The 54,857-nt window shown below is 70.4% G+C and carries 66 protein-coding genes, 2 tRNA genes, 1 pseudogene and 1 riboswitch (1 of these 70 only partly in view); of the genes and pseudogenes, 55 read left to right on the top strand and 14 right to left on the bottom strand.

What is annotated here, in order from left to right; genetic code table 11:
* From ACFYY2_RS17630 to ACFYY2_RS17605, 6 genes are all read right to left on the bottom strand, one after another.
* Positions 1-150: the 5' portion of an IS607 family transposase gene (locus ACFYY2_RS17630; RefSeq protein ID WP_388743368.1), read on the bottom strand. It extends 426 nt beyond the left edge of the window; only the first 150 of its 576 coding nucleotides appear in the window; it begins with the start codon at positions 148-150; its stop codon lies beyond the left edge, outside the window.
* Positions 151-310: 160 nt separating this feature from the next.
* Positions 311-1,255: an aldo/keto reductase gene (locus tag ACFYY2_RS17625; protein WP_388743366.1), complete on the bottom strand. Its 945-nt coding sequence runs from the start codon at positions 1,253-1,255 to the stop codon at positions 311-313.
* A gap of 148 nt (positions 1,256-1,403) precedes the next feature.
* The gene (locus ACFYY2_RS17620; protein ID WP_388743361.1) at positions 1,404-2,438 is read right to left on the bottom strand and encodes a M23 family metallopeptidase; all 1,035 of its coding nucleotides are present in this window, start codon (positions 2,436-2,438) and stop codon (positions 1,404-1,406) included.
* 11 nt (positions 2,439-2,449) lie between these two features.
* Positions 2,450-2,602: riboswitch (cyclic di-AMP (ydaO/yuaA leader) on the bottom strand.
* A gap of 233 nt (positions 2,603-2,835) precedes the next feature.
* Positions 2,836-3,993 carry a PP2C family protein-serine/threonine phosphatase gene (locus ACFYY2_RS17615; protein ID WP_388743354.1) on the bottom strand — a complete coding sequence of 386 codons (1,158 nt, stop codon included), beginning with the start codon at positions 3,991-3,993 and terminating at the stop codon, positions 2,836-2,838.
* Positions 3,994-4,126: 133 nt separating this feature from the next.
* Entirely contained in the window at positions 4,127-4,873 is a 747-nt protein-coding gene (locus tag ACFYY2_RS17610; protein ID WP_388743351.1) for a MerR family transcriptional regulator, read from the bottom strand.
* A gap of 113 nt (positions 4,874-4,986) precedes the next feature.
* Positions 4,987-5,060, bottom strand: a tRNA-Met gene (locus tag ACFYY2_RS17605).
* A gap of 257 nt (positions 5,061-5,317) precedes the next feature.
* Here ACFYY2_RS17605 and ACFYY2_RS17600 point away from each other — a divergent pair.
* The 3 genes from ACFYY2_RS17600 to ACFYY2_RS17590 all read left to right on the top strand — a co-directional run bounded on the left by ACFYY2_RS17600 (position 5,318) and on the right by ACFYY2_RS17590 (position 7,350).
* Positions 5,318-6,703, top strand: a complete 1,386-nt coding sequence (locus tag ACFYY2_RS17600) for an FAD-binding oxidoreductase (protein WP_388743347.1) — start codon at positions 5,318-5,320, stop codon at positions 6,701-6,703.
* 213 nt (positions 6,704-6,916) lie between these two features.
* Entirely contained in the window at positions 6,917-7,069 is a 153-nt protein-coding gene (locus ACFYY2_RS17595) for a hypothetical protein (RefSeq protein WP_388743345.1), read from the top strand.
* A 59-nt stretch (positions 7,070-7,128) separates the two neighbouring features.
* Positions 7,129-7,350: a hypothetical protein gene (locus ACFYY2_RS17590; protein WP_388743343.1), complete on the top strand. Its 222-nt coding sequence runs from the start codon at positions 7,129-7,131 to the stop codon at positions 7,348-7,350.
* 73 nt (positions 7,351-7,423) lie between these two features.
* On the opposite strand, the gene ACFYY2_RS17585 is transcribed toward ACFYY2_RS17590, so the two are convergent.
* On the bottom strand, positions 7,424-8,767 hold the full coding sequence (locus ACFYY2_RS17585) for an ABC transporter substrate-binding protein (RefSeq protein WP_388743340.1): 1,344 nt from the start codon (positions 8,765-8,767) through the stop codon (positions 7,424-7,426).
* A gap of 260 nt (positions 8,768-9,027) precedes the next feature.
* The gene (locus ACFYY2_RS17580) at positions 9,028-10,482 is read right to left on the bottom strand and encodes an MFS transporter (RefSeq protein ID WP_388743338.1); all 1,455 of its coding nucleotides are present in this window, start codon (positions 10,480-10,482) and stop codon (positions 9,028-9,030) included.
* Between the two features lie 164 nt (positions 10,483-10,646).
* On the opposite strand from ACFYY2_RS17580, the gene ACFYY2_RS17575 reads away from it, so the two are divergent.
* Positions 10,647-11,102, top strand: a complete 456-nt coding sequence (locus ACFYY2_RS17575) for a MarR family transcriptional regulator (RefSeq protein WP_329039406.1) — start codon at positions 10,647-10,649, stop codon at positions 11,100-11,102.
* 379 nt (positions 11,103-11,481) lie between these two features.
* On the opposite strand, the gene ACFYY2_RS17570 is transcribed toward ACFYY2_RS17575, so the two are convergent.
* Together ACFYY2_RS17570 and ACFYY2_RS17565 are read right to left on the bottom strand one after the other, a co-directional pair.
* Positions 11,482-13,035, bottom strand: a complete 1,554-nt coding sequence (locus tag ACFYY2_RS17570) for a tyrosine-type recombinase/integrase (RefSeq protein WP_388743336.1) — start codon at positions 13,033-13,035, stop codon at positions 11,482-11,484.
* Positions 13,036-13,412: 377 nt separating this feature from the next.
* The gene (locus ACFYY2_RS17565; protein WP_388743333.1) at positions 13,413-13,817 is read right to left on the bottom strand and encodes an XRE family transcriptional regulator; all 405 of its coding nucleotides are present in this window, start codon (positions 13,815-13,817) and stop codon (positions 13,413-13,415) included.
* A gap of 258 nt (positions 13,818-14,075) precedes the next feature.
* Between ACFYY2_RS17565 and ACFYY2_RS17560 the strand changes: the two genes are divergently transcribed.
* The 51 genes from ACFYY2_RS17560 to ACFYY2_RS17310 all read left to right on the top strand — a co-directional run bounded on the left by ACFYY2_RS17560 (position 14,076) and on the right by ACFYY2_RS17310 (position 50,831).
* On the top strand, positions 14,076-14,366 hold the full coding sequence (locus tag ACFYY2_RS17560; RefSeq protein WP_388743331.1) for a hypothetical protein: 291 nt from the start codon (positions 14,076-14,078) through the stop codon (positions 14,364-14,366).
* On the top strand, positions 14,363-14,665 hold the full coding sequence (locus tag ACFYY2_RS17555) for a helix-turn-helix transcriptional regulator (protein ID WP_388743329.1): 303 nt from the start codon (positions 14,363-14,365) through the stop codon (positions 14,663-14,665). The genes ACFYY2_RS17560 and ACFYY2_RS17555 overlap by 4 nt, the downstream gene beginning before the upstream one ends.
* Positions 14,662-14,967: a hypothetical protein gene (locus ACFYY2_RS17550; protein WP_388743326.1), complete on the top strand. Its 306-nt coding sequence runs from the start codon at positions 14,662-14,664 to the stop codon at positions 14,965-14,967. The genes ACFYY2_RS17555 and ACFYY2_RS17550 overlap by 4 nt, the downstream gene beginning before the upstream one ends.
* A complete protein-coding gene (locus ACFYY2_RS17545; RefSeq protein ID WP_388743324.1) occupies positions 14,964-17,606 on the top strand; it encodes a bifunctional DNA primase/polymerase in 2,643 nt (880 codons plus the stop codon). The genes ACFYY2_RS17550 and ACFYY2_RS17545 overlap by 4 nt, the downstream gene beginning before the upstream one ends.
* Positions 17,607-17,968: 362 nt before the next feature.
* Positions 17,969-19,588: a DEAD/DEAH box helicase gene (locus tag ACFYY2_RS17540; protein ID WP_388743322.1), complete on the top strand. Its 1,620-nt coding sequence runs from the start codon at positions 17,969-17,971 to the stop codon at positions 19,586-19,588.
* Positions 19,585-20,208, top strand: a complete 624-nt coding sequence (locus tag ACFYY2_RS17535) for a hypothetical protein (RefSeq protein WP_388743319.1) — start codon at positions 19,585-19,587, stop codon at positions 20,206-20,208. Before ACFYY2_RS17540 ends, ACFYY2_RS17535 begins: the two co-directional genes overlap by 4 nt.
* Positions 20,209-20,294: 86 nt before the next feature.
* The gene (locus tag ACFYY2_RS17530) at positions 20,295-20,687 is read left to right on the top strand and encodes a hypothetical protein (RefSeq protein ID WP_388743316.1); all 393 of its coding nucleotides are present in this window, start codon (positions 20,295-20,297) and stop codon (positions 20,685-20,687) included.
* Between the two features lie 86 nt (positions 20,688-20,773).
* Complete coding sequence (locus ACFYY2_RS17525) at positions 20,774-21,316, top strand: hypothetical protein (protein ID WP_388743313.1); 543 nt, start codon at positions 20,774-20,776, stop codon at positions 21,314-21,316.
* Positions 21,317-21,387: 71 nt separating this feature from the next.
* Entirely contained in the window at positions 21,388-22,215 is an 828-nt protein-coding gene (locus ACFYY2_RS17520; RefSeq protein WP_388743310.1) for a hypothetical protein, read from the top strand.
* Positions 22,212-22,337: a hypothetical protein gene (locus tag ACFYY2_RS17515; protein WP_388743308.1), complete on the top strand. Its 126-nt coding sequence runs from the start codon at positions 22,212-22,214 to the stop codon at positions 22,335-22,337. The genes ACFYY2_RS17520 and ACFYY2_RS17515 overlap by 4 nt, the downstream gene beginning before the upstream one ends.
* Positions 22,334-22,498: a hypothetical protein gene (locus ACFYY2_RS17510; protein WP_388743304.1), complete on the top strand. Its 165-nt coding sequence runs from the start codon at positions 22,334-22,336 to the stop codon at positions 22,496-22,498. The genes ACFYY2_RS17515 and ACFYY2_RS17510 overlap by 4 nt, the downstream gene beginning before the upstream one ends.
* A gap of 74 nt (positions 22,499-22,572) precedes the next feature.
* On the top strand, positions 22,573-23,220 hold the full coding sequence (locus ACFYY2_RS17505; RefSeq protein ID WP_388743301.1) for a hypothetical protein: 648 nt from the start codon (positions 22,573-22,575) through the stop codon (positions 23,218-23,220).
* Positions 23,221-23,260: 40 nt separating this feature from the next.
* Positions 23,261-23,485: a hypothetical protein gene (locus ACFYY2_RS17500; protein ID WP_388743298.1), complete on the top strand. Its 225-nt coding sequence runs from the start codon at positions 23,261-23,263 to the stop codon at positions 23,483-23,485.
* Positions 23,486-23,629: 144 nt separating this feature from the next.
* The gene (locus ACFYY2_RS17495) at positions 23,630-23,776 is read left to right on the top strand and encodes a hypothetical protein (protein WP_388743296.1); all 147 of its coding nucleotides are present in this window, start codon (positions 23,630-23,632) and stop codon (positions 23,774-23,776) included.
* Positions 23,773-24,069, top strand: a complete 297-nt coding sequence (locus ACFYY2_RS17490) for a hypothetical protein (protein WP_388743293.1) — start codon at positions 23,773-23,775, stop codon at positions 24,067-24,069. The genes ACFYY2_RS17495 and ACFYY2_RS17490 overlap by 4 nt, the downstream gene beginning before the upstream one ends.
* On the top strand, positions 24,066-25,025 hold the full coding sequence (locus ACFYY2_RS17485; protein WP_388743291.1) for a DUF2637 domain-containing protein: 960 nt from the start codon (positions 24,066-24,068) through the stop codon (positions 25,023-25,025). Before ACFYY2_RS17490 ends, ACFYY2_RS17485 begins: the two co-directional genes overlap by 4 nt.
* Complete coding sequence (locus ACFYY2_RS17480) at positions 25,022-25,165, top strand: hypothetical protein (RefSeq protein WP_388743288.1); 144 nt, start codon at positions 25,022-25,024, stop codon at positions 25,163-25,165. Before ACFYY2_RS17485 ends, ACFYY2_RS17480 begins: the two co-directional genes overlap by 4 nt.
* Before the next feature lie 13 nt (positions 25,166-25,178).
* The gene (locus ACFYY2_RS17475; protein WP_388743285.1) at positions 25,179-25,502 is read left to right on the top strand and encodes a hypothetical protein; all 324 of its coding nucleotides are present in this window, start codon (positions 25,179-25,181) and stop codon (positions 25,500-25,502) included.
* Positions 25,499-26,248: a hypothetical protein gene (locus ACFYY2_RS17470; protein WP_388743282.1), complete on the top strand. Its 750-nt coding sequence runs from the start codon at positions 25,499-25,501 to the stop codon at positions 26,246-26,248. Before ACFYY2_RS17475 ends, ACFYY2_RS17470 begins: the two co-directional genes overlap by 4 nt.
* A 78-nt stretch (positions 26,249-26,326) precedes the next feature.
* A complete protein-coding gene (locus ACFYY2_RS17465) occupies positions 26,327-26,713 on the top strand; it encodes a hypothetical protein (RefSeq protein WP_388743280.1) in 387 nt (128 codons plus the stop codon).
* Between the two features lie 208 nt (positions 26,714-26,921).
* Positions 26,922-27,161 (top strand): hypothetical protein, encoded by a 240-nt coding sequence (locus ACFYY2_RS17460; protein ID WP_388743277.1) that lies wholly within the window; start codon positions 26,922-26,924, stop codon positions 27,159-27,161.
* Positions 27,162-27,295: 134 nt separating this feature from the next.
* Positions 27,296-27,499, top strand: coding sequence for a hypothetical protein (locus ACFYY2_RS17455; RefSeq protein WP_388743275.1), 204 nt, complete (start codon positions 27,296-27,298; stop codon positions 27,497-27,499).
* 192 nt (positions 27,500-27,691) lie between these two features.
* Positions 27,692-28,054, top strand: a complete 363-nt coding sequence (locus tag ACFYY2_RS17450; protein ID WP_388743273.1) for a hypothetical protein — start codon at positions 27,692-27,694, stop codon at positions 28,052-28,054.
* 405 nt (positions 28,055-28,459) lie between these two features.
* Positions 28,460-28,723 (top strand): hypothetical protein, encoded by a 264-nt coding sequence (locus ACFYY2_RS17445; protein ID WP_388743271.1) that lies wholly within the window; start codon positions 28,460-28,462, stop codon positions 28,721-28,723.
* A 186-nt stretch (positions 28,724-28,909) separates the two neighbouring features.
* Complete coding sequence (locus ACFYY2_RS17440; protein ID WP_388743268.1) at positions 28,910-29,479, top strand: 3'-5' exoribonuclease domain-containing protein; 570 nt, start codon at positions 28,910-28,912, stop codon at positions 29,477-29,479.
* Between the two features lie 85 nt (positions 29,480-29,564).
* Positions 29,565-30,029 (top strand): hypothetical protein, encoded by a 465-nt coding sequence (locus ACFYY2_RS17435; protein ID WP_388743266.1) that lies wholly within the window; start codon positions 29,565-29,567, stop codon positions 30,027-30,029.
* 79 nt (positions 30,030-30,108) lie between these two features.
* Positions 30,109-31,656: a hypothetical protein gene (locus ACFYY2_RS17430; RefSeq protein WP_388743264.1), complete on the top strand. Its 1,548-nt coding sequence runs from the start codon at positions 30,109-30,111 to the stop codon at positions 31,654-31,656.
* Between the two features lie 4 nt (positions 31,657-31,660).
* On the top strand, positions 31,661-33,079 hold the full coding sequence (locus tag ACFYY2_RS17425) for a phage portal protein (protein WP_388743261.1): 1,419 nt from the start codon (positions 31,661-31,663) through the stop codon (positions 33,077-33,079).
* A 3-nt stretch (positions 33,080-33,082) separates the two neighbouring features.
* Complete coding sequence (locus tag ACFYY2_RS17420) at positions 33,083-34,090, top strand: hypothetical protein (RefSeq protein ID WP_388743258.1); 1,008 nt, start codon at positions 33,083-33,085, stop codon at positions 34,088-34,090.
* Between the two features lie 47 nt (positions 34,091-34,137).
* On the top strand, positions 34,138-34,788 hold the full coding sequence (locus tag ACFYY2_RS17415) for a hypothetical protein (protein WP_388743256.1): 651 nt from the start codon (positions 34,138-34,140) through the stop codon (positions 34,786-34,788).
* A gap of 46 nt (positions 34,789-34,834) precedes the next feature.
* On the top strand, positions 34,835-35,791 hold the full coding sequence (locus ACFYY2_RS17410; protein WP_388743253.1) for a DUF5309 family protein: 957 nt from the start codon (positions 34,835-34,837) through the stop codon (positions 35,789-35,791).
* Positions 35,792-35,804: 13 nt separating this feature from the next.
* Positions 35,805-36,122, top strand: a complete 318-nt coding sequence (locus ACFYY2_RS17405; protein WP_388743250.1) for a hypothetical protein — start codon at positions 35,805-35,807, stop codon at positions 36,120-36,122.
* A gap of 3 nt (positions 36,123-36,125) precedes the next feature.
* Entirely contained in the window at positions 36,126-36,494 is a 369-nt protein-coding gene (locus tag ACFYY2_RS17400) for a hypothetical protein (RefSeq protein WP_388743248.1), read from the top strand.
* Positions 36,491-36,901, top strand: a complete 411-nt coding sequence (locus ACFYY2_RS17395) for a DUF6093 family protein (protein WP_388743246.1) — start codon at positions 36,491-36,493, stop codon at positions 36,899-36,901. The genes ACFYY2_RS17400 and ACFYY2_RS17395 overlap by 4 nt, the downstream gene beginning before the upstream one ends.
* Entirely contained in the window at positions 36,898-37,302 is a 405-nt protein-coding gene (locus ACFYY2_RS17390; RefSeq protein WP_388743243.1) for a hypothetical protein, read from the top strand. The genes ACFYY2_RS17395 and ACFYY2_RS17390 overlap by 4 nt, the downstream gene beginning before the upstream one ends.
* On the top strand, positions 37,296-37,706 hold the full coding sequence (locus ACFYY2_RS17385; RefSeq protein WP_388743241.1) for a hypothetical protein: 411 nt from the start codon (positions 37,296-37,298) through the stop codon (positions 37,704-37,706). Before ACFYY2_RS17390 ends, ACFYY2_RS17385 begins: the two co-directional genes overlap by 7 nt.
* A gap of 13 nt (positions 37,707-37,719) precedes the next feature.
* Positions 37,720-38,049: a hypothetical protein gene (locus ACFYY2_RS17380; RefSeq protein ID WP_388743239.1), complete on the top strand. Its 330-nt coding sequence runs from the start codon at positions 37,720-37,722 to the stop codon at positions 38,047-38,049.
* Between the two features lie 63 nt (positions 38,050-38,112).
* Positions 38,113-38,592: a hypothetical protein gene (locus ACFYY2_RS17375; protein ID WP_388743237.1), complete on the top strand. Its 480-nt coding sequence runs from the start codon at positions 38,113-38,115 to the stop codon at positions 38,590-38,592.
* Positions 38,592-39,113 (top strand): hypothetical protein, encoded by a 522-nt coding sequence (locus ACFYY2_RS17370; RefSeq protein WP_388743234.1) that lies wholly within the window; start codon positions 38,592-38,594, stop codon positions 39,111-39,113. The genes ACFYY2_RS17375 and ACFYY2_RS17370 overlap by 1 nt, the downstream gene beginning before the upstream one ends.
* A 20-nt stretch (positions 39,114-39,133) precedes the next feature.
* Positions 39,134-39,427 carry a hypothetical protein gene (locus ACFYY2_RS17365; protein WP_388743231.1) on the top strand — a complete coding sequence of 98 codons (294 nt, stop codon included), beginning with the start codon at positions 39,134-39,136 and terminating at the stop codon, positions 39,425-39,427.
* A gap of 3 nt (positions 39,428-39,430) precedes the next feature.
* Positions 39,431-43,477 (top strand): phage tail tape measure protein, encoded by a 4,047-nt coding sequence (locus ACFYY2_RS17360; RefSeq protein ID WP_388743228.1) that lies wholly within the window; start codon positions 39,431-39,433, stop codon positions 43,475-43,477.
* 13 nt (positions 43,478-43,490) lie between these two features.
* The gene (locus ACFYY2_RS17355) at positions 43,491-44,360 is read left to right on the top strand and encodes a phage distal tail protein (RefSeq protein WP_388743225.1); all 870 of its coding nucleotides are present in this window, start codon (positions 43,491-43,493) and stop codon (positions 44,358-44,360) included.
* An 11-nt stretch (positions 44,361-44,371) separates the two neighbouring features.
* The gene (locus tag ACFYY2_RS17350; protein ID WP_388743223.1) at positions 44,372-45,349 is read left to right on the top strand and encodes a hypothetical protein; all 978 of its coding nucleotides are present in this window, start codon (positions 44,372-44,374) and stop codon (positions 45,347-45,349) included.
* Entirely contained in the window at positions 45,339-46,433 is a 1,095-nt protein-coding gene (locus tag ACFYY2_RS17345; RefSeq protein WP_388743221.1) for a hypothetical protein, read from the top strand. The genes ACFYY2_RS17350 and ACFYY2_RS17345 overlap by 11 nt, the downstream gene beginning before the upstream one ends.
* The gene (locus ACFYY2_RS17340) at positions 46,434-47,186 is read left to right on the top strand and encodes a hypothetical protein (RefSeq protein ID WP_388743218.1); all 753 of its coding nucleotides are present in this window, start codon (positions 46,434-46,436) and stop codon (positions 47,184-47,186) included. It abuts the gene before it with no gap.
* 9 nt (positions 47,187-47,195) lie between these two features.
* On the top strand, positions 47,196-47,504 hold the full coding sequence (locus ACFYY2_RS17335) for a hypothetical protein (RefSeq protein WP_388743215.1): 309 nt from the start codon (positions 47,196-47,198) through the stop codon (positions 47,502-47,504).
* 59 nt (positions 47,505-47,563) lie between these two features.
* Positions 47,564-48,427, top strand: coding sequence for an N-acetylmuramoyl-L-alanine amidase (locus tag ACFYY2_RS17330; protein WP_388743212.1), 864 nt, complete (start codon positions 47,564-47,566; stop codon positions 48,425-48,427).
* A gap of 1 nt (position 48,428) precedes the next feature.
* Positions 48,429-48,644 (top strand): holin, encoded by a 216-nt coding sequence (locus tag ACFYY2_RS17325; protein WP_190874333.1) that lies wholly within the window; start codon positions 48,429-48,431, stop codon positions 48,642-48,644.
* Positions 48,645-48,760: 116 nt separating this feature from the next.
* On the top strand, positions 48,761-49,084 hold the full coding sequence (locus ACFYY2_RS17320; protein ID WP_388743208.1) for a hypothetical protein: 324 nt from the start codon (positions 48,761-48,763) through the stop codon (positions 49,082-49,084).
* On the top strand, positions 49,074-49,457 hold the full coding sequence (locus ACFYY2_RS17315; RefSeq protein WP_388743207.1) for a hypothetical protein: 384 nt from the start codon (positions 49,074-49,076) through the stop codon (positions 49,455-49,457). Before ACFYY2_RS17320 ends, ACFYY2_RS17315 begins: the two co-directional genes overlap by 11 nt.
* A 189-nt stretch (positions 49,458-49,646) precedes the next feature.
* Complete coding sequence (locus tag ACFYY2_RS17310) at positions 49,647-50,831, top strand: helix-turn-helix domain-containing protein (protein WP_388743204.1); 1,185 nt, start codon at positions 49,647-49,649, stop codon at positions 50,829-50,831.
* 1,000 nt (positions 50,832-51,831) lie between these two features.
* Here the strand turns inward: ACFYY2_RS17310 and ACFYY2_RS17305 are convergent.
* The 4 genes and pseudogenes from ACFYY2_RS17305 to ACFYY2_RS17290 all read right to left on the bottom strand — a co-directional run.
* Positions 51,832-52,056: a helix-turn-helix domain-containing protein gene (locus tag ACFYY2_RS17305; RefSeq protein WP_388743201.1), complete on the bottom strand. Its 225-nt coding sequence runs from the start codon at positions 52,054-52,056 to the stop codon at positions 51,832-51,834.
* 434 nt (positions 52,057-52,490) lie between these two features.
* Positions 52,491-52,564: transfer RNA gene (locus tag ACFYY2_RS17300), tRNA-Lys, on the bottom strand.
* A 91-nt stretch (positions 52,565-52,655) separates the two neighbouring features.
* Positions 52,656-54,221, bottom strand: a complete 1,566-nt coding sequence (locus ACFYY2_RS17295; RefSeq protein WP_388743199.1) for an amino acid permease — start codon at positions 54,219-54,221, stop codon at positions 52,656-52,658.
* A gap of 218 nt (positions 54,222-54,439) precedes the next feature.
* A pseudogene (locus ACFYY2_RS17290) lies at positions 54,440-54,857 on the bottom strand (RNA helicase); the annotation flags it as partial.

The following is a 54,857-nucleotide window of genomic DNA, read 5'->3' as shown; positions in this document are numbered from 1 at the left end:
CGCTTCCGGCGCGGCGTTCGACTCGACGTTCACCAGGATCGTGCGCGGACCGACCCGCTGAGCCGGTACCGGCAGCGTCCCCTCACGGAACCAGCGATACGCGGTCTGCGGATGCACGCCCTGCGTCTTCGCCCAGTCCGTCAGATTCACACCCGGACAACGACACTCACTCAAACAGGGTTACGCTCACTTTTCCGACTGTGATGACCAGCAGTTGTAAATCCCTACCTGGAGCACCGCCCCCGTGCGGCTCCGCCGGGGTGAGGGACCCGTCCGGACCGCCGGGGCCCGGACGGGTGGTGCCGGATCCTCAGGCCGAGGCCTCGGTGAGCTCGGCCAGCTGGCTCTCGGTCAGTTCGAGTCCGGCCACCGCCACGAGCGCGGGCAGCTGCCCGACCGTGCGGGCCGAGGCGATCGGTGCGGCCACCGTCGGCCGGGCCGCCAGCCAGGCCAGGGCGACCGTGGCGATCTCGGCGTCGTGCTCCTGGGCCACCTTGTCGAGCGCCCCGAGCACCTTGCGGCCGCGCTCGGTCTCCAGGTGCTTCCCCGCGCCCTCGGCCCGGGCGCTCTCGACGGCGGTCCCGGGCCGGTACTTGCCGGTGAGGAAGCCCGAGGCGAGCGCGAAGTACGGCACGGCGGCGAGCCCCTCGGAGGCGGCGGTGTCCTGGAGCGCGCCTTCGTAGGTGTCACGCGATACGAGGTTGTAGTGCGGCTGCAGAGCGACGTAACGGGCGAGGCCCTCGCGCTCGGAGAACTCCAGGGAGGCCTTGAGCCGCTCCGGGCTGATGTTGGACGCCGCGATCTCCCGGACCTTGCCGGCCTTCACCAGCTCGTCCAGGGCGCCGATGATCTCCTCGACGGGGACCGTCTCGTCGTCGAAGTGCGTGTAGTAGAGGTCGATGCGGTCGGTACCGAGCCGGCGGAGCGACGCCTCGGCCGCCCTCTTGATCGTGGTGGCCGACAGACCCTTGTACTCCGGGTGGGCACCGGCCTTGGTCGCGACGACGACGTCGTCCCTGCGGGAACGGGCGGAGAGCCACGCGCCGATGAGCGTCTCCGACTCACCGCCCTCGTTGCCCGGGACCCAGGCCGAGTAGGCGTCGGCGGTGTCGATGAAGTTGCCGCCCGCCTCCGTGTACGCGTCGAGGACGGCGAAGCTGGTGTCCTGGTCGGCGGTCCAGCCGAAGACGTTGCCGCCGAGGGCGAGAGGGAAGACCTTCAGGCCTGATGTTCCGAGCGGGCGCAGTGATGTCATACCCCGGCCCAACACACCGCCGGAGCCGCATATTCCGCCGGGCGGCCGTCCGCCCCGGAGCGGACCGGCGGCCCTGGCGTCGGGGGGTTGTGCGCCAGGGCCGCCGGGGTCTCGGGGCTCGGAGTGCGCCGTGGGCCGGCGCGGGCACTCAGATCGAGAGGCCCTTGCCGCGCAGCCAGCTCATGGGGTCGACGCCCGAGCCGTCGGCGGTGTGGATCTCCAGGTGCAGGTGCGGTCCGGTCACGTTGCCCGTCGCCCCCACCCGGCCGATGGTGTCGCCGGTGGTGACCTTCTGGCCCGCGGTGACGTCCATCGAGGACTGGTGGCAGTACCAGACCTCGGTGCCGTCGTCGAGCTCCAGGACCGTGCGGTAGCCGTAGGAACCGGACCAGCCCGCCGACTTGACCGTGCCGCTGTGCACGGCCTTGACCGGCGTACCGGTGGGGGCGGCGAAGTCCAGACCGGTGTGGTAGCCGGAGGACCACATCGAACCGGCCTGACCGAAGGTCGAGGTGATGGTGTACGAGGAGGTGGGGACGGCGTAGCTGAGGGCGAGCTTGGCGAGGCGCTCGGCCTCGGCCTTCTTCTTCGCCGCCTCTTCGTCCGCCTTCTTCTTCGCGGCGGCCTTCGCCTCCGCCTCGCTCTGCTGCTTGGCCGCCTGCGCCGCGGCCTCCTCGGCCGCCGCCTTCTCCTGCGTGGCCCTGGCCTCGGCCTCGGCCCCGGCCTGCTGCTGCTCGGCCTGCTGGAGGATGCGGGCGCGCAGCGCCTCGCCGGCGTCCGTGGTGCCCTGCTCGGCCTCGGCGGCGGTGATGCCGGCCGTGGTCAGCGGGGAGGACGCGCCGACCGTGCCCTGATCGGCGTCGTCGGCCAGATAAGCGCCCACGCCGGGAAGGGACTTGGCGTCGGGAAGATTGTCCGCGATGGAATCGGGAAGAGAGATGGAGACCGGCGGTTTGCTCTGCGCGGTGGCCATGCCTCCCGCGCCGACGGCCGCGATGACACCGACGCCGAGGACGGTGGAACTACGGGCGAGACCACGCTGCTTGGCCACGCGGTGCCGGCCGCGCACGGGACGGATGGACTCCTCGGTGGGGTTCCACTCCTCCCACGTCCTGCCCTGGTCACCGGGGCTGACGGGCCTGAAGGGTGCCGGAGCCTCGGGGGCAGGCTGATTTGACGCCACGTGGGCGCACTCCTTTCCTTCCTTCTCGCCTACCGGGTTAGCTGACGGGTTCGGAGCAGGAAGGTCTCCTACGGGCCCCTTCGTCCCTCGCGGGAGTCAGGTGTCCGATTCACCCCATGTAGGTGGTTCCCCGGTTCCCTTGCGGGATTCGGCGCCGCGCACGGTGCCGCCTCTGGCGACGACTGGGACAACCGCGCTGCGTTATCGAACGTTAATAGACATGCGGGTCCGATTCCAAGCGGTTCCCACAGATCGTTCATGACTCTGGCCTGGACTTTCGGGGGTCAATCGCCCTCAAACGGGCGAGTTGAATATCCCTCACGCACGCGCCTTTTTCTGACGGTGCGTCAAATGTTATGCGTAGCGACGTCTTTTGATTACGGACGGTCGCCTTCGGTCATTCACGGTCCAGTCCCACGATCTTCACCGTCTTGCGCCGCTCCTGCTGCCCCCTGGACGGCCGCCCGACCGCGAGCAGCGCCAGGTCGTCCGTCGACCGGCCGCCCGTGTGCAGCCGGACGTCGTCGGTGAGTGCGGAGAGCAGCTCCTCCGGTCCCGGGAAGAGCCTGCCGCGCAACCGGGCCGCCGGGTCGTAGAAGACCCCGTCGGCGTCCCGCGCCTCCGAGAGCCCGTCGGTGAACGCCAGGAAGGTGGCCCCCGGCGGCAGCGGCCATTCGTCCGCACGGTCCGGCCACACGTCGAGGCCCATGCCGAGCGGCAGGGCCGGCTCGGTCGGCCGCAGGACGTCGAGCCCGCCGTCCGCGTGGAGCACGAGCGGCTCGGGGTGGCCCCGGTTGACCACCCGCAGCACGTCGGCGCCCACCGGGATCTCGGCGAGCACGGCCGTCACGAACCCCTCCATCGAGTCCAGTCCGCCCCGCCGCGTACTCTCCCTGGCGAGCGCCCGCTCCAGCCGCTGGACCACGCCCTCCAGCGAGCGCTCCTGCTCGGCCGCCTCGCGGAAGGCGCCGATCACGACGGCGACCGCCGCCACCGCGTCCAGGCCCTTGCCCCGCACGTCCCCGACCACCAGCCGCACCCCGTACGGCGTGTCCGCGACCGCGAACAGGTCGCCGCCGACGAACTCGTCGGCCTGGGCCGCCTCGTAGCGCGCCGCGACGAGCAGGCCGCCGATCCGGTCCTCCGGCACGGGGAGCACCGCCCGCATCGCGGTCTCCGCGATGACCCGCGCCGAGGCCAGCTGCTCGTTGCCGCGCTGCACGACCCGGTTGATGACGAGCGAGAGCGCGGCGACGGTGACCAGGGTGAGCAGGTCGGTGATCGGGGCGGCATCCGCGAGCATGCCGTCGGACACCCGGATGGCGAGGACGACGAGGATCGCGACCACGCCGGTGCGAATCGTGGAGGCCAGCGAGAAGAAGGGGGCAGCGATCAGCGGGGCCGCGGCGAAGAGCGGGACGGCGGAGACCTCGGGCGGGGTCGTCACGTCGCAGACCAGCCCGGCACCGATCATCAGGGCGGGCAGCAGGCGCACGAGCCTCCGGGCGCGCGCGTTCCCCTCGGCACGCCCCTGACGTACGTCCCGCTTCCCCACCTGTGCACTCCTGCCCGGTCCGCCCACGGCTGCGGACGGTACCGCGCCCCGCCCCGGCCGGGCGGAGCCGCGCCGTGGCGCGACCGCTCATCGGCCGAAGGAAGGAGCGCAGCGCCGCCCGGCCCCTCCGGGGTCAGTCGGAGAGCCGGTGCCGCGCGTGGATCGTCAGTGCATCCCGTACGAAGACGGCGGTCCCGTCCCCGTGGCGATCGTAGTTCTTCGCGAAGCGCGGATCGGCCGCGTACATCTCGCCGAGCCCGGTGACGTACGCGCGGGTGACCTCCGTGGTCACCGCCAGCCAGGCGCAGTGCCGCCGCGCGATGTCCTGCACCTCGTCACTCCCCGCGTCGAGGCCGGCGGCCCGCGCCGCAGCGTAGTCACGGGCGATGACGTCGTGCTCGCCCTGGAACGCGGCGCGCTCGGCGGGGCTCAGCCCACGCCACCACCGGTCGCCCCGCTCGTACGCCGCACGGCCCCACCGCTCGCCGACCTCCTGCTCGTACACGGTGTGGTCGAAGCCGTCGAACACTTCCTCGGCCATGAGATCCTCCCCTTCCTCGGTCCTGTGGAGAGTGGTCCGCACCGAGGCGATCTGCCGTCCGATGCGCTCGCGCTCCTGCTCCAGCAGGCCCAGATGGGCCCGGAGCGCCGCGGAGGTGTCCCGCTGCCCCTCCAGCACGTCCTTGATCGCCGGCAGCGAGAGCCCCAGCTCCCTCAGCAGCAGGATGCGCTGGAGCCTGACCAGGGCGTCCTGGTCGTAGTAGCGGTAGCCGTTCGCACCCGTGCGGCTCGGCACGAGAAGACCGAGATCTCCGTAGTGCCGGAGCGTGCGGCTGGTGGTGCCGGCTCTTCTGGCGATTTCCTGGATGGACCACTCCATGCCGGAAACGCTAGATCTTCACGCGACGTCAAGGTCAAGCCTCGCGTCCCGGGGCGGCCACGGCACACGACAGAGGCTCGGATCCTCGAAAGGATCCGGGCCTCTGTCTTCAGTAGCGGGGACAGGATTTGAACCTGCGACCTCTGGGTTATGAGCCCAGCGAGCTACCGAGCTGCTCCACCCCGCGTCGTTGTGTTGGTAACTCTACGCCATCCGGGAGGGTGCTCCGACCACTTCTCCCGCCGGCCCCGTTCCGCGCCCCGCCCCTCGGGGGCGTGGCGCCGCGATTGCGGGCCCCGCGCGGCGGCGCGACGCTTGAAGGACACGACATTCGGTGTTCGGTCCCGTCTGCGCGGCATCCTCAGGTGCCGGCGTCGGCCCAGCAGCCTCACCCGATGAGATGGAGCCAGGGGAGGCCGGGCGCACGCTCGCGAGGAGACGGCCATGGACGGCACCACACTGGAAGCCATGAGGACCGCGCTGCGCGGCCCGGTCATCGGCCCGGACGACCCGGCGTACGACGAGGCACGCACGGTCTACAACGCCATGATCGACAGGAAGCCGGCGGCGGTGGTCCGCTGCCACGACACGGCGGACGTCATGGCGGCCGTCGACTTCGTCCGTGAGCACGGCCTGGACGTGGCCGTGATGGGCGGCGGCCACAGCGGCCCCGGCCTGGGCGTCGTCGACGGGGCCGTCACGATCGACCTCTCCCCCATGGACGGCGTGCGGGTCGACCCCGCCACCCAGACCGCCCAGGCGGACGGCGGCGCGACACTGGCCGAGTTCGACCACGCCACACACGCCTTCGGCCTCGCCGCCCCGGCCGGAATCATGTCCACGACCGGCATCGGAGGCCTCACGCTCGGCGGCGGTCACGGCTACCTCACCCGCAAGTACGGCCTCACGGTCGACAGCCTGGTCTCCGCCGACGTCGTCCTGGCCGACGGCAGCTTCGTGGCCGCGAACCCGAGTGAGCACGCCGACCTGTTCTGGGCGCTGCGCGGCGGTGGCGGCAACTTCGGCATCGTCACGTCGTTCGACTTCGAGCTGCACCCCGTGGACACGGTGGGGGTCGGGATCACCGTATGGCCGCTGGAGCACTTCCAGGACGTCATGCGCTGGTACCGCGACTTCCTGCCGCAGGCGCCGGACGACCTGTACGGCTTCTTCGCGTCGCTGTCCGTCCCCCCGGGCCCGCCCTTCCCCGAGGAGATCCACGGACAGAAGATGTGCGGCGTCGTCTGGTCCTCCACGGCCGACCCCGAGGAGCTGGAGAAGACCCTCGCCGTGGTGAACGAACCCGCGCCGCCCGCCTTCCACTTCACGGCGCCGATGCCCTACCCGGCCCTGCAGACCATGTTCGACGCGCTCCTGCCCGCAGGGCTCCAGTGGTACTGGCGCGGGGACTTCTTCGACAAGATCACCGACGACGCGGTCGACGTGCACGCGGACTTCGCGGAGAAGCTTCCCACCGGTCAGTCGACCATGCACCTCTACCCGGTCGACGGGGCGGCGGGCCGTGTCGGTCCCGACGACACCGCATGGGCGTACCGCGACGCCGTCTGGTCGGGTGTCATCGCCGGCATCGACCCGGACCCGGCCAACGCCACCGCGCTGCGGGACTGGGCGGTCGGATACTGGGAGGTGCTGCACCCTCACTCGATGGGCGGCGCCTACGTCAACTTCCTCGGCACGGGCGAGTCCCCGGACCGGATCCGGGCCACCTACAGCGGCCACTACGACCGGCTGGCCAAGGTCAAACAGGACTACGACCCGCACAACCTCTTCCACGCAAACCAGAACATCGAGCCCGCGCCGCCGCACTGACCGTCACGCCGGGCTCGCAATTCCGGGGGAAAGCCGTGCCGGGAGGGTTACAGTCTGCATGCACCGCACGATGATCCGGACGCCCCCGGAGCGGCGCGGCACCGGTAGCGGCACATCGTCGCCCTGCCGGTCGGGACCAGTCCGGCCAGGCTCACGCACCGACGGCCCGGTCACGGGGCTCTCACCGCACACCTACACGTACAGGACACCGAGATGACCGACATGCCCGCCCGCACGAACCAGCGGCACTCCGACGGTGCGGTGGCGTCCGCGGACACGGCCGCCGCCGCCCCGCTGCCCAGCCCGCAGTACGCCGGCCTGTTCATCGAGCCCGACCTGCCGCCGGTGACCGACGAGCTCGAGTGACCGGACGGCCGGCGGCCCGCCGCGAGTGACCGGCATGGCCGTACGGTCGTTGAACGGCCATGCGCATCCGTATCGGCGTGGTCGTCCTCGCAGTGGTCCTGCTGATCGCCGCGTTCCTCTCGAACATCCCCTCCGAGGCCGAGGCCGAGGCGGCCTGCCGACGGGCCCTCGACAACACGTCGACGTGGACCAACCGGCCGGACGTGTGTGTGGACGTGTCCGAGGAGGCCTACCGGACGTTCCTCCTGATGTACGCACTGCGCCAGGAGGGCCTGGACTGAGGGCCGCCGTCGAGCGTCCGCCGGGGAGGACGGCTCCGGGGCCCCGGGCGGAGCCGGGACGGCGGCGGGGCCGTCAGCCGGCCCGGCGCTGCTCCTTCCACTCCGCCTGCGCCTCGTCGAGGTCCTCGGCCAGCGTGTGCAGGAAGTCGGCGGCGCTCGTCTTACCGAGCATCACCTTCTGGAACCCCGACTCGCTGTCGGCCTTGGACAGGGTGTTCCAGTCGGGCAGGTAGTACGGCAGCTGGACGATCCTGGTGTCGCCCGAGAACAGGGCCTCGGCGCCCAGCTTCGTCGTCTCGGCCCTGTCGAGCCAGGGATCCTCGGCGGCTTCCTTGTTGGCCGGGATCAGACCCGCGGACTCGGCGAACTTGGAGTTCGAGGCGTGGGACGCGGCGAACTCGATGAACTTCCAGGCGGCCGCCTTGTTCTCCGAGGACTTGAGGAGACCCAGTCCGGACACGGGGTTGGAGACCATCACCCGGGTGCCGTCCGCCAGTTCGGGCTGCGGGATACCGCGGAACTTGCCGGTGCCGAGCGCGCTGACGTGATCCTGGTAGGACCCCAGGTTGTGGTTCAGCATGGCGATGCCGCCCGCGTCGAACTGGGCGACCATCTTGGTGAAGTCGTTGTTGAGGTCGGCCTCCGGAGTCGCCTTCCGGTACAGGCCCACGTACTTCTCCAGGGCCGCGACGTTCTTCGGGTCGTCGACGGTGGTCCTCGTCCCCGACTCGTCCCAGAAGGACTCGATGCCCGACTGCCCGTACATCGCGTCCAGCGCCTGGGCGATGGAGCCCGGGCCGCCCCGGATGGTGTAGCCGAACCGGTTCTTCTTCCTGTCCGTCAGTTTCGCGGCGGCCGCGTAGAACTCGTCCCAGGTGTCCGGCTCGCCGAGACCGGCCTCCTCGAAGAGGTCGGTGCGGTAGTACAGCACGCCGTTGGTGGCGGAGATCGGCACCGTGTACATCTCGTCCCGGCCGGCCGCGCTCCGCACGTTCTCGACCATCGCCTCGTTGAGCCGGCCTTTGAGCGAGCTCGCCTCGACCCGGTCGTCCAGCGGCTCCAGCGCGTCCTGAGCGGTGATCCCGGCGACCATCGCGGCGCCCACCCCTCCCACGTCGGGCAGTCCGCCTCCCTGGATGGCGGTGTCGTACTTCGACTGGGCCTCGGTGGACGCGATGCCCACGTACTGCACGTCGATGTCCGGGTTGGCCTTCTCGAAGTCGGCGATGATCTCCTTCCACACGGCGGTGCGGACACCGCCGTTCTCGTCCCAGAAGACGATCTTCCCGGTGCCCGGGCCCTCGGCCCCCTTCGCACCGGCGATGCCGCTGCCGTCGTCACCGCAGCCGGTCGCGGTGAGGGCCAGCACGGAGACCAGGGCCGTCGCGGCGAGACGGCTGTTGCGGGACTTGATCATGTCGGCTCTCTTCTCTGCGTGCTGATCGGCGCGGCACCGGACGGCGTCCGTGCGCCCGGGCGGGGCGGGAAAGCGGGCTCGGCCCCGGCCCGCATGCGGCTCCCGGCTCTGATATCGCGTCTCATATATGACATACGAAGAACAACGCGATGAACGTAAGTCCCCCCACACGCAGGGTCAATGCCCGTGCAGCGGAAAAGTTCCGGAACGCGGGAGCGCCCCGACCGGGCCGACCGGTCGGGGCGCTCCAGGTGGTGGGGTCAGGCTTCGACGGCCACCTTGCCGGCCGCGGCCGGCCCCGTCCTGTCGCCGCCCGCACGGGGGCCGTCGGGGCCCGGGATGAAGGCGGCGACCGCGGCGGCCACGAGGGCCACCACGCAGCCGATCGTCAGGCCGACGCGGAACCCGTCCTCCGAGGCGAGCGAGAACCCGCCGAGGCTGATGGTCATCTGCGCCAGCACCACACCGATGACGGCGGAGCCGATGGTGGTGCCCAGCGAACGCATCAGGGTGTTGAAGCCGTTGGCGGCCGCGGTCTCCGAGAGCGGGACCGAGCTCATGATCAGGGCGGGCATCGCGCCGTAGGCGAGACCGACGCCGCTGTTGATGACGATGCCGACGATCATCAGACCCCAGGCGGAGCCCATGAGGAACAGCGAGAGGCCGTAGCCGGCGGAGATCACGAGGGCGCCGAGGACCAGGGCGATCTTGGGGCCGTGCGCGTTGATGAGCTTGCCGCCCAGCGGCGAGACGATCATCATCATCACACCGCCCGGGGCGATCCAGAGGCCGGCCGCGAGCATCGACTGGCCGAGGCCGTATCCCGTGGCCTCCGGGAACTGCAGCAGCTGCGGGGCGATCAGCATGAAGGAGTACATGCCGACGCCGACCAGGACGGACGAGACGTTGGTCAGCAGCACGCGCGGGCGGGCCGTGGTGCGCAGGTCGACGAGCGGGTCACGGGTGCGCAGCTCGTAGAACCCCCAGGCGCCCAGGGACACGACCGCGACGGCGAACAGACCGAGCGTGGTGCCCGAACCCCAGCCCCAGTCGGCCCCCTTGGAGATCGCCAGCAGCAGCGAGACGAGCCCGACGGCCAGTCCGACGGCCCCGGGCGCGTCGAAGCGCTGCCCCTTGGCCCCGGCCGGGACGTCCGGGACGAAGGCCCAGATGAGCACGGCGACGGCCACGGCGAGCACCGCGGAACCCCAGAACAGCACGCGCCAGCTGGTGTATTCGGCGACCGCGGCCGAGATCGGCAGCCCGAGCGCGCCACCGATGCCCATGGAGGCGCTGACCAGGGCGATCGAGCCGCTGAGCTTCTCGGCGGGCACGACGTCCCGCAGGAGCGCGATACCAAGCGGCACCATGCCCATGCCCATGCCCTGGAGGCCGCGCCCGACGATCATCGGCACCACGGACGAGGCCATCGCGCAGACCACCGACCCGGCGACCAGCGGGACCGCGCAGGCCAGCAGCATCCTGCGCTTACCGAGGAGGTCGCCGAGGCGTCCGGTCACCGGCACGCAGACACCGGCGACCAGGAGCGTGACGGTGACCACCCAGGCCGCGTTCGAGGACGAGGTGTCCAGGATCCGCGGCAGTTCGGCGATGAGCGGGGTCACCAGCGTCTGCATGATCGCGGCGACGGTGCCGGCGAGGGCCAGCGTCGGGATCACACCGCCTGCGCGGGCGGTGGGCTGGGGGGCATCCATGTCGCGGGTCCTCGGCTATCTTTCGGCGAAAGAATGGCATCGTACACTCCTATTGCATCATGCACATTCTGTGGCCCATGCACGTCCGCGTGAACATACGATGAAGGCGAGCCCGCACGACGAGACACCGGCCTCGCCCGGCAGGAAGCAGGAGGCGCCCGCGCATGGACAAGGCCACGCAAGAGGTCGAGTACGAGCAGATGCTGCTCAGCCGCCACGGACTCCTGAACAAGAGGAAAGGCCGCCGCAAGGACGGCCTCCTGGAACGCAGCGCGTACGTCCTGCTCAGCCGCATCCGCGTCCAGGGCCCCATGTCGGTGGGCGAGTTGAGCGAGGCCTTCGACCTCGACGTCTCGACCCTCAACCGGCAGACGGCCGCGGTCATGCGCGCCGGCTTCGTGGAACGCATCCCCGATCCGGACGGGGGCATGGCCCGCAAGTTCCGCATCACCGAGGAGGGCGCCCGCACCCTCGACGCCGAGCGCGAGGGCATGGTCGAGTCCCTGCACACCGTGATGGCCGACTGGCCCGAGGAGGAGATCTCCGCCTTCGCCGGCTACCTGCGGCGCTTCAACACCGACCTGGAACGCATCGGCGGCCGGCCCTGGCCCCGCCCCTGAGCCCGCCCGCCGCACGCGGCCGGGGCCCGGAAACGACGGAGCGCCCCGGCCGGCCGAAGCCGGTCGAGGCGCTGCACCGCAGGTCGGAGGACATCTCCTCGCTCTGCTCCACGTAGGCCGTGTGGGACTCGAACCCACAACCAACGGATTAAAAGTCTGCGGCTCGCTCATGGGGTCCCGTTGGGTGCCGTTGGCCTGGGTCCGCCTTGTGTGCTCCCGTGCTGGTCAGCGGGATATCTCTTCCGCTCCCGGGCCTTGCTCGTGCGACTTCGTGCGGTCTCGTGGGGTCCCGTTATGGGGCGTTCGGGCCAGCACGGGGCCAGCAGAAAGGCCCCGCCACCTGGGGTGACGGAGCCTCGTGCGTTCCACAGCCAGCGTACTACTTCGGCTTCTCCGGGGGCGGTTGCTCGGTCTTCCGTGCCCTCGGCACTACGGCCGCGGCGCGCTCGGTCAGCTCGTCCTCGTAGTCCTCGAAGAGCTCCATGTACGTGTCGCTCGTCAGCACGATCGTCGAGTGCCGCAGCTTCACCTTCGCGTCGTGCAGGTCACCGCCGCCGGCCTTCACCAGGGCAGCCGCGCCGTGCCGCAGGTCTCGCAGGTTGATGGGTGGCAGGTCGGTCCTCGCGAGGATCTCCCGGAACGCGTTACTGAACGTCTCCGGGTGCACCCATGAGCCGTCGTCCTGGGTGAAGACCTTCCCCGTGTCAGCCCAGGACTTGCCCGCCTGGAGCCGCTCGGCGCGCTGGGCCTCTTGGCGCGCCCTGTGCGCGCGCAGGACATCGACCGTGCCCGCATCGATCTTCACGGTGCCTGCCGAGCCAGCCGTTTTCGGGTCCGTCTCGATGGGCGTCCAGCCGTCGACGACCAGCTCCTTGGCGACGGTCACGGTCCGCCGCTCGAACGAGATGTTCTCCCAGTCCTGCCCCGCCCCCTCGCCTCGGCGGAAGCCGTGGTGTGCCACGAGGTGGAAGAACGGGTAGAGCGCGTGCTCCTCGGCTGCGTCCAGGAACGCACCGAGCTGGGCCGGGGTCCACACCATGACGGGGCTGGGCTTCGTGCCTGTCTCACGCCAACGCGCGACACGCTCGTCCGTCCAGAGCATCCCCTTGGGGCGCGCCGCAGGTACCAGCTCGACGTAGCGAGCGGCGTTGAAGTCGGTGACCTGCTTCTTGATGGCGTAGTTCAGTGCGGCCCGGAGCGTCCGGCGGATGCTCTGGACCGTGGCGGGACCGGTGACCTTCCGGAAGGGGGGCATGGCCGCAGCCTTCGCCCGCTCGTCGGCCAGGCGCTGCCGCTCGGCGGCCGGCGGGCGCCCGCCCCCCGCCCACTTCGAGCGCTGCAGCTGCTCGCGGCGCGCTGCGTTCTCGGCTCGGATGACGTCGTTGCGGTCGGCGATGGCGTCGAAGAAGGCCTGTGCCTGGCCGACGCCGAACCGGTCGACCCGATGGTGTCCGACGCCGGGGTCAAGGTGCACGCGGACGTGGGAGCGGTACCCGCTCGTCGTGGTCGCGCGCGTCCTCTTCGACCCGAGCCAGGATTCGAACAGCTGGCTCATCGTCATCTTGCCTTCGAGGTCCACCCCGACGCCGAGGCGTCGCGCTACCTCCGCCGCGTCGGGTATGTCCCTGCGGTCCCGCATCACACCCTGGAGCAGGTCACCGACCCGGCGTGCTGCGTCCTCGTCGTCTCCCGGCAGGTCGAGGATCGAACGCAGTCTGTCGAGGTCGGCCTGTGCCGCCGTGACGGTGGGATAGCCGACGCGCCGGAAGGGGCGGCGCCGGCCGTGCTCGTCGAGCGGTAGTTCCTGGCGCACCTGGAGCGCGCCGTGGTTCTTCTTCTTCAGCTGCGGACACGCCTTGCCGAGCAGGCGACCGTCAGCCCCGCGGCATTCGCACCGCTTGCTGATGCCACCGGCCCGGCGTGATGTGGCCATGGTGTCACTCCTCCTGCTGGTGCTCGTCGAGCATGCCGCTCACCTTCAGAGCGTCGTGCATCTCGACGATTTCCTCGACGAGCTCAGGAGTCATTTTGCCCTCCCGTACAACCATTACGGGTCCGGTGGGCGTCTCAATCACTACTACGCCGCGCCCTGCGGGGAGATCAGCGCTTGTGGCGTACTTCACACCGGACCGCTTCGTCGATGCACTGTTCATCGTCGCCCCCGCTCGTTCACATGTTCGATTCCAGGAGCGCAGTACTCCGCTTTGCGTGCGCTCTGTCACATGCCGACATCATGTCACTACGATGCGTTGGTGCCTACACCCTTTGGGGGGGTACTACGCTCGGTAATGCACTGGTCAAGGATCTTGATCATTCGCTCGACGGGCCTGGTGGCGCGAACGCGTCGATGAGGCGCAGGAGTTGCAGCCGCTGATCTTCGGTCAGGTGGCTGGCGCGACGAACAAGGGCCGACGCCTCGCCACTCTCCGCCCACACCCGCTCGTACCCGAAGAACTGCACGGCGGCTGCGCGCTGCAGCTCCTCGATCGGTAGCCCAGTCGCGGCTTGCAGCGCTCTCAGCTGAGGCTTCTTCGGTGGGATGACCGACTCGCCTGTCTCCAGCCGGTGAACCCATCCGCTCTTCACCTGCACGCCCGTGACCGGGTCCACGCTGCGCGCCTCGAACGCAGCGAGCGAGAGCCCGAGGCTCGCACGGCGGCTGCGGATCAAGTCGGCGAACTCCGTCGTGTCGGGCTCGACCTCTTTATCGGTCATGACACTCATCCTGTCACTCCAAGTTGCGCGGCTGTTCAGGGCGATCACGTGCGGGCTGGTTCATCTCACCATGTCGCAGGCGTGCAACATTGCGCGACCTGAACAGAGTGTTCAGGTAATGAAGCAGATTCGCTAGGGCGCTTTCAAGGCGCAGTCGGCGCGCGACGCGCCCCGCCTTCATCTATCTGGACACCACGTTCAGATCATGCAATGCTCGCTGCGTTCAGAAAACTGAACGATCCACTCAGCGAGGTGAACATGAGCGAGGCACCCATGTGCCGCATCTACGACCGCGCCCTCCTGGCCCGCCTGATGAAACGGACCGGCACCGGCGCGAAGCTCACAACGCGCGACCTGGCCAAGGTCGCTGAGCTCCCCCACGGAACGGTCGGCGCGCTGGTATCCGGCGAACAGCGCTTCCTCCCCCGGGAGAAGGCGCAGCGGATCGCCACCGCGATCGGCGTCGACCTGATGATCCTCTTCGTCCCCTGCGAGCGAGCGGGCCGCGTCTTCATCGACGCCACCGCACCCGAGGCGGTGTCGGTATGAGCGCCAAGACCACAGCAGCGCTGACCGAAGCAGAGGTCCGTGCGCTCCCCGCCATGGCCACAGCCGGGCAGGCATTCGCCGCTCTCGGCATCGGCCGGGACCTCGGCTACCAGCTCATCCGGCAGGACGAGTTCCCCCTGCCGGTCGTCCCGCTCGGCCGCGCGATCCGTATTCGCCGGGTCGACATCCTCGCCTTCCTCGGCCTGGAAAACAGCGATGCCGCCAGGGGTCCAGCCCTGACGGCATCGAGCGAACGCACCACAGATACAGCCGCGAAGCAGATCGGAAGCGCTCGATGACCACTGTACGAGAGGGCACTGACAGCCCGCAGGCGTACAGCGCCACCTCGGCGGCCGGGGGCACCTCCCCCGGCCGCCGGGCCCCGGCCCGACGGCACGTAGTCGCCGCCCTCTTCGTCGACTTCGGCAACGACCGCGGCCCCGAAGAGACGCACCGCCCGCCCCGCGCCCGCTACGAGTGCGTCCCCTGCGACTACCGCAGCGAGGTCGTCACCGGCGCGGCGGCCGTCGCGGCCTTCAACGCCACCGCCCCCGAAGCCCACCGAGCTGTCTGCCCCGCACGCCAGGAGACCGACCAGTGATCGATGCGCAGACCCCCGACATGCGGGCCGCCGCCCGCGAGCTGCACGACGCCGGGCTGTGCGTGCTCCCCATCAAGGCCGACGGCACCAAGGCCCCGGCCGTCCGCTCCTGGACCCCGTACAAGGTGACCCGCTCCACCCCGGTTGAGCACGACGCCTGGCTCCCCGAGGGCAGCACGGCAGGCATCGCGGTCGTCTACGGCGCCGTGTCCGGCGGCGTCGAGATGATCGAGTTCGAGGGCTCCGCCGTCGAGGAAGGTCTCCTCGATGACGTCACCGAGATCATGGCTGCCTCCGGGCTCGGCGAGGCATGGCAGGCCATCCTCACCGGGTGGGCAAGCGAGTCCCCGTCCGGCGGCCGGCACTTCCGTGTCCGCCCCGACGGCGCTCCGGTGCGCGGGAACACCAAGCTCGCCAGTCGGTTGGCCCGTCCGGAGGAGTACACCCCGGAGGAGAAGCAACGCCTCGCCGAGAAGCCGGGCGCCCGCATCGTCCGCGTCCAGATCGAGACGCGCGGCGAAGGCGGGTACGGCCTGGTCGAGCCGAGCTCCGGCACGGTGCACGCCACCGGCCGCCCCTACCTGCGCATCGAGGGCGGGCCCGACACCATCCCCACCATCGCCGGTGACGTCCTGGACGCCATCCACGAGGTGTGCCGGATGGTCGACGCCCTGCCGGTCCCCGAGGCGCCGAAGACCGCGCCCCGCCCGCAGCCGCTCCCCGACGGAGGGATGCGGCCCGGCGACGACTTCGAGGCCCGCGCCGACTGGTCCGAGATCCTCGCGGGGATCTTCAAGCCGGTCACCACGCGCGGCGGCGCCACGTACTGGGCGTGGGCCGACGGCCAGGGCGGGGTGAAAGCCACTACCGGCCGTGGTGACGCGGACCGCCTGTTCGTCTTCACCACCAGCAGCGACTTCCTGCCGGAGGTGCCGTACAGCAAGTTCGGCGCCTACGCGCTGCTGGAGCACGGTGGCAACCACAAGGCCGCGGCGGCCGAGCTCCGCCGCCGAGGCTTCGGCTCCGAACCTGCCCGGCGTCGGCTGGCTCCGGCCCCGGCGCCGGGCGGCCCATTCAGCGATGGGTCCGCAGCACTCGACCCCGACACCGCTCCCGAGCACGGCCATACCCCGCCGGACCTCCAGGTCGTTCCGGCGGCCCGCCCGACTCTCGACATCACCATCGAGGCGGACGCCATCGACGGAGTGCTCGACCTCATGCGGACTGGGCAGCTGCCCGACCTCTATAAGCGCTCCGGCGGTCCGTGCTGGGTCCACCAGGACGACAGCGGCTCCCCCGAGGTGAAGACCTTGGGCACGGACAACCTGCGCGCCTACCTTGCGGACCAGCTGAGCAGCTACACCGTGCGCGTTGACCCGAAGACGGAGATCGAGAAGGAGGAGCGAGAGCTCCTCATGCCCAAGACGTGCGGCACCATCCTCGGGCGGAAGGACTGGCCGCTCCCCCCGCTTCGGGGCATCGTCACCTCGCCCGTGGTCCGGGCCGATGGCTCCCTGCTCCAGGCGCCCGGGTACGACGCGGCAACGGGCCTGTACCTCCACCCTCGCGTCGCGCTCCGGCGCCTGCGGTCCGAGGTCACTGCGGACTCGCTCGCCAGGGCCAAGGACATCGTGCTGCACCAGATGCTGGCCGACTTCCCGTGGGAGAAGCCCGCCCACCGGGCGCACTTCCTCGGCGCGCTGCTGACCCCGATCCTGCGCCCGTACTTCCACGGGCCCACCCCGATGGTCATCGTGTCGTCCACCTCGGCCGGGTCCGGGAAGACCCTGCTGAAGGACATCTTCAAGTACGCCTACGGCAGCTCGGACACGCCGTGGCCGGAGAACGACACCGAGCTGCGGAAGAGCATCACGACGCAGCTGTACACCACGGGCCAGCCGGTCATCGTCCTCGACAACCTGCCCAACGGGTACACGATCAAGTCGCCGGTGCTGTCCGCGCTACTGACCACCGAGACATGGGGCGACCGGGTCCTCGGGGCCAGCTCGGCCGTCAGCATGCCCAACGACCGGCTGTGGATCCTCACCGGGAACGGGCTGCAGACCGGCGGGGACAACGGGCGGCGCGCCCTCTGGGTACGCCTCAACCCGAACGTCCCCGACCCCGACCAGCGCGACGGGTTCAAGGTCGGCGACCTCCGGCCCTGGCTCCGGAAGAACGCGTCCACGATCGTGGCCGCTCTGGTGACCATGGTCCGGGCATGGGTGGCCGCCGGGGCACCCACGGTCCGCACCCGCATGGGCGACTACTCCGAGTGGGCCAGCATGCTGGCCGGCCTCCTCGACTTCCTCGGCGTCCCCGGCTGGCTGACCGACCGGGCCGACGCCATGCGACAGGACAGCGAGACCGCCGAGTGGGCCGCCTTCCTCATCGCCTGGCGTGAGCGGTTCGGCGACGAGATCATCACGGCCGGAGCCGCGGGCAGCACTCTGGCCGAGCACGCGCCACGCCACCCGAAGACGGGCGAACTGCCCAGCGCGAACGTGCTGGGCGGCTGGCTCAAGGCCAGGGACGGCCGGTTCTTCGGCGACCTCCGGATCATCCGCGTGTGGGACTCGCACCGCTGCTCGAACCGCTGGCGCGTCGAGGCGCACGAGCGCGCCGGGGCCGGGCAGTGACGACCCCGCGCGATGCAGGGACCGCAGGGACCCAGCAGGGACCCGTGCAGGGAGCTGACCGGCTCCCTGCACGGCCCCTGGCCTGCACGCCTGCCGGGAGGCAGGGAGTTGCAGGGGCACGGGCCCACCTCCCTTACACCGCGCGCATCACACACACATCGCACGACACACATGCCTCTGCATGTGATGCGAAATTTTCCAGCTCCCTCACTGCACAGACCTATGAGTTTCTCCCTGCAAGTCCCTGCGTCCCTGCAAAACCACAGGCCAGAGCGCCACGCCAGCGCTCCGCAGGTCCCTGCACCACTCCCTGCGGCTCCCTGCAGTCCCTGCAAAGCCCCTGCACTCACGAGGTGACCCGAGTGAACGCTTTCACCCCGCGCCCGTACCAGACCGCCGCTATCCAGGCCCTCACCGCCGGATGGGCTGGCCCGAACAACCGCCTCGCGATCGTCCTGCCGACCGGCGCGGGCAAGACCGTGGTGTTCGCGAACCTGATCGCCCAGATGCGCGGACAGCTCGGCCGCAAGCGGGCGTTGGTCATCGCCCACCGGGAGGAGCTCATCGAGCAGGCCGCCGCGAAGATCCGCGCCGTCTGCCCGGACCTGAAGGTCGGCATCGTCAAGGCCGAGCGCAACCACCACCGCTTCGTCGACGTCGTCGTCGCCTCGGTGCAGACCCTGGCCGTGAAGCGCCGACGCGAGGCCATCCAGGACATCGGCATGGTCATCGTCGACGAGTGCCACCACGCCGCCGCCGCTACCTACCGCACCGTCCTCGCGCACTTCGGCGCCTGGCGTGGTGTCCCGGTCGCCGGGTTCACCGCGACGATGACGCGCACCGACGGTGGCCTGGCCGAGGTCTGGCAGGACGTCGTCTACACCCTCGACATCCTCGACATGATCAGCGACGGCTACCTGTGCGACGTCCGCGGCAAGCGCGTCACCGTGGCCGGCCTCGACCTCGACTCCGTGAAGACCCGGGGCGGGGACCTCCAAGACGGACAGCTCGGCCAGGCCCTCGACGACTCCGGCGCCGCCGCCACCATCGCGGCCGCGTACACCCAGCACGCTGCCGACCGGCCCGGCGTCGTCTTCACCCCGACGGTGGCCACCGCCCAGTCGATGGCCGCCGCGTTCACCGACGCCGGAGTCTCGGCAGCCGCGATCTGGGGCGACATGCCGCGCGAGCAGCGCGCCCAGGAGCTGGCCCGGTACAAGAGCGGTGCCGTGCAGGTGCTCACCAACTGCATGGTGCTCACGGAGGGCTTCGACGCCCCGTGGACGTCCTGCGTCGTCATCGCGCGGCCGACCAAGTCGCCCGGTCTCTACTGCCAGATGGTCGGCCGGGGCCTGCGGCTTCACGAGGGCAAGCGCGACGCCCTGGTCCTCGACGTCATGGGCGCCTCGACCCGTCACAAGCTGGCGAGCATCGTCGACCTGACCGACCAGGAGATCGGCGACGTGCCGGAGGACAGGCCGCTGCGCGAGGTCGCCGAGGAGCACAAGGCCGAGGAAGCCCGGCGCCTGGTCGTCCAGCAGCTGCACATGGAGGAGTTCAGCCTCTTCGGCCAGTCGACCACCACGTGGCTCCGCACCGAGGCCGGGACGTGGTTCATCCCGCTGCGGCAGGAGCTGTTCCTCTTCCTGGTGCGGGACCCGGGCGGCAAGACGTTCCGGGTCCGGCGCTGGGACGCCAGCGAGGGAGTCCGCCCCCCGAACCCCGACCCCGCCCTGCCGCTGGCCGACGCCATGCAGTGGGCAGAGCGCGCTGGCCGCGCCCTGGCCCCTGCCGCGTTCGTCGCGAAGCACGCCACGTGGCGGGCCCGGCCCGCGACGGCCCGCCAGCTCGGGTACTGCCGCAGCCGCGGGATCGAGGTTCCTCGAGGAGCGACGACCGGTGAAGTCGGTGACCTCCAGGCCGTCCACCGCGTGACTGCGGTGCTTGCCCGCCTGGCCACCGCCGTACCGGCGGCCGCGTGACTCTCGCCCTGGACCGCACCCGCGCTCTCCTCGACACCCCGCCACCCCAAGTCATCCCCGGACAACTCGACCTGAAGGAGCACACCGTGACCGAACCGTCCCTCAGCCCCGCCTCCGAGAAGCTGCTCCGCGCCCTCGCTCGCGCCGACAAGGGGGACGGGGTCAACGTCTCCTACCTGTCCCGCGGTCGGTACCACTGGGGAAGCAGCAGCGCTGCGTACAACCGGGCCAGCTTCTACCCGCTGTTCGACGCAAACCTGCTGACCGGCTGGGACGGCGAGAACGACCCGGTTCGCGTGACCGAAGCCGGCCGCCAGCTGCTCACCGAACTCGACGCCGCGGCCAAGCCGAAGCGCGAGAAGCAGCCCCCGAACCCGGAGTCGCCGGCAGCGCTCCGCGCCCTGCGCGCCATCGCCGCTCTGCCGCAGCCCGTTCGCCCGCACAGCGGCGCCCGCCGCGGCCTGTGGGCCCTCGGCTCCCGCAACGGGCACGGCACCACCGAACTCCTGATCTACGCCATGGAGAGGGCCGGCTACGTGCGGATCATCCACGGCGCCCACCTCAGCACGGCCATCGAGATCACCGACGCCGGCCGCGCCCGGATCGCCACCACCCCGTGACACGCAGAACGGCCGGACCCGCGGGTATCGGGTCCGGCCACCGCCCAGCATCCCACCACACACCGACCAGCCCAAGGAGTCTCCTGATGGACGACCACATTCACATTCAGCGCACCTGGCACCTCACCCACCCCGATGGCAGCACCGTCGATATCGACCTGTGGACCGATGGCTACACCGTGCGTGTGGAGGGCGGCGACGGCGAGGACGGCGACCGCGGCCAGCGAGATGTCGACGAGCTGATCGCCAAGTACCTCGCGGCTGGCTACCAGCGGGCCCGGGACTACACGGTGAACGACCCCGAGCCCGAGCCCGAGGACACCCCGGAGCCGGATGCGGACGAGCCTGCCGACCGGCCCGAATGCTGCCCCGAGTGTGGCAGCGCTATCGAGTACCAGGCCGAGCATGCCGACCACGGCCGGTCCGGCCCGGCGTGGTTGTGCCTGGGCTGCCGCTGGGGCGAGTGGATTTCCCGCTGACCAGCACGCAGCAGAACGGGCGGCCCGCTCGAACCGGGCCGCCCCACCGCCCAGCATCATCCCACCACACACACCAGGAGCACCCCATGTACCCCACCCTCTTCTCCAACCCCGGCGTCAAGCAGTTCGCCGAGGAGATCGACGCCGAGCGCGGCCGGCAGCTTCGGAAGTTCGGCGAGCAGCACCACCGTGACGGCACCAGCCTCGCCAACGCCGACTGGGCAGACCACGCCCGCGCGGCCTGCCAACACGCCGCAGACGAAGACGCCCTGTCGTGGGCGGCAGTGCTCTACGAGGAGTTCACCGAGGCCCTGGCAGAAGTCGACCCGGCCAAGCTCCGCGCCGAGCTGATCCAGGTTGCCGCCGTCTGCGCAGCGTGGATCCACGACATCGACAGCCGTGCCACCAACATCGACACCCAGCCCGCCGGCACCGGCGCGGACCGGATCGTGGCGTACCGGAACACCGACCGCCCCAGCGTCCTTCTGTGCCGACAGCACGGGGACGGCTGGATGGGGTTGACCCCGCTCACGTCCGAGGACCTGCCCGACGGCGGGTTCTGCACCTGGGGAGTACCGGACGAGCAGGTGTGTGGCCGTGACGTCCTGATCGCCCCGCCCACCGCCTGACCCCACCCCGCTGGCCCGGGGTGTCACGCCTGCCGCCCCGGGCCACCCACACCACCCGTGAAGGGACCACCATGACCGACCTCACCGACGAGCAGCGCGAGGAGCGCCGCACCCGGGCCCGCGACCTTATCGAGGCCCGGCTGACCGAGACGTGGCCCGCGTGGCGGCGCCCCGGCAGGAAGCCGAACCTCACCCTCGCCGCGGACATCGCCCTCGACTCCCTCGGTGAACTCGCCGCCGAGATCCTCGTTGACGGCACGATGATGCGCGCCCTCACCTTCCGGGACGGCGTCGCCACCCTCGAACTCGCCGAGGCCACCGAGATGGTCCGCATCTTCGCCGCCGGCATGCGCGGCGTCCTCGACGGCAACGGCGCCTCGAACTACGTCGAGATGGAGATGACCGACGGGGCGACCGGCCAGGGCTACACCGTCACGGTGCAGCGCCGCGAGTGCCCGACCCCGCACCAGTTCCGTCAGCAGGCCGAGGCCCGCGCCGAGCAGCTGGCCGCCGAGCTGGAGGACACGCGGGACGCCCTCGCGGTGGCCCGGCAGGTCCTCGGCACCACCACCAGGCAGCCGGAGACCGAGGCAGACCCGGTGGAACCGGACCACCCGGCCGCGCACGCTCTCGCCACCCACATTGCCGACCACCCGGTGTCCACCATCCAGGCGGCATGCCGATACCTCGGATGGCGGCTCGACTTCCAGGTCAGCCCCGTCCGGCAGCCGGAGACCGAGACGCCCGCCGCCGACCGTCGCGCCCGATACGCGGCAGCGATCCGCGAGGCCGACGGCTGGGTCCTCGACAACGGGCAGCACATGATCGACGCCGTCATGGCCGTAGCCGACACCGAACTGGCCGCGCTCCGGGCCGAGCTGGCCGAGGAGGGGAAGTGACCGACTACCTGGCCCGGACCGCCCTGTGGTGGGCCATCGCCGCCACCGCCCTCACCGCCTTCTGGATCCTCGCCCGCTGGGACGAGCGCCGCCAGACCACCAGGAAGGGACCCCGCCGATGACCCGCGAGCAGCTGCTCCACCTCGTCGACCGCGCCCGCCGCGGCGTTGCCCTGCCCGCCGAACTCGACCAACTGCACCACGGGATCGAGGCCGTCCACGCGCGGCTCGACGAACTGGAACAGCAGATCATCCGGCACAGCTACCCGACCCGCACCGCCTGACCGGTGGCCGCCCGGCCCGCCACAGCCGGGCGGCCACCCCCGCCTCATCCAGTCCCATCGCACCAGGAGCCACCGTGGACCTCTGCCAGCTCTGCACCCAGCACGACGCCATGGGCGGCTACCTCTGCCCCGGCTGCACCAAGGACACCGTCGCGCGGCTGGACTGCCTGCCCAGCCTGTACGAGGGGCTGCTGTCCTTCCTCGCCCCGTCCATGGCCGTCAGCCAGGGCAGGGCGGGGAAGGGCGGCCCCGCACCGCTCCCCGTTCGTGCGGAGATCCTCGACCTGCGTGGCCCCGGCGGCATGGTCGGCGTCGTTGAGGACTGGCTGTCCGCCGTGCGCCTGGAGCGCGGCATGCGTCAGCCGACCCCGGCCGGATCCGTCGAGGGACGGCTGAAGGCCGCGGTCGCCGGGCTGATCGTCAACATGCCGTGGATCGCCGTGTCGTGGCCGCAGGCCGGCACGTTCGCCGAAGAGATCCGGGCCCTGACCCGGTCGGCGTCGTCGATCGTCAGCCCGGCCGTCGACGAGGTACGTGGCACGCGGGTGGGTACCTGCCCGGCGCAGTTCGACGACGGTGGTGTCTGCGGCGCGGTGCTGCGGCTGCTCCCGGGTGAGCAGGTGGTGACGTGCTCCTGGTGCGGCACCTCGTATCCGCCGGCCACGTGGGTGGAGCTCAAGGTGCTCATCGACAAGGACACGCGGGCTAGGAATGCGGCGTAGGCACTCGACTATCACACCCCCCTGTGATAGCGTCAGCGCCATGAACACGGACCCCTGGCGGGCCAGGTTCAGACGGGAGGACGAGCTGGTGGAACAGCTCCAGACCCAGATGCTGGAAGCCGCCGAACGGCGCGGCGCCGCACTTGTCGAAGGACTCGACGAGCTCGGCACCGTCTATGCGGTCGCGAAGGAAGTCGGCAAGAGCTATACGGCGACGAGCAACGCGATCAAGAAGTATCGGCCGCAGGGCCGCACAACCACATAGAAGAGGGGCCGGGCGACAGCTCCCGGGTGGTGGAACACCCAGGGCGGCCGCGTCACCCGGCCCCAACGCCCCGGAGCGCAGACACGCTCCGGCACTTGCCCACGAACGAGATAGGACCTCGTCATGGACCTTCGGCATCTTCGCATGCCCGCTGCGCCCAGCAGCACCCCGCCCGACCGGCGCCCGATCGCCGTCGGCATCATCCGCCGCCACGCCGGCCGCACCACCACCGTGCGCGTCACCGAGGCAGGCGTCACCGGCAGCATCCGCCCCACCGGCGGTGCCCGATGAGCATCGACTTCGACTTCGAGCTCCAGCAGCTGCTCGCCACCCCGTCCCTCGCCCAGCAGATCCTGGCGGACCTCGCGGCGGCGCTTCAGGCCGAGGACCCGTTCGAGCCGCTGACCCTCGACACCCTCAACTCCATGCTGTCGACCGTCGCCTACGTCCGCACCGACGGCATCCCCGTTACCGTCGCCACGGACGCCAGCGAACGGGCCGCCCGCGCCCTCCCGTCCATCCACGACCAGGAGACCGCCGACGCCTACGCGCTCCGCGTCCTCCAGGCTGCGAGGACGGTGTGAGCACCCCCGCCCGCAGCCTGGCTGTCGGGGCCACGGTCGTCACCGTGCTCCTGACCGCCGCCGCGTTCTGGCTGTCCTACGAGCACCTCCACGACGTCGCCGACGGCAACGGCCTGGACAGCACTCGCGCCTGGGTCTGGCCGGCCACCGTCGACCTGTTCATCATCGCCGGGGAGCTCCTCATGCTCCGGGCCGCACTCCAGCACCGCATCGACGGCTGGGCCATCACCCTCGCCGCCACCGGGTCACTCGGCTCCATCGCTCTGAACGTCGCTGGCGTCGGCGACGGGGCGGAGCGCATGGAGTACATCGTTGCCGCGGTCCCGCCCGTTGCCGCACTGCTGGCCTTCGGCGCCCTCATGCGGCAGGTCCACGAAGCCCTCGCGTCCGTCGAGGGAGTGCCTGTGGAACCGCTCACCGCAGTGGTCGCCCGCCCGGTACCGGTCGTGGTGCCCGCCGGGGCCAGGCTGCTGCCGCTCGTTGCCACCCAGGTGACCATCGAGGTGGCCGCCGTCCCGGACCTCCCGGCGGCCCCGCGGCCGGTACCCGAGGCGGTACCGGCAGGCGCCCGCTTCCTTCCGCTCGTTGCCACCGAGGCGACCACCGAAGTGACCATCGACCGCGTCCCCGAGACGGCCGGGCAGGCGGTCACCCGCCTCGCGATCGAGAACGGATGGAAGCCGCTCGACTGGGCGTCCCTCCGTTCCGGCGACGACCACCGCCAGCCCGCCGCGCTGACCAGCAACCTGGCCGCCGCTGAGCCCCGTCAGGTGGTCACCGTCCCGGTCACCATCACCCCGTCCGAGCTGCGGAAACAAGCCCGGGCCCTCAACCGTGAGGTGGTCAGGGAGACCGGCAAGCCGGTGACCATCGAGCGGCTGCGCGAGGAGTACAACCTCTCGCGCCGCGACGCCACTGACCTCCGCCGCGAAGTCGTCGACGGGAAGCGGTCATGATCGACTACGCCTTCGGCTGGGGACTGATCGCCTACATCCTCGTGCGCGTCCCCGCCGCCCTCCTCCGCAGTGACCGGCTCGCCATCTGGGCGATCTACGCCGCGTCCGCCACCACCATCGCCAAGCTCCTCGGCTACTGAAGGGCCACCCCTGATGCGTACCAACCTCACCGCAGCCATCGACACCGCCGCCCGCCACACCATGGCCGCCGCCCCTCAGCAGGCCCCCGCCCTCGACGTCAACGGCGGCGCCCTCGGCGCACTCCTCATCGGCCTGATCATGTGCACGGTCATCGTCGTGAAGTGGAAGAACAACGTCTACAAGGAGGCCGAGCGCAAGGCGATCATCATCACCGCCATCGCCTGCATCCTCCTCGCCGGATCCGCCGGCGGAATCATCGCCGACATCTTCGGCAGCGTGCAGGACATCGGCGACCAGGTCGGCAACAGCGTCACCAGCGTCGGGACCGGCCGATGAAGCTCCCCCTGCAACCCCTCATCCAGCCCCTCGGCGACGGCTCCGCCATCCTGTACGACCGCATCACCACCTGGGTCGCCTCCCCGAAGTACCGGGAGGCCCCCGTCGAGGAGACCCCGGCCAAGGAGGGCGACAAGCCCAAGGACGGCAAGGCCAAGCCGGAGAACGGGAAGCCGAAGCCCGCCCCGGAACCCGAGCTCGACAAGCGGGCCCCCCTCAAGCGGGTTGGGATGCTCCTCGGCGGCGCCTACGTCGTCGCCTCCACCGACTACACCACCTACGCCACCGCCGCGGCCGCCCTCGGCTGGGTGGTCGCCGCCTACATGGTCGCCCCGCCCCGCCAGACGACCCAGCCCCCCTTGGCCGCCGGCCCCGCCAGCCCCCGCGGCGCCATCGTCGAATGGCTCACCCGGGCCATCGGCGACCGCCCCGGCATCCACCTCTACGAGCTCTACCCCCTGATGCGCGCCCTGCCCGGCATGGAGAAGCACGACGAGGCCGCCCTGAGGGAGGCCCTCATCACCCTCGACATCCCCATCACCCGGGCCTTCACCATCGGCGACGCCAAGGGCCGCTCGGGGGTCCGTCTGGCCGACCTGGCCACTCCCCTCCCCTCTCGGGAAGAGCGCCCCCTCTCCACGGATGAAGACGCAGGTGAGACCACCCGCTCTACCCCCGAAGAGCAGCCCGAGAGCGGCCAGTCACCCGTCGAAGAGCGGTCCGAAGAGGCCCCTGCTGCGGCCTGACGGCTGCCCGATCCGCCCGCGGGAGAAGGGCGGTGAGGGGAGCCGGACAGCCCGGACCACACCACCCAGGAGGACGACATGACCACGCAGACCAAGACCACCGCCTGGCCCGAGGGCGTCATCGCCCGCTACCTCACCCTCGTCGGTTCCACCGTCGATCTCGCTCACCGGGACGAAACGCAGGACGGCAAGAAGAAGGCGACCTTCGCTACCTGCACCGGGTGCAGGGCAGCCACAGTCCAGACCTGGGCCGACAGCTTTCCGAATCACCGCCGCCCCGGCCGCACTGAGTTCCAGAACCAGGACAAGGGCGACCGTGCCGCCCGTACCTGGGCGCAGAAGCACGCTGAGACTTGCCGCGCTCTGCCCAAGCCCCCCGCATCCGAGCCCACCGCGCCCGAACCGCAGACCGGGCCGGAGCCGAAGCGGCGCCTTTGGCTCCCCACCCGCCGCAAGGCCACCTGACCCGACAGCCCAGCCCCATGGGCGGCCGCATCACTGCCAGGCGACCGGCCGCCCCGGGCCCCAATCCCGCACACACGAGACAGGACCACGATCATGACACTCCTCGCCCGCCTCGCCACCGCCCTCGGGTTCGAGCAGCAGCCCCTTCCGTACTGCGCCCAGTGCGGTGGCCACTACCCCGCCCACACCCACTGAAAGGACAAGCACCATGAAGTTCGCCTACCTGATCCAGAGCGCCGACAACGGCCGGCGCATGAGCTCCGGCGTGATCAGCGTCGACCCGCCCCCATCCCTCGCCGAGCTGGCGGCCGAGCTCGTCCAGCGAAACCGAGCCGAGCACTCCTACTACACCGGGCCGCGCACCTGCTGGGTCTGGGCCCACGACGGCCAGCAGAGCCTCACCCGCCTGGAGACCGGGCCGGACGGCGCCGAGCGCTTCGACCTGTGACCGCTGTCAGACCCCGTCCGTAGCCTGGAACCAGTCCTATTCGCGCTCCATGGCTGCTGCGCTACTCGGACCCGAGCCCCGCCCCGATCACGGAGCGGGGCTCACCCATGTGCCCGCGCGGGCACACTGATCACATGCACACCCAGCCGCTCCTCGTCGACCTGTACGCCGCCGCCGTCCGTACCGGAGCCCGCCCGGCCACCCTTCGCGTCTGGGTTCACCGCGGCCATCTCGACCACCACGGCTACGACTCCGAGGGCCGCGTCCTCATCGACCTGGACGCAGCCGTGCGACTCGTCGAGCAGAAGGCCGGCGCGACGCGCGCCAACGCAGCTTGACCAGTGCTCTAACCGCCTGTAACACTGACCCCAGGTCCGGCGTGCCCACACACCGCCAGGAACACCAGGCCCCGCCCCAACGGACGGGGCCTTCGTCGTACCCCGAGGAGCCCGTCATGGCCTGAACGCCAGACATCTGCGCCTCCGCTGTCCGATGATGACCCCCTCATCACGCACCACCCTGGGGGGACCATGCGCACTACCACAGCCGCCTTCCTCGCGGCCGGCCTCCTGCTCGCCGCCACTGGCTGCAGCACGACCGGCGACCGCGCGGCAGCTCCGGCTGGGAAGTACGCGCAGACGTGGCCCACGCCGTACAGCAGCACCACCTGCGGCGACTACCTCACCGCCATGGACCACCACCAGCGTTGGGCCCTCGCCGCCGACATGCTCGTCGGCGCTCGCAAGGCTGACGGGCTGACCACACTGCCCGCCGATACCGACGTCGACCGGTTCGAGCAGGACATGGCCACCGCGTGCCAGCCCATCGCCACCGCGAAGACCACAGAGATCGGCGCATCCATCTACCTCATGGACACCACCTACAGCCACTGATCACAACCTCGGGGGTGACGTCGTGGCCAAGCCCCAGCGTTGGCGCGTCTGCTCCACCCCCGGGTGCCCCGAGTACACCGACCAAGGCGGCCGCTGTGCCGAGCACAGGCGGGAAGCCGAACAGCGCCGCGGCAGCGCACGGCAGCGCGGATACAGCAGGCGACACGAGACCCGGTTCCGGCCGGCAGTCCTCGCCCGCGACCCGCAGTGCGTGTGCACCGAGCAAGGGCACGGACACGACGGACCATGCGGTCAGCCGTCCGTGCACGCAGACCACTGGCCACTCAGCCGGCGCGAGCTCGCGAGCCAGGGCCTTGACCCCGACGACCCGAAGCACGGGCGCGGCCTCTGCCCTCCATGCCACAGCAGTGAGACAGCACGACACCAGCCGGGAGGGTGGAACCAGTGACCGGATGGGACGAGAACGCGGGCACGCCAACACGCCCGATCGGTGACCTCATCGACGCCCTCGGCATCAAAGCGACCGTCGGCCCCGACGACCTCGTGGCCGGCGCCCTGGTGCTGCTGAAGGTCCTGGACGCAGACGGCGGCACCAGGCTCAGCCTCGCCCACTCCGACGGCCTCGGCTGGATCGAGCGCGCCGGCATGCTCCGGATCGCCGAGACCCTGGAGACCGACTCGATCCGGCAGCCCGACGACGACGGGTGATCGTCACACACGGTGATCCCGGCCCATGATCACCCCCGGGGAGGGACCCCAATCAAGATCATCCCGAGGACCGCCGGGGAGGTGGCTGGCAGGTCTGCCGGGTTCAGAGCCTCCGGTGATCATGGTCCGGCGGGTGTCGATCATGCTTCGTCGTCACGCAATGTGATGGCCAGAGAGGAGCCGCGCGTGCCCGCCATCGACTACGACTTGGAGTTCCTGGAGAACGGCAAGACCATCGAGCTGATCTCCATCGGCATGGTGTGCGACGACGGCCGCGAGTACTACGCAGTCAGCTCCGACATGCCGGTCGACCACATCCTCAACCACCAGTGGTTGAAGGCCAACGTGTGGCCCCATCTGCCGCTGCGCGGGTACAAGCCCGCGCCGCAGATCAACGCGCTTCAGCAGAGTGATGGCTCGCTCGACATGACGGACACCCGGGTGAAGCCGAAGTGGGTAATCGCGAACGAGGTCCGTGAATTCATCCAGGCCGCCGGGCCAGACATCGAACTGTGGGCGAACTACGGCGCCTACGATCACGTAGCCCTCGCGCAGCTCTGGGGCCGGATGATCGACCTCCCTGAGGGCGTCCCGATGTTCACCCATGACATCCAGCAGGAAGCCCGACGCCTCGGCATCGGCTGGAACGACCTGCCCAAGCAGGAGTCCGGGGAACACAACGCGCTCGCCGACGCCCGCCACAACCAGACCGTGCGCCGCTGGCTGGCGCAGCAGGGTTGGCGGGGAGCTTCATAGCCGCTGGGGCTGCCCTGACCTTCTGACGGCTGCGCAATGCGGCTGTCTCTGACGCCGCGCAACGCGGCCAGTTGGAGTGATCAACATGGCAAAGGGTGGTGCACGCGCACGCTCCGGCCCGGCCCCCGATCCTGACGCGCTGCGCCGGGAACGAGACGCCGGCGAATGGTCGATCCTGCCCGCCGAGGGCCGCCAGGGCGCAACGCCCACCTGGCCCCTGACGGATCAGACGGCCCGCGAGGATGTGCTCTGGGAGCGCCTGTGGCTGATGCCGCAGGCGCTGATGTGGGAGCGGTACGGGCAGGACATCGAGGTGGCCCTGTACGTCCGGCGCCTGGCCGAGGCTGAGTCTCCGGACGCCCCGGTCACGGTCGGCACCCTGGTCCGGCAGATGTCCGACTCGCTCGGGCTGACGACGCCGGGGATGCGGGCGAACCGGTGGCGGATCGACCGTGCCGAGGAGGCCGAGGAGCGGCCGGCCGGTCCGGTGCAGCCTGCCCCGAACTCGGCGCGCGCCAGGCTGAGGGCGGTGCCTGGTGGTAGCGGCTGACGACGGCGCGTGGCCGCTCGATTTCCCAACCCTGTTCGTCGTCCCTGACTGGATTGCCGCACACTGCCGACTCCAGTCGGTGGGCGGTCTGGTCACCGAGCCGCAGCCGTTCGAGATGTACGACTGGCAGCTCCGGGCCACGGCCAGCTTCTACCGGGTTCGGCCGACCGCCACGGTGGGCCAGCTGTCGACCGCGTTCCACTACCGGCGCGCCCAGGTCGTCGCCCCGCAGAAGTCCGGCAAGGGCCCGTGGACGGCCGGGATCGTGGCGGCCGAAGCCGTCGGGCCTGTCCTTTTCGGCGGCTGGGCTGCGGGCGGCGAGCGGTACGAGTGCCGCACGCACGGCTGCGGCTGCGGCTGGGCATACGAGTACGAGCCTGGCGAGCCCTTGGGGCGCCCGTGGACGACTCCGCTGCTTCAGATCACGGCGACGTCCGAGGACCAGACGGACAACGTCTACCGGCCGCTGCAGGCGATGATCCGCAACGGCCCGTTGTCCGAGCTGATGCGAGTAGGCGAGCAGTTCATCCGGCTGCCGAACGACGGCCGGATCGATGTCGTCACCTCGTCCGCCCAGTCCCGCCTGGGTAACCCGGTGACCTTCGTCGTGCAGGACGAGACCGGGATCTGGACCGAGACGAACAAGATGACGAAGGTCGCGACCACGCAACGCCGCGGCCTGGCCGGCATGTCCGGACGGTCGATGGAGACCACGAACGGGTGGGACCCGTCGGAGAACTCGGTGGCGCAGAAGACCGCCGAGTCCAGCTCGAAGGACATCTACCGCTACCACCGGTTGCCGCCCCGGGGCCTCTCCTACACGAACAAGGCCGAGCGGCGGCGAATCCACGCTCACGTCTACGAGGGCAGTCACCACATCGACCTGGACGCCATCGAGGGCGAGGCGGCCGAGCTGCTGGAGAAGGAGCCGGCCGAGGCCGAGCGCTTCTACGGCAACCGGATCGTCGCCGGTATGGGTGCCTGGATCCAGCAGGACCGGTGGGACGCTCGCGCTGCGGTCCAGGAGGTCCCGGACGGGACGCGCATCGTCCTCGGATTCGACGGGTCCGACGTGGACGACTGGACCGGGATACGGGCGGAGACGCTGGACGGCTACCAGTTCACCCCGCGGTACGGGCCGGACCGGCTGCCGACGGTGTGGAACCCGGCGGACTGGGAGGGCCAGGTTCCCCGCCTAGAAGTCGACGCCGCGTTCCGCGAGCTGTTCGAGCGGTTCGACGTGGCGCGCGCGTACTGCGACCCGCCGTACTGGACATCGGAGGTGGCGGCGTGGCAGGCGGCTTTCGGGGAGAAGCGGGTGACGGAGTGGCACACCACGCGGGTGGTCCAGATGCACGCGGCGTGCGAGTCGCTGCTGACCGACGTACTGAAAGCCGAGACGACCTTCCGGCACGACGGGTGCGAGACGACGTCCACGCACGTGCGCAACGCCCGCAAGGCCGCGCGGCCGTCGAACCGGTACGTGCTCAGGAAAGCCAGCGTGCTCCAGAAGATCGACCTGACCGTCTGCTCTGTCCTCTGTCACGAGGCCGCGTCAGACGCCATCGCAGCAGGACAGGCCAAGCCCCGGAAGTCCGGGCGAATGATCGTGATGGGGCGGAGGTGACAAGGTGAAGGCATCGGACCGCACGCCGCTGGAGTGGGTGGCGCACCTGGCCAGGGTGCATGAGGCGCAGAAGCCTGGCCTGGAGGAGCTGAACCGGTACTACGAGGGTCAGCAGCCGCTCGCGTACCTCCACCCGGAGCTCCTGGAGGAACTCGGCGAGCAGCTGCGCCAGGTCGTCATCAACTGGCCGCGGCTGGTCGTCGATGCACTCGAAGAGCGGCTCGATGTCGAGGGCTTCCGCTACGCGGACGACGAGGAATCAGCCGACGACCTGTGGAAGATCTGGCAGGCCAACGGGATGGACGAGGCCAGCCAGCAGGCCACGGTGGACTCGCTGGTCATGCGCCGGTCGTTCATGGTCGTGGGGACGAACGCGAAGGACCCGGCGACGCCGCTGGTGACGGTGGAATCGCCCTTGCAGATGCAGGTGGACTGGGACCCGCAGACCCGTGCGGTCCGTGCGGCGCTGAAGCGCTGGCACGAGCAGGACCCGATCACCGACGCGATCACCGACCGGTACGCGGCCCTGTACGTGCCCGGGGTGACCCACTGGTACGAGCAGACCACCGCGAACGGATGGCAGGAGGTCAGCCGCGACGAGCACGGTCTCGAAGTGCCGCCCGTCGTCGCGCTGGTGAACCGACCACGGCTGATGCAGCCAGGCGGCATCAGCGAGCTGGCGGACGTGATCCCGCTGTCCGACGCGGCATGCAAAGAGGCCACGGACATGATGGTCAGCTCGGAGTACCACGCCATGCCACGCCGGGTGGCGTTCGGGTTCGACGAGTCCGACTTCACCGACGCGGACGGCAACCCGGTCTCCGCATGGTCCCGTCTGGCTGGCCGCATCTGGGCCACGGTGAAGAACCGCAAGACCGGCCCCGACGGTGACGGCGCTGACGTCATCCAGTTCCCCGAAGCCCAGCTCAGCAACTTCCACGCCACGATCGAGCTCCTGGCGAGGCTTGTGGCGTCGCTGGCCGGCATGCCGCCGAACTACATGGGCCTGGACACGAACAACCCTCCGTCGGCGGACGCGATCCGGTCGGCTGAGACGCGGATCATCAAGCGTGCCGAGCGGCGCCACCGCCCGCTCGGCGGTTCCTACGAGCAGATGAACCGGCTGGTCCTGCGAATTCGGGACGGGCGCTGGGACCCGCGCGCGCGGTCGCTGGAGACCTTGTGGCGGGACCCGGCGACGCCGACCTACGCGCAGAAGGCTGACGCGGTCACGAAGCTGGTTCAGACGGGCATCCTGCCGGTCGAGCAGGCCCGCGAGGACCTCGGGTACACCGCGGTGCAGCGGCAGCGCATGCGGCAGATGGACCAGGACGCCCTTGACCGGGCCATGGGCGGTGACCTGGCTGCCGGATACGGGCCCAAGCCGGACCCGGAGCCGGCCGAGCTCCTGGCCGCGGAGTAGGCGATGGTCTCCCAGGACGTGCGGGCCGTCGCCACCGCCCAGTACCGGGCACAGCAGCGGATCGTCCGGCGGGCCACCACCCAGGTACAGGCCCTGTGGCAGCAACTCGACCGGGGCGACCTGACCGGCTCCTGGGCGGCCCTGGCCCCCGCCCTGGAGCAGGCCCTCACCGCGCAGCAGGTCGCGGCGGCGGCCCTGGCCGATGCCTACCTCGACGCAGTGCAGGCGGCCGAGGGCGCCGATGTTGCGGCGGCCGGGGCGGTGCGGGCGGCGTCGTTCGCCGGGATCGCGTCGGACGGACGCCCGCTGCTGTCCCTGCTCTACCAGCCGATCATCGACTGGAAGGTCCGGCTGCTGGCCGGGCAGTCGATGCAGGACGCGGCCCGCGGGTCCCTGGCGTCCGCGCTGCGGATTACGAGCACGCAGGTCGCGGACGCCGGCCGTGGCGCGGTCGCCTCCGGCATGGCCGGGCGGCGCACGATCCAGGGCTACGTCCGGGTCGTGCAACCCCCGGCCTGCTCTCGGTGCGTGATCCTGGCCGGCAAAGAGTTCGGGTGGAACACCGGTTTCCAGCGGCACCCGAAGTGCGACTGCATTCACCTGCCGACCACGCTCATCGCCCGGAACCAGACCCGGGGCCGCCTCGCCCCCGACCAGGGCTTCCTGGACCCGCGGGCGTACTTCAACAGCCTCTCGGCCGCCGAGCAGAGACGCGTGTTCGGGGACGCCGGTGCCCGGGCCATTCGCGAGGGCGCCGACATGGGCCAGGTCGTGAACGCCCGGCGGGGCATGAACGCCGCAGGCACCGCGACACGCACGGGCACCCGGCGCGGCAGCCGGTACTGGCATGTGGAGCGGCGCCGCGCGCTGGACGCCGGCGAGATCACGGCGGACGTCGACCGGGCCTTCCGGCTCCGGTCCGCCCGCCTGATGCCCGAAGAGATCTTCCGTACCGCCACGAGCCGTGAGGACGCGGTCCGCCTGCTGCGGCGCTACGGCTACCTGACCTGACCCCGGCGCAACGCCGACGGTCGCAACCTCCTGCAACGGGAGCACTGATGAGCACACCCACACCGACCGAACCGACCACGGACCCGTCCGCGGGCAACCCGCCGCCGGCCGAACCGAACCCGGCTCCCCCCGCCAACCCTCCGGCCCCGGCCGGGGAACCGCCCGCGGACGTCCCCCTGGGCCCCGCCGGTGAGAAGGCGCTGGCCGAGTGGAAGGCCCGCGCAAAGACGGCGGAGAAGGAGCGCGCCGAGCAGGCCACCCGGCTGCGGGAGTACGAGGACCGGGACAAGACCGAGGCCGAACGGCAGGCGGACGCGCTGAAAGCGGCGGAGACGCGCGCCGAGCAGGCCACGAGGCTGGCGGTGTCCGCGTCGGTGCAGGCACTCGCGGCAGGCCGGTTTCAGGACCCGCAGGACGCCGTGGACGCCCTTGCCAGCGGCTCGTTCCTCACCGAGGACGGGGCCGTCGACAGCGACGCCATCACGGCGGCCCTGAACGGGCTGCTGGAGCGCAAGCCGCACTGGGCGGCCGGCCCCGCAGCTCCGCGCGTTCCCGCCCCGGACCCGGCGCAGGGCGCCCGCCCCGGCGGGACTCCGACCCTCGACGGACAGATTGCCGAAGCGGAGAAGGCCGGGAACACCAAGCTCGTGATGGCGCTCAAGACACAGCAGCTGCGCGAGATCACGAAGACCAAGTAGGGCAGGCCACCAGGCCGGGCCCTCACCCCTTTGAGAGGACAACCCCATGGGTGCAGTTTCCGGGCAGGGCACGACCTTCAACCTGCCGAACTACCACGGCCAGCTCTACACGGTCACCCCGACCGAGACGCCGTTCCTGGCCGCGATCGGTGGCCTGTCCGGCGGGAAGCGGACCAAGTCGGTCGAGTTCGAGTGGCAGACCGTGGACCGCCGCACGTCGACCGCCGGTAACGCGGTCGTCGAGGGTGCCAACGCCCCGACGGCGGTCGCCCGGTCCCGGTCGAACGTCTCCAATGTGGTCGAGATCCACCACTCCGCCATCGAGGTGTCCTACACCCGGCAGGCCGCCACCGGCATGTACTCCGGGATCAACATCGGGGCGGACGACAACCCGGTCAACGACGAGCTGACCATGCAGATCACCACCGAGCTCGAATCGATGGCGGTCGACGTGGAGATGTCGTTCCTGACCGGCACCTACGCGAAGCCCGCGAACAACGCGACCGCCCGCAAGACCCGTGGCCTGCTGACCGCGATCACGACGAACGTCAACGCGAACGGCGGCACCCCACGCGCCATCTCGAAGGCGATCGTCGACGCGCAGCTGGCCGCGATGTTCGCCGCCGGCGCGAAGCTCCCGCAGGAAAGCACGGTGTTCATGGTCGGCCCGGCGCAGAAGGTCGCCCTGTCCAACCTGTATGGGACGGGCAGCCTCAACCAGCCGACCATGACCCGCAACATCGGTGGCGTCGCCGTCGACACGCTCGTCACGGACTTCGGGACGTTCGGCGTGATGCTCGACCGGTGGATGCCGACCGGGCAGGTCGCTGTCGTCGACCTCTCCGTCTGCGCCCCGGTGTGGCTGGAGATCCCCGGCAAGGGCCTGCTGTTCGCCGAGCAGCTCGCCAAGACCGGCGCGGCCGAGAAGTGGCAGCTGTACGGCGAGGTCGGCCTGGAGTACGGCCCCGAGACCTACCACGGCGTCATCAAGGACCTCAGCTAAGGAGACCGCCACCATGGCGACATTCACCAGCAGCACCTATCCGGCGCTCACCCTCCAGGACGACGACGGGGTATGGGCACGCTTCGAGGACGGACGCTTCGAGACGTCGGATGCGGCCGTGGCCAAGCGGCTGCGGTCCCTGCCCGACTCCGAGGGCATCACCGAGACCGGGGGCGGCGAACCCGCCGGCGACAGGGCCCCGTCGAAGCGGGCATCGAAGGACGACTGGGTGGCCTGGGCAGTCAAGGCCGGGGCCACCGAGGAAGAGGCGTCCGCACTGACCCGCGACCAGCTGGCGGAGCAGTACGCGGACGCCGACCCGAAGGAGTGACCGATGGCGGCCCTGGCCACCTTGGAGGACCTGGCGGACCGGCTCGGCCGTGACCTGACGGCTGCTGAGGAACGCCAGGCCGCCGTCTTCCTCGACGACGCCACCGCCGTCATCCTCGACCGGTTCCCGCGGTACGCCACCACGCCCACAGCGATCTCCACGAAGGTCTGCTGCGCCATGGTGCTGCGGGTCCTGCGCAACCCGGACGGGAAGAGGCAGGAGTCGATCGACGACTACTCGTACACGATCGACTCCTCCCGCTCGACCGGGGAGATCTACCTCACCCAGGCCGAGGTGGAGGAGCTGCGGCCCGCGCACAGCGGGGGCGGCGCGTTCTCCATCGTCCCCGGGGCCCCGGCGGTGACGTCGTGAGTGTCGCGGACGCGCTCGCCCGGGGCCGGGCTGCGGCGGAGGCCCGCATGCTCGACACGGTGCGCCTCTACACCCAGGGCGAGGACGTCTTCGACCGGGAGTCGGGCACCACGGTGCCGGGCCCGGTGACGGTCCTGTACGAGGGGCGGGCCCGGGTGAAACCGGTCTCGCAGGCCTCCGGGGAGGAGAAGCAGGCCGGTGAGCGGGAAGTCGTCCTGCGTGAGGTGGAGGTCGCCCTGCCCTGGGCGACCGCGTTGCCCGCCGGGACACGGCTGCTGGCCGGCGCCCGGGTGAAGGTCCTGGCCTCCCAGGACCCGCGCATGGGCGATCTGGTCCTGTGGGTGGCCTCCTCGCAGTTCTCCGGTCAGGCCACCGCCTGGCGGATCAGCACCGAGGACCGGTCATGACCGGCCGCAACCCGTTCGACATGCGCGACGTGCGGCGTCTGCAGCGCCACCTCATCCGCGGTATCCCGCAGGCGAGGCGTGACACCCGGGCCGTCATGGTGCACGGCGCGCTGAACATCAAGCGCGGCTGGCAGCAGAACGCCCGCCAGTCCGCACCCCAGCACGCACCGGCCTACCCGCGCACCATCGGGTACGACCTGCTGACGTTCGGCCCGGACCAGCTCCTGGCGGTCATCGGCCCGGACAAGGGCAAGAAACAGGGCGCCCTCGGCAACATCCTCGAGTACGGGTCGGTCAACAACCCACCCCACTACGACGGGCACCGGGCCCTGTGGGACGAGGTACCGGCGTTCGAGGCGCAGATGGCGCTGATCATGCAAAGGGGGCTGACCTGGTGGTGACACCGACTGTCCTGCCGCACGTCGATGCCGTCGAGGCGGCCCTGAAAGCGGTGCCGCTGACCGTCTATATCGGGGGCACCCCTACCTCGACGGGCTGGTCCCCGCCGGACAAGTTCGCGGTGCTCTACCCCGACCCAGGGAAAGCCTCCAGGGCGTCCCTGGCCGGGGAGCGCACCGACTTCCGGCACCTGGTGCAGGTCACCTGCGTCGGGGCGACCGTCGAGCGGGCCCTGTGGGTGGCCGACAAGGTCCGCCAGGCGCTCGACGGGCCGCTGACGGTCGCTGGACGGCGGGCGTGGCAGCCGGAGGACCAGGGCGGCCCGCCGGTCCAGCGCGACGACGACGTCACCCCGCCCCTGTTCTACGTCCCGGTCCTCTATCTCATCCAGTCCATCCCCTCCTGATCGGAGACCCCTCATGGCGACCCTCGCCACCCAGACCGTCGCCCTTGGCGGCCTGAACCCGACCTACTCCGCTGCCGCTGGCGGCGGCGACAAGTGCGAGGTCGGCGACCGTAACTTCCTCCACGTGAAGAACGGCGCGGCCAGCCCCATCACGGTGACCCTGACGTCCACCGCGACCGTGCGCGGCCAGGCCGCCGCGAACGTGACCGTCAGCGTTCCGGCGTCCGGTGAGCGGATGATCGGCCCGCTCCCCGCCGACCTCCTCCAGAACGCGGCCGATGGCCTGTGCGCCGTCGGCTACTCCTCCGCGACCACGGTCACGGTCGCCTCGCTCCGCATCTGACCCCCACCCACCCCGCACGCCCCGCGCCGTCGGCCGGGGCTTTCTTCATGCCCTGGAGGGCCAATGGCTGACCTGATCTCTGACGGCAAGACCCGCGTGGTGTGGATGGCCACCTGCGCGAACATCAACGCCCCGACCGTGGCCGAGCTGAACGCCGGCGCGGACTACACCAAGAGGATCACCCCGGACGGGCTGAAGCTGGACCCGACCACGGCGGACGTGGACACGTCGTCGCTGGCCAGCAAGTTCGACACGAAGACCGTCGGCCGGGTCGGCTTCGACGTCGAACTGACCTTCAAGCGGGGCGACAACCCGACGGACGACGCCCCCTACACCACCCTGAAGTACGGCGTCGGCGGGTTCCTCGCGGTGCGCCGTGGTGTCGACTTCGCCACGGCGTGGACGATCGGCCAGAAGGCCGAGGTCTACCCGATCACCTGCGGTGAGCCCGCGAACAACTCCCCGGCCGCGAACGAGGTCATGAAGTTCACCTCGCCGATGAAGGTCACCGACACCCCGGCGACCGCCGCGACGGTGGCCTGATGCCGGACATCAAGGCCCTGCTGGCCAAGGCGAAGCCGCGCGAGGGCTCGACGACGGTCCTGCTCGACGGGCAGACCGCTGGGGAGATCGAGCGCCTGGAGGCTGAGCTCCTTCAGGTGTCGGAGGACTGGCAGCCGGCCGACCTGACCGAGCAGCACCCGGGCCGGAAGATCAGCGAGCAGATCGCGAAGCTCCGGCAGAAGGCGAAGAACTCCGAGGCGGTGTTCCGATTTCGGTACATCGGCGACGAGGCGTACTCCAGCCTGCTGGCCGCCCACCCGTCGAAGGACCCCCAGGAGGGGTTCGACTCGGTGACCTTCCCCCGGGCGCTGATCGCCGCGTCTGCGGTCGACCCGGTGATGTCCGAGGACGACGTGAAGGCGCTGTTCGAGGTCATCAGCCAGGGCGACATCAAGAGGCTGTTCGACACCGTGTGGGACGTCCACAACAGTTCGGGGCTTACCCCTTTCTCGTTGGCCGCCTCCGCTCTCCTGGCGGCGGCCGCTGGCGGCGAGAAGTAGAGACCGCGCGCGATTGGGGAGTGCCGCGCTCGGTTTTCCTCGGCCGGGTGGTGGCTCCTGGCGAGCCGCTGTTCACCGGGGAGGACCGGGCGTGGGCCTTGGCGCTGAAGGAGATCGAGGCGGACACCTGCCCGGACTGCGGCGAGTCCTGGTCGGAGGCCACCGACCCGAAGAACGAGTTCGAGTACACGGCCGAGCTGATCATGTGCCACTCCTGCGCGACCTCGGCCAAGGCGGTCCGCGCTCACCAGGACCGAAACGGTTCCGCCGACGGGCTGCACGTCCACCTGGAGCACCGCAAGAAGAGGAGGTGAGCCGTGGCCGTCCGTACCGTCACCGTCCGGCTCCGAGCCGACATCTCGAACTACACCCGCGGCATGCGGCAGGCCTCCGACACCACGTCGCGCCTCGCCAACGCGGGTGCAGCCACTGGCGCGGCGATGCTCGCCGGGTTTGCTGTGGCTGCGGCTGCCGCCGCGAAGTTCGACAAAGCGCTCAGCAACGTGCGCGCGGTGACCGGGGCGTCCACTGGCGAGATGGCGAAGCTGCGCGCGGCCGCGCTGGAGGCCGGGAAGACCACGTCGTTCACGGCCACGGAGGCGGCGAACGCCGAAGCCGAACTGGCCCGCGCCGGCGTCAGTACCGCGAACATCATCGGTGGCGCACTCAAAGGCAGCCTGGCCCTGGCCGCGTCCGGGCAGGTCGACCTCACCGAAGCCGCAGTCGTGTCCGCGCAGGCCATGAATACCTTCGGGCTCGCGGGCAAGGACGTCACGCACATCGCGGACCTCCTTGCCGCGGGCGCGAACAAGAGCGCGGCCGACGTGCACGGGCTCAGCATGTCCCTGCGCATGGGCGGGCTCCTCGCCCACCAGACAGGCATGTCCATCGAGGACACCGTGGGCACCCTCGCGGCGTTCGCCGACCATGCGCTGATCGGCTCGGACGCCGGTACGTCGCTCAAGGTGATGTTGCAGAGGCTGGTGCCGCAGTCCAAGGAAGCCCAGGGCGCGATGGACGCCATCGGGTTCTCCGCCTATGACTCCAGCGGCAAGTTCGTCGGCCTGTCGGAACTGGCCGGCCGGATGAAGACCAGCTTCAGCAAGCTGACGCCAGAGGCGCGCAACAGCGCCATGGCCACCATCTTCGGTGCGGACGCGGTCCGTTCTGCCACGATCCTGTACGAGCTCGGCTCCGAGGGCATCAACCGGTACGTCACCAGCGTGGACGACGCCGGGGCCGCCCAGCGCATGGCCGCGATCCAGACCGACAACCTCATCGGGGATCTGGAACGACTACGCGGCGCGCTGGAGGTCGCCCTCATCGAGGGCGGGTCCGCGGCGAACGGTGCCCTGCGCTCGATGACGCAGTGGATCACCGCCCTGGTCAATGCGTACAACAGCTTGCCGCCGGGGTTGCAGCACGCGGTGACCGGGTTTATGGGCGTCGGCGGCGCCATCGCGTTCGCAGGCGGCGCGATGCTGCTGCTCCTGCCGAGGATCGCCGCGACCCGGGCGGCCCTGACCGCGATGGGCGTCACCGCGACGACCGTGCGGTCCGCGATGATGATGCTCGGCCGCATGACGCTTGTCGTCGCCGGGCTCGCCGCCGTCAGCTACGGCGTCGAAACGATGATGAAGCAGTTCGACGAGGCGCCGCCGAACGTCACGAAGCTCACCAACTCGCTCGTCGACCTGGCCCTTAAGGGCAAGGCCGGCGGGGAGCTCACGAAGGCGTTCGGCGAGGACCTCGACAAGTTCGGTACGTCCGTGGCCCGCATCGCCCACGCGGGTGTCCTGGACCGGGTCGGCGACTCGCTGTACAACATCACGCACCTGGGCTCGGACGGCTACGAACTGACGACGGCGCGCGAGAACGTCAAGAGCCTGGACGAGGCGCTGTCCGGTCTGGTGCAAGCCGGGTCGGCGGATGTTGCGGCGAAGGCGTTCCAGCAGATGGCTGTGGAGGCTGAGGCGCAGGGCACGTCCACGGAGAAGCTGCGGACGCTGCTGCCGCAGTACGCCGAAGCGCTGTCCGGCGCGGACACCCAGCAGAAGCTGGCGGCCGAGAGCCAGGCCGGTCTCGGTGACGCGGCGGAGATGACCGCGGACCAGATGAAGGACCAGCGCACCGAGGCGGAGAAGCTGGCCGACGCGCTGAAGACCCTGAACGGCGTCGCCATCTCGACGGCCGAGCAGGAGATCGGGTTCCGGAAGTCCCTGGCAGACCTGTCAGCCGCGGTAAAGGAGAACGGGCACAGTCTCGACGTCACCACGGAGAAGGGGCGGGCGGTCAAGGGCGCGTTCCTCGACGCCGCGAAATCTGCCATGGAGTACGCCCAGTCGGTGGCCGAGCAGACCGGCAGCCAGGAGCAGGGGCAGGCGGTCCTAGAGAAGAACGTCGGCCTGCTCCGGGCCCAGATGGATCAGGCCGGGTTCTCGAAGGACGCCATCGACAAGCTCACATCCGCGTACCTGCAGCTGCCGGCCGCGGCCACCACGAAGGTGAACGCCGACACGGCGGCCGCGGTGAAGGACCTGCAGGCGGTACAGAACAAGATTCGTACCACCAAGGGCAAGAACATCACCGTCAAGGCGCTGACGGGAACGGCGGAGAAGGCGCTGAAGAACCTCGGCTACAAGGTCACCCACATGAAGGACGGCAGCGCCCGGATCACCGTTCCCACGGGCACGCCGATCTCTCAGGTGGGTGCGATCCAGCGGGCCATCAACGGGATCCAGGGCAAGCCCGTCGGCATCGGGGTGTACCTCAAGGCCACGGCCAGCGACTCCGACGCCAACGGCGTGCCCGACATGATCCAGGCGCGCGCGAAGGGCGCCGTCGTCGACTACTACGCCAACGGCGGCATGCGCGAAAACCACGTCGCGCAGATCGCCCCTGCGGGCAGCTGGCGGGTCTGGGGCGAGCCGGAGACCGGGGGCGAGGCGTACATCCCGCTCGCCCGCGGAAAGCGGCCGCGTTCCCGACAGATCGCGGCGGAGACGGTGGGCCGTCTCGGCGGCCGCGTTGAATGGTTCGCCTCTGGCGGGCTGAACGGCTTCACGTACACCCCGACCGGTCAGCCGGTCCTGGGTGGCCCATCGGACGCCAAGAGCCGCTACGACAAGGAGGTCGAAGACCTCAAGAAGGCGTGGGCCGACCTCAGCGCAGCCATGGCCGACGCGAAGAAGAAGGCCGACGCAGTCAAGGAGGCCGAGAAGAACCTGGCGCGCGTGCGCAAGGGCAGGCACACGGCGAAGCAGCTGGACGCGGCCGAGGACAAGCTGTCCAAGGCGCGGAAGGCAGCGAAGAAGTCGAACGCCAAGGTCAGCGAAGAGCGGCAGGACGTCTACGACGCGAACGCTGCTCTGGGGGTCAAGAAGGGCAGTAAGGCCCCCGCCTCGTTCAACTTGGGCGCTTACCAGAAGCAGCTGAACAACTCGCTCGCGGCGACGACGAAGTGGCGCACCAGCCTGGCGAAGATCGGGCAGCGCGGTGGGGCGGAGCTCAAAGCCATGCTGGAGAACATGGGTGAGGAGGGGTACTCCCTCGTCAACGCCCTGGCGGGCGCGTCCAACGCGCAGTTCGCCGACATCGTGAAGAAGCTCGAGGCCACGGGCGAGCTCGCCAAGGCGACCCTGGCCGATTTCACGAAACAGCTCGGCGGGTCGACGAAGGAGTCCCAGCAGTTCGCGAAGGACTTGCAGACCCTCGCGGCGCAGGGGTTCGGGGACCTGGCGCAGGCCCTAGCCGCCCAGGGCGACGGCTCGGCCATGGCCCTGGCCCGGCAAGCGGCCTCTGGCTCGTCCCGGGACGTGGCGGCCGCGAACGCCGCGGTGAAGGCCAACCAGACGGCGCTCACCGGGGACGACCTGGTGGACTCCCTCGTTCTGCTCTCCACGCTCCGGGGCAAGCCCGGGGCCGGTTTCGCGGAGCTGATCGCGGCCGGGCTGGACACGGCCACCATCCGGGCCCTGGTGCCGCGGATGATGGCGCAGATCAACAGCCTGCCCGCCGCGAACAAGGACGCGTTCCTGCGGCAGTTCGCGGGCCAGGGCGGTGTCACCGCGATGGCGCGTGGCGGGGTCCTCACCGGGCCCGGCCTCGTCCTCGGCGGTGAGGCCGGGGTCCCAGAGTCGTGGATCCCTCACGACGGGTCGGCCAGGTCGCGTGCGCTGCTCGCCACGACGGCGCGCGCGCTCGGCTACGACGCGCGCCCGGCAGGCCGGTGGGGCGCCGGCCGGGCGGCCGGGGCTGCTGCGCACTACGACCAGCGGACCACGACCGTGACGCTGAACGGGGCCAAGCAGACGGCCGGTGAGCAGGCTGCGGACATCGCCCGCCACCTGACTTTCATCGGCTGACGGGAGGAGGCACGTGCCGTACACACCAGGGCAGACCCTCGGCGGGCTCACCGCCACGCTGGGGGATCTGCCGCTCGGCTCGGTCGACTCCGCCGGAGTCGCCTGGGTCCTGCAGGAGCTGGAGGGCTGGGACAGCCCCGAGGTCCGCTCCGAGCTCCAGCAGCGCGAGGCGGACCACGGGGCGTGGCAGACCCCGGTCTACTACGGGGAACGTCCGATCACGCTCGCGGGGACAATCGTGGCTCCGGACCGGACGGCGCTGGAGGACGCGATGGACCGGCTGCGCGCGGCCGTGTCCATCACCGACACCGTGCTGACGGTGGCCGAGACGATCCCGAAGTGCGCGACCGTGCGCCGCTCCGGGAAGGTCCTGACCCGGTACGTCACGGACACCATCGCGACGTACAGCGCGCTCGTCACCGCCGCGGACCCTCGCCGGTACGCGATCGCCCCGCAGTCCGGGTCGACGGGGCTGGCGTCCACGACGGGCGGGTTGACGCTGCCGGCAACGGTGCCGTTGACGATCAGCGCGACCACCGTGTCCGGGCAGATCGACGCCGCGAACCTGGGTTCCTTCGGGACCCCGCTGGTGCTGACGATCAGCGGGCCGGTCCAGCAGCCTCAGATCCTGGTCGCCATGCCCGGGGGCAGCGTGCTCCCGCTGATCTACAGCCAGGACCTCGGGGTCGGCGAGCAGCTCGTCATCGACACCGCGGCGCACACCGTTGTCCTCAACGGGGACGTGTCCCGCCGGCGGTTCCTCTCGGTGCCGTCGGGCTGGCCGCGGATTCCCGCTGGCGCGTCCGTCACGGTCACGTTCAATGCCGCCGTCTACAACGCATCCGCACTGCTGACCGCCACGTGGCGTTCGGCCTGGGACTGAGGAGACCCCTTATGCCGGTCGATCCCACCTGGCAGAACACGCTTACCCTCGACGGCGCCGAGCTCCGGCGTGTCGACTCGATGCTCGTCATGGGCGACGGGACCGCTCTCGGCTCCCGTGGCGGTGTCCGCCCCGGCGACCCGGGGCTCACCGTCACGCTCGCCGGGTCCGTCATCAACGTCAGCGCTGGCGTCGCCGCCGTCTACCGGTCCGGGCAGGGCGTCTACCGGGCGGCCCTGCCGTCCAGCGTGTCACCCGGCTCGGTCACCGCGGCGCACGCCACCCTGGCCCGCGTCGACCTGGTGTACCTGAGGATCTGGGACACCGACATCGACGCGTCCGGGCTCCGGCAGGCCGACCCGGTGTACCTCGCGGGGACACCGTCGTCGACTCCGGTCGCGCCCACGCCTGCGGGGACGGTCATCTATCTGCCGCTGGCGACGATCAGCGTCCCGGCGTCTGGTGGCGGCTCCCCGTCGGTGTCCACCACGGTCCGGCCCGTCACCGTGGCGCCGGGCGGCATCCTTCCGGCGCAGACCACGACGCCGGCCAACCCGTACACGGGTCAGGTGTGGCACGACGGCGCCGACCTCAAGGTCTGGAACGGATCCTCCGTCGACACCTACGCCAAGGTCCGCACGGTCGCCTGGACGAACATCACCCTGGCCAGCGGGTTCACCACACCACAGGGGGCCCTGGGAACTGCCCAGTACCGGGTCGTGACGGTCGACGGCACCGCCACGGTGCAGCTGCGCGGGGGCATCACCTGCACCAGCGACGTCGTGGCCGCCACCACGTTCGCGACCCTGCCTGTTGCAGCACGGCCGCCGCAGAACCGCAGCTTCACCGTGGCCCGCAATTACTCGGCCTCCACATGCGGATCGACCCGCCTGGAGATCCAGACGACCGGGGTGTCCCAGATCTTCGGGAGCACCAGCCCCAACCAGACCGGCTGGTTCTCACTGGACGGGTGCTCGTATGCCCTCTGAGCGCCCGTACCGGCTGGCCTGGTACGGCTGCGACCTGCGGACCGGCGGCATCGTCGAAGACCTTCCCAGCCTGAAAACGCCGGCGCTCTCCCGGCGCCTCGGGCAGCAGACCACCGCGCAGTTCGACCTGCAGCTCGGCGGCGCCCCACCGGACTGGGTGGCCGCGACCGCACACGGCCGCTCCGCGCTCGTCGCCGTCGACACGCTCACCGACACCCCCATCTGGGCGGGCAGCGTCCTGCGCCGCACCCGCGGCTCGGCGCTGACCGCACCGCTGGCGTGCGCCACGCTCGAGGCGTACCTGGAGCGCCGCTACACCGGCACCCGCACCCTCATCGGAGCAGACCAGGCGACCGTCATCTCCACCCTGGCGACGAACCTGCTGAGCAACGCCCCACCGTTCGTCATCGACGCACCCGCCACCGGCGTCAGCATGGACTACACCGTCCTCGACTCCGACGACAAGACGATTCTGTCCGCCATGCAGGAGGTCATGGGGATGGACGGCGGGCCCGAGTGGACCGTCGACGTGGAGTGGGCCAACGCCAGCCACACCGCGTTCCGGTTCCCGCTCCGGGTCCGCCCCCGCATCGGCACCCAGAGTCCGGAGCCGGAGGCCACGTTCGACTTCCCCGGGTCGGTCTCCGCCTACGAGCAGGAGGAGTCCTACGAGGACGGGAAGGGCTCGACCGCTGTCCTGGCCCGTGGCGAGGGCGAGGGCGACTCGCGGCTCTCCAGCGGCAGCTACGTCGCTACCGACCTGCTGGCCAGCGGCTGGTGCCAGTACGTCCACCGCTACACCCCGGCCTCCGGGCTGACCGACCCGGCACAGCTGAACAGTCACGCGTCCTCCGCGCTCGCGCTCATGAAAACCGGCGCGTCCGCATGGTCCGTCACCGGTGTGGCATCCCAGGCGCCCCGGCTCGGCACCGACTGGGGAATCGGCGACACCGTCCGCCTGGAGGTCGCCCCGGGCACCTCGCCCGGCCACCCTGCCGGTGCGTCCGTCGTCGCCCGGGCGTGGGCCTGGGACCTCGACGTCGCCAACGACCAGATCACCCCGATCCTCGTAGAGGAGGACTGAATGCCCACCGGAGCCGATCACCTGCCCAGCGACACCACCGCCTTGATCCGCCGCCTCGCTGCCCTGGAGCGCGACGTCAGAGAACTGCGGGCCGCCCGACGGCTGGAAGCGGCGTCAGTCGGCGCGGGCGGTCTGAGGATCGTGTCCGGCGGTCGGCTGTCCATGACCACCACCGACGGGGTGCGCATGGTCGACGTCGGGGAAATCACCGACGACAACTTCGACCACCTCGACGGCACCCCCCAGCAGGCAGTGTTCTTCCGCCGTGAGGACGGCACCCGAGCCCTGTCCATCTACGGGTACCCGGCGGGCGGCAACGAGGCCCAGGCATGGACCTGGTACGACCGCGACGGCACCATCGTCCTGGCCGAGGACGCCGGCAGCGGCACGGGCCTGGCCCGGCCGTGGATCCCGATGACCGCGCCGACACCGAGCGACCCGGCGCTCTGGGGCAAGACGACGGCCGGGGCATTCACGACTGTTGCCACCTCGTACAACGTGAAGTGGCAGCCGCGGCTGCGGGTGTTCGCGAACACGACACTGGTGGGCACGGCGACCGGCGAGGTCCAGTTCGCCGTCAACGGGGTCGCCTGGGGTCCTGTCGTGACCGCCGGCACCAGCCTCGACTACACCGGGGTCCTCGACAACGTGGAAATCGGGGAGATGTTCACCCTGGACGTGCAGGGTCGGCGCCTCACCGGCACCGGCAGCGTCGCCGCTCAGGTCCGCATGATCTACGGACGACAGACCTAGGAGGTCTACATGGCAGCACATGCTGACGCCACCCTCATCTCGTACCGGCTGAGCCAGTACGCGGTCGGGATATGCCCATCGATCGAACTCACCGTTCAGTTCCAGGCGACCCCGGAGAATGTCGAGCCGGTTGACGAAGCGGCCGAGGCCGCGATACGCGCCCTCATCAAGGCGCTGGAGACCCGGTATCCGGGGGTCCCGGTCGGGACCGAGCGGACGTACACCTCACAGCTGACCGAGACCGAGTGGTACGCCCCCGCCGGGCCAGCCCCCGAGGACCCGGGCAACGAACCGCCGCCGGCCTCCCTCGAATCCTGACCCCTTCCGCCCTTGCCCCGCGCCGATCGGCCCGGGGCTTTGTCACGTCTGGAGACCCGATGGCCTGGTACCCGAGGGCTAAGAAGTACGAGCTGCAGCCGGAGTCCGACAGCCAGCCCGCGATCCGCCCGACGCAGTTCATCGTCCACTCGATCATCGCCCCGTGGACGGCGAAGCGCGTCTACGAATTCTGGCGGGACAGCACCAACCTGGAGAGCCACTTCGGGATCGGCTACGAGGCGGACGACGTCGGGCAGTTCATCGGTACGCAGACCCGCGCGGACGCGAACGCCGGGGCGAACCGGAGGGCGGACGGGACCGGCGCCGTGTCGGCCGAGACCGCGTCGAACCTTCAGGGCTCGGACCCGTGGACCGACGAGCAGGTCGAGGAACTGATCCGGCTCGGCGTGTGGCTGCACCAGACCCACGGGATCCCGCTGCGGATCTGCCGCACCCATGACGACCCGGGGTTCGGCTACCACTCGATGTTCCCGCAGTGGTCCACGTCGGGGACCGCCTGCCCGGGCAAGGCCCGCATCGCCCAGTTCAAGGCCGTTGTGTTCCCGGGGATCGTCGCCCGCGCCACCGGCAAGACCGAACCCACCGAGGAGGACCCCATGGCGGGGATGACCAAGCAGGACGTGTTCGACGCGGTGTGGAAGACGGACGCTATCGGCGGGCCGGCCGACGCGGCGGACCACAAGACGAACCCGACATGGCAGGCGGCCAGCATCCTCAAGGACGTGCAGACCCGCGTCCGCCGCCTGGACGCCACCGTCACCGCTCAGTCCGCCGCGATCACCGCACTGGCCGGGCAGGTCGGCAAGGGCGCGGACACGGCCACCGTCGTGGCCGCCGTACAGAAGGCCATCGCCGACGCCGTCATCAAGGTCGACGTCGACATCAACAGCAAGGAGTCCTGACATGGCTGCACCCACCGAGGCGAAGGTCAAGGCGGCCAGCACCGCCACGTTCCTGGCTGGTCTCGCCATCGCCGTACTGAACGCTGTCGTTGCCGACAGCTCCCTCCTCGGCCCGCTGCCCGTGTGGCTCCAGGCGCCGGTGCTGGCGCTCGTCCCGGCCGGGCTGACGTGGCTGGCCGGGTACCAGGCGCGGCACACCCCGAGGAGCATCGTCTGATGCGGGCCGCGTCCGCCCTGTGGGCGCATCTGGGCTGGCGCGGCCTGGCACTCGCCGGCCCCGGGGCTGGGTGGATCGTCGTGGGCTGCGGCCTGATTTTCACTACCCGGCCTGGGGTGAACGCCGGCGCTGGCCCGCTCATCGACCTGATGTGCATCGAGGCGTGGGGCGGGGTGTGGATCGGGTGCGGTCTCCTCGGCCTGGCCGCCGGGGTCATGCGCCCGGGCCGGGACGTATGGGGGTTCGCCGCCATCGCCGGGCCACCAGCCTGGTGGGCACTGTCCTTCGCCACCGCCGCGATCGTCGGCCGGTACGCCCCGGGCTGGGCCAGCGTCCCGGTGTACACCGTCATCCTGCTACTGCTGGTCATCATCGCCGCGCTGACGGGGGGTCACAGGCGCATATGCACATGTGAGAGAGGGGGCCACGGTGGGCGGTGACAGCACTGTGCTCGGCGTAGTCATTGCAGTGGTCGGCGGACTGGCGTCGGTGCTCGTCGCACGGATATCGGCGCCGCGCGACCGGGGCGGGCCACAGGTTCAGTTGCCGGCCGAGGGCGTGGACCTGCCCCCGCCCGGGTTGCAGGTGTCGCCGGAGATCTGGGAGTACGTCAGCGGCCGGTTCGACCGGCTGGAGGCGGACGTCGCGCACCTGACCGCTGTGGTGGAGACGAAGAAAATCGAGGTGACCGCGCTGGAGCGCATGCTCCGGCAGGCCATGCGGATCATCCGCCGCGCGAACCGGCGCCTCGCCTCCCGCGGCGAGGCACCCGAGGAAGTCCCGCGGGAGCTCGTCCCGTACAGCATCGAGTGATCACCTTCGCGGTAGCGCGAAACTGATGACGCCCCCTGTTCGGCCCCTGGTGGGGTCGGGCGGGGGGCGGCTTTGTCGTGTCCGGGTATGGCGATGGCCCCGCACCACAGCGGAGGGCGGGGCCATCGGGGGTACCACTGCCGCGGCCGGCGGGTACCGTTCTGGTGTCGAGTCAGAACGGAGTTCAGTATGCACGCTCTGCCCCACGACCACACCGGCGCACGCATCAAGCGGCTGCGCCTTGAACGCCACCTCACCCAGCAGGCCCTCGCCGACCTGTCGCAGGTCTCGTACTCCACCGTCACGAAGGTGGAGCAGGGCAAGCTCCCCGCGTCCCCGCACCTGGTGGCCCGCTTCGCACGGGCGCTGCGTGTCGAGGTCGCCACGATCATCGGTCAGCCCTACGCGGCCGAGCTCCGGGCCGATGACCTGGACGTCCTGCTCCAGCCCATCAGGGAGGCGCTGGACGTGTTCGACCTCGGCGCCGACCCGGAGATCCGGCCCCGCCCCCTCCAGCTCCTGCACAACGACGCCGAGTCCATGCTCGCCGCCGTCCGCGCGGGGGAGATCAAGCAGGTAGCGACACAGCTACCTGGCCTGCTGCTGGAGGCCACCACCGCAGCGCACGAGACGGACACCACCGAGGGGTGGCTGCTCCTCGCATCGACCTACCGCACTGCCTACGACGTGGCCAGCAAGTTGGGCTTCGGCGACCTCGCGACAATCGCCCTGGCCCGCATGGACTGGGCGGCCCAGCGCGGATCGAACGCCGTAGTCGGGGCGATGGGCCGGTACATGAGGGCGCTCACCTACCTGCGCGCCGGCCAGTACCGCACCGGGGACCGGCTGGTGAAGGTCGGCCTGGACACCCTCGCTCAGGCGGAGGAGTCCAGGGAGCGCGACATCCTCACCGGGCAACTCCACCTCGGCGCCGCCGTCATGGCGGGCCGGGCCCAGGACCGTGACGCAGCCGAGGGGCACCTGGCCGAGGCGGACCGCATCGCCAGCGGGACGGGCGAGGCGGTGAAGGTCCACTGGCTGGCATTTGGTCCGACGAACGTCGCGGTCCACCGGGTGTCCGTGCTTGCGGAGTTGGACGAGTACGGGGCGGCAACTGATGCCGGCGCGGGGCTGGTGATCCCTCGGGAGTATCCGGTGTCACGGCAGTCGCACCACTACGCGGAGTTGGCGCGGGCGCAGATGTGGACGGGCCAGCTGGACGAGGCGTTCGGGAATCTGCTGCGTGCGCGGAAGGCGGCACCGCAGCAGGCGAAGTACCACCCGACGGTGCGGGAGACCTACGCAGGGCTGGAGGCGGCGAAGCGCCGCCTGCCTGACAGCTTCCTGTCGTACGGCTCTTGGCTGGGAACCTGACGCGCAGTAAAGCCTTGGCCCCGACTATCACTAAGTAGGTGATAGTCGGGGCTTTTCCGTGGGTTCACCATGTGGTCATCAGCCTCTGCGACATGGAGCCGACCATGACGACGCCCCCCATCTCCGGCCGTCTGCAAGCCACGTATCGCGCGTACATCGTGCACACCCAGAAGTGTCACGCCTGCCGATCGGGCACGAACTGCACGGCTGCGGAACGGTTGCGGGCGACGTACCGGGCGGCGGAGCAGGCAGCCCGGGGATGAACGCGACCGGCCACACGTACTGCTGGGTGGAGAACCCGCAGCGCGGCGCCCACTGCACCCTCACCCGCGGGCACGGCGGCACAACGCACGTCGACTGGTACGCGGACGCTGACCGCCGGGAGTGGCCGGTTACCCGGCCTGCTACTGGCACCCCTACTCCCCTGTCCGTGGCTGCGCCGATCAGCACGGGCAGGGGCCGCAATGAAGACCCGAGGAGAGGTGCCACCCGTGACGGCGCCAATGGAGGGGATCGAACGTGAACTGCCCTAACTGCGGCGCCTTCACCTACGAGGACAACCTGGGCCGCTGGTTCTGCTCGCAATCGTGCGGGTGGAACAGCGGATACACGATGGGAGATCGCCATGAACTGTCCAAGCTGTGGCGGCGGCGCCATGCAGGGACCGGACGGAAAGTGGTACTGCATGAACAGCTGCGGGTGGGGAGGCGCCGTCGCGCCTGCACCGGCGTCGGTCGGGGTAGCCTCCGGGCATGACCAGCGGAACGGAACCCTCCTCCCCACCGTCACCGGAAATCACCCGGACCGACTGCGCTAAGTGCGGCACCGAGGTCTACGGTTTGGCCGGCAGATACGCGTGCGCTGGCTGTGGCTGGGTGAACCACTACAGCGAGGGGCACCAGGACCTGCCAACCGCGGCTGACGACCTGGATTACCGGCAGCGCTACTGAGGCACCGCCCAGCAGGAAGGAAGCCCCGGCCGCGTGCGGTCGGGGCTTCTTCAGTTCCGGACCAGGTCCGCCAGGTCAACGCCGATGGCGTCGGCAATGCGGATCAGTGAGTCGAGCATGGGCGAGGCGTGCCCCTGCTCGATGCGGTTGTACGACGCGAGGCCGATGCCAGAGCGGAGCGAGACCTGCTCCTGGGTGAGGGAGGCGTGCAGCCGTACAGCTCTGATGCGTTCACCGACAGCCCGGCGCCGGGCGAGGACACGGGCGCGAGGCATGGGCTGGTCGTACACCTGCCCACGCTCGCCGCATCATGATCAGTTGTCTTTACGGTTGACCCTAAAACGGTCGATCATGAATGCTGCACGCACGCACATGAGATGGAGATCACCGTGGGGATGACCTTGATATTCCTGCCGCAGGTTCCGCCGGCCGGGGCCCCGCCTACGTCCGCCCCCCAGGCGTCGACTGTTCGAGAGTGGGTGGACCCTCGGCACGCGGAGCTGGTCGCCACGTGGTCCACGGTGAGGCCGCCGCCGAGCGTTGCGGGATTTATCTACGCTCAGGACTGATGCAAGGAGCCCTGGCCGCAGGCGCGGCCGGGGCTCCCTTGCGTCCTCTCGGGCCAGCAGCGGGCCAGCAGCGCTCACGCGCAGGGCCCAGAATGACAGTGGACCCCAGCTCATATGTGCTCTGAGCTGGGGTCCAGCGGTAGGCCGTGTGGGACTCGAACCCACAACCAACGGATTAAAAGTCCGCTGCTCTGACCAATTGAGCTAACGGCCCGTGATGGATCACCCCCGAGCATAGCCGCCCCGGACCCGGCAGCCGATCGGGTATCGGGTGCCGGGCCCTGTCGCGGCCGGAGCGGAGCCCGTCAGTCCGCGGATTCGATGGGTTCACCCTCGTTCGTGCGCCTGCGTTCCGGTACGACCGGTTTGAGGAACCAGTGGCGGGCGGACACCAGCCACCAGACGGCCGCGAAGCCGAGCACCACCAGGACGGCCAGGGGCGCGTAGTTGAAGCTCTCCCAGGTGACCGGGGACACCTGCGGGAGCATGAACAGCACCGTGATCACCGCGACCCAGCCCACCGCGACGACGCCGACGGGCCGGGACCAGCGGCCCAGGTGCCAGGGACCCCGGACGAAGTCGTCGCCCCGCAGCAGACGGAGCAGGGTGGGGATGACGTAGGCGATGTAGAGCCCGATGACCGCGATGGAGGTCACGGCGGCGTACGCGGTCACGTTGATCAGGTACGGGAGGCCGAGGGCCAGGGCCCCGAGCGCGGCCAGCCAGACCGCCGCCACGGGGGTGCGCGTGCGGGGGCTGACCGTGTGCCAGAGGCGGGAGAAGGGCAGGGCCCCGTCGCGCGAGAAGGCGTAGATCATGCGGCTGTTGGCGGTCACCGAGGCCATGCCGCAGAACAGCTGGGCCCCGATGACGACCAGCAGCAGGAGCTTGCCCGTGGTGGCCCCGAGCGCGTCCAGGAGGATCTGGGCGGGCGGAGCCCCGGTCGGGGAGTTCAGGGCGCCGTCGTACGACTGGATGGCGAAGGTGAAGCCGAGCAGCAGCACGAAACCCGCGATCCACGAGGTCCAGATGGACTGCACGATGCCCCTGGGGCCCGCCACGGCCGCGTCGTGGGTCTCCTCCGTCATGTGGGCGGAGGCGTCGTAGCCGGTGAAGGTGTACTGCGCCATCAGCAGGCCGATCATCACGACGTAGAAGCCGCTGCCCCAGCCGGTGTTGTTGACGAACTCGGTGAAGACGTACGAGGCCGACTGGTGCGAGTCCGGCACGAACGTGAGCGCCCCGACGATGACGGCCACCCCGACGACGTGCCACCAGACGCTCACGTTGTTGAGGATCGCGACGATGCCGACGCCGAAGGTGTTCAGCAGCCCGTGCAGGACCAGGATCGCGGCGAAGAGCAGGATCGTGCGGCCGGGCGTGACCTCGAAGCCGAACTGGAGGTTCAGGTACGCCCCGAGGAAGGACGCCGCCCCGAAGTCGATGCCGGCGGTGACGGCGACCTGGCCGAGCACGTTGAACCAGCCCGCGAACCACGCCCAGGCGGCCGCGGAGCGCGGCGGGGCGAGGCGGTGGGCCCAGAAGTACAGGCCCGCGGACGTCGGGTACGCCGAACAGATCTCCGCCATGGCCAGGCCGACGAACAGCGTCATCAGCCCGACGCCGACCCAGCCCCAGGTGATGACGGCGGGCCCGCCGGTGTTCATGCCGAACAGGTACAGCGTCAGGCAGCCGGAGAGCACCGAGATGATCGTGAACGAGACGGCGTAGTTGGAGAAGGCGGACATCCGCCGGGCGAGGACCTGCGTGTAGCCGAGTTCGGCCAGCCGCTCCTCGTCGGTGACCGCGGCGGCGGGAGGGCGGAGGGCGTCGGGTGGCGGCTCTGCGGCCACCGCTTCGTCGTTTGTCATGCCCCCAGCGATGCCCCCACCGTGGGCCCGGCATGCGCCCCCGGGCGTGCGGAACACCGGACGGGGCCGGTGTACCGCAGACCGCGGTGCTCAGCGCGGCCGTCGCGGAGAAGAGTGTTTCCGGCCTTTCCACTCCAGGCCGGGGGCTGACGGCGAAGGGCCCGTACGCCACCGGGTCGGTGTCGTACGGGCCCTTCGCGTCAGTCGTTCAGCGACGGTCAGCCGTTGCGCTTCCAGCGCGGCTTGTCGTCGCGGCGGCCGAAGGTGCCGGTGCCGGTACCCGTGCCGGTGCCACCGCGGTGGTCGTCACGACGGCCGGTCGGACGGTCGCCGCCACCGGAGCGGAAGCCGCCCGAGGGACGGTCGTCGCGGCGGTCGCGGTTGAAGGGACGGTCGCCGCCGGAGCGGAAGCCGCCGGAGGGGCGGTCGTCACGGCGGTCACGGTTGAACGCCGGGCGGTCGTTGTCACGACGCTCGAACGAACGGCCACCGCGGTCGTCGCGACGGTCGCCGCCACCGGAGCGGAAGCCACCGGAAGGACGGTCGTCACGGCGGTCACGGTTGAACGCCGGGCGGTCGTTGTCACGACGCTCGAACGAACGGCCACCGCGGTCGTCGCGACGGTCGCCGCCACCG

Source organism: Streptomyces sp. NPDC001822 (genome assembly GCF_042892135.1).
Taxonomy (GTDB): domain Bacteria; phylum Actinomycetota; class Actinomycetes; order Streptomycetales; family Streptomycetaceae; genus Streptomyces.
This window is presented reverse-complemented; position numbering and strand designations above follow the sequence as displayed.

Bases quoted from the DNA above. Each gene is read 5' to 3' on its own strand.
- ACFYY2_RS17465 (WP_388743280.1), top strand. From the start codon at position 26,327: ATGACCACGCAGACCAAGACCACCGCCTGGCCCGAGGGCGTCATCGCC.
- ACFYY2_RS17335 (WP_388743215.1), top strand. From the start codon at position 47,196: ATGGCAGCACATGCTGACGCCACCCTCATCTCGTACCGGCTGAGCCAG.
- ACFYY2_RS17490 (WP_388743293.1), top strand. From the start codon at position 23,773: ATGAGCATCGACTTCGACTTCGAGCTCCAGCAGCTGCTCGCCACCCCG.
- ACFYY2_RS17400 (WP_388743248.1), top strand. From the start codon at position 36,126: ATGGCGGCCCTGGCCACCTTGGAGGACCTGGCGGACCGGCTCGGCCGT.
- ACFYY2_RS17330 (WP_388743212.1), top strand. From the start codon at position 47,564: ATGGCCTGGTACCCGAGGGCTAAGAAGTACGAGCTGCAGCCGGAGTCC.
- ACFYY2_RS17510 (WP_388743304.1), top strand. From the start codon at position 22,334: ATGACCCGCGAGCAGCTGCTCCACCTCGTCGACCGCGCCCGCCGCGGC.
- ACFYY2_RS17480 (WP_388743288.1), top strand. From the start codon at position 25,022: ATGATCGACTACGCCTTCGGCTGGGGACTGATCGCCTACATCCTCGTG.
- ACFYY2_RS17410 (WP_388743253.1), top strand. From the start codon at position 34,835: ATGGGTGCAGTTTCCGGGCAGGGCACGACCTTCAACCTGCCGAACTAC.
- ACFYY2_RS17415 (WP_388743256.1), top strand. From the start codon at position 34,138: ATGAGCACACCCACACCGACCGAACCGACCACGGACCCGTCCGCGGGC.
- ACFYY2_RS17580 (WP_388743338.1), bottom strand. From the start codon at position 10,482: ATGGATGCCCCCCAGCCCACCGCCCGCGCAGGCGGTGTGATCCCGACG.
- ACFYY2_RS17435 (WP_388743266.1), top strand. From the start codon at position 29,565: ATGGCAAAGGGTGGTGCACGCGCACGCTCCGGCCCGGCCCCCGATCCT.
- ACFYY2_RS17590 (WP_388743343.1), top strand. From the start codon at position 7,129: ATGCGCATCCGTATCGGCGTGGTCGTCCTCGCAGTGGTCCTGCTGATC.
- ACFYY2_RS17460 (WP_388743277.1), top strand. From the start codon at position 26,922: ATGAAGTTCGCCTACCTGATCCAGAGCGCCGACAACGGCCGGCGCATG.
- ACFYY2_RS17310 (WP_388743204.1), top strand. From the start codon at position 49,647: ATGCACGCTCTGCCCCACGACCACACCGGCGCACGCATCAAGCGGCTG.
- ACFYY2_RS17375 (WP_388743237.1), top strand. From the start codon at position 38,113: ATGGCTGACCTGATCTCTGACGGCAAGACCCGCGTGGTGTGGATGGCC.
- ACFYY2_RS17525 (WP_388743313.1), top strand. From the start codon at position 20,774: ATGTACCCCACCCTCTTCTCCAACCCCGGCGTCAAGCAGTTCGCCGAG.
- ACFYY2_RS17575 (WP_329039406.1), top strand. From the start codon at position 10,647: ATGGACAAGGCCACGCAAGAGGTCGAGTACGAGCAGATGCTGCTCAGC.
- ACFYY2_RS17345 (WP_388743221.1), top strand. From the start codon at position 45,339: ATGCCCTCTGAGCGCCCGTACCGGCTGGCCTGGTACGGCTGCGACCTG.
- ACFYY2_RS17450 (WP_388743273.1), top strand. From the start codon at position 27,692: ATGCGCACTACCACAGCCGCCTTCCTCGCGGCCGGCCTCCTGCTCGCC.
- ACFYY2_RS17610 (WP_388743351.1), bottom strand. From the start codon at position 4,873: ATGGAGTGGTCCATCCAGGAAATCGCCAGAAGAGCCGGCACCACCAGC.
- ACFYY2_RS17560 (WP_388743331.1), top strand. From the start codon at position 14,076: ATGAGCGAGGCACCCATGTGCCGCATCTACGACCGCGCCCTCCTGGCC.
- ACFYY2_RS17370 (WP_388743234.1), top strand. From the start codon at position 38,592: ATGCCGGACATCAAGGCCCTGCTGGCCAAGGCGAAGCCGCGCGAGGGC.
- ACFYY2_RS17550 (WP_388743326.1), top strand. From the start codon at position 14,662: ATGACCACTGTACGAGAGGGCACTGACAGCCCGCAGGCGTACAGCGCC.
- ACFYY2_RS17495 (WP_388743296.1), top strand. From the start codon at position 23,630: ATGCCCGCTGCGCCCAGCAGCACCCCGCCCGACCGGCGCCCGATCGCC.
- ACFYY2_RS17570 (WP_388743336.1), bottom strand. From the start codon at position 13,035: ATGGCCACATCACGCCGGGCCGGTGGCATCAGCAAGCGGTGCGAATGC.
- ACFYY2_RS17350 (WP_388743223.1), top strand. From the start codon at position 44,372: ATGCCGGTCGATCCCACCTGGCAGAACACGCTTACCCTCGACGGCGCC.
- ACFYY2_RS17475 (WP_388743285.1), top strand. From the start codon at position 25,179: ATGCGTACCAACCTCACCGCAGCCATCGACACCGCCGCCCGCCACACC.
- ACFYY2_RS17325 (WP_190874333.1), top strand. From the start codon at position 48,429: ATGGCTGCACCCACCGAGGCGAAGGTCAAGGCGGCCAGCACCGCCACG.
- ACFYY2_RS17500 (WP_388743298.1), top strand. From the start codon at position 23,261: ATGAACACGGACCCCTGGCGGGCCAGGTTCAGACGGGAGGACGAGCTG.
- ACFYY2_RS17555 (WP_388743329.1), top strand. From the start codon at position 14,363: ATGAGCGCCAAGACCACAGCAGCGCTGACCGAAGCAGAGGTCCGTGCG.
- ACFYY2_RS17585 (WP_388743340.1), bottom strand. From the start codon at position 8,767: ATGATCAAGTCCCGCAACAGCCGTCTCGCCGCGACGGCCCTGGTCTCC.
- ACFYY2_RS17420 (WP_388743258.1), top strand. From the start codon at position 33,083: ATGGTCTCCCAGGACGTGCGGGCCGTCGCCACCGCCCAGTACCGGGCA.
- ACFYY2_RS17405 (WP_388743250.1), top strand. From the start codon at position 35,805: ATGGCGACATTCACCAGCAGCACCTATCCGGCGCTCACCCTCCAGGAC.
- ACFYY2_RS17520 (WP_388743310.1), top strand. From the start codon at position 21,388: ATGACCGACCTCACCGACGAGCAGCGCGAGGAGCGCCGCACCCGGGCC.
- ACFYY2_RS17595 (WP_388743345.1), top strand. From the start codon at position 6,917: ATGACCGACATGCCCGCCCGCACGAACCAGCGGCACTCCGACGGTGCG.
- ACFYY2_RS17295 (WP_388743199.1), bottom strand. From the start codon at position 54,221: ATGACAAACGACGAAGCGGTGGCCGCAGAGCCGCCACCCGACGCCCTC.
- ACFYY2_RS17530 (WP_388743316.1), top strand. From the start codon at position 20,295: ATGGACGACCACATTCACATTCAGCGCACCTGGCACCTCACCCACCCC.
- ACFYY2_RS17380 (WP_388743239.1), top strand. From the start codon at position 37,720: ATGGCGACCCTCGCCACCCAGACCGTCGCCCTTGGCGGCCTGAACCCG.
- ACFYY2_RS17565 (WP_388743333.1), bottom strand. From the start codon at position 13,817: ATGACCGATAAAGAGGTCGAGCCCGACACGACGGAGTTCGCCGACTTG.
- ACFYY2_RS17390 (WP_388743243.1), top strand. From the start codon at position 36,898: ATGACCGGCCGCAACCCGTTCGACATGCGCGACGTGCGGCGTCTGCAG.
- ACFYY2_RS17600 (WP_388743347.1), top strand. From the start codon at position 5,318: ATGGACGGCACCACACTGGAAGCCATGAGGACCGCGCTGCGCGGCCCG.
- ACFYY2_RS17340 (WP_388743218.1), top strand. From the start codon at position 46,434: ATGCCCACCGGAGCCGATCACCTGCCCAGCGACACCACCGCCTTGATC.
- ACFYY2_RS17455 (WP_388743275.1), top strand. From the start codon at position 27,296: ATGCACACCCAGCCGCTCCTCGTCGACCTGTACGCCGCCGCCGTCCGT.
- ACFYY2_RS17625 (WP_388743366.1), bottom strand. From the start codon at position 1,255: ATGACATCACTGCGCCCGCTCGGAACATCAGGCCTGAAGGTCTTCCCT.
- ACFYY2_RS17470 (WP_388743282.1), top strand. From the start codon at position 25,499: ATGAAGCTCCCCCTGCAACCCCTCATCCAGCCCCTCGGCGACGGCTCC.
- ACFYY2_RS17305 (WP_388743201.1), bottom strand. From the start codon at position 52,056: ATGCCTCGCGCCCGTGTCCTCGCCCGGCGCCGGGCTGTCGGTGAACGC.